Source organism: Sphingomonas rosea, from assembly GCF_039538065.1.
Lineage (GTDB): Bacteria > Pseudomonadota > Alphaproteobacteria > Sphingomonadales > Sphingomonadaceae > Sphingomicrobium > Sphingomicrobium rosea.
Genome location: NZ_BAABBR010000001.1, coordinates 1666506 through 1722988, shown reverse-complemented (window position 1 = coordinate 1722988; position 56483 = coordinate 1666506). Strand labels below are relative to the sequence as shown.

53 protein-coding genes and 1 tRNA gene (2 of these 54 cut by a window edge) are annotated in these 56483 nt (G+C 68.7%); 28 read left to right on the top strand and 26 right to left on the bottom strand.

All coding sequences use genetic code 11. From position 1 onward, the window contains the following. The 3 genes in view from mprF to ABD693_RS08630 are tightly spaced (each overlapping or abutting the next) and all read right to left on the bottom strand, a layout consistent with a single transcriptional unit that may run on beyond the window. Positions 1-587 carry the beginning of a bifunctional lysylphosphatidylglycerol flippase/synthetase MprF gene (gene mprF, locus ABD693_RS08640; protein WP_344696658.1) on the bottom strand. Its footprint begins 2029 nt before the window's first position, so 587 of the gene's 2616 nt are visible here — the first part of the coding sequence; it begins with the start codon at positions 585-587; its stop codon lies beyond the left edge, outside the window. Further along, positions 584-994 carry a DUF2147 domain-containing protein gene (locus tag ABD693_RS08635; RefSeq protein ID WP_344696657.1) on the bottom strand — a complete coding sequence of 137 codons (411 nt, stop codon included), beginning with the start codon at positions 992-994 and terminating at the stop codon, positions 584-586. The genes mprF and ABD693_RS08635 overlap by 4 nt, the downstream gene beginning before the upstream one ends. Next, the gene (locus ABD693_RS08630) at positions 991-1698 is read right to left on the bottom strand and encodes an AcvB/VirJ family lysyl-phosphatidylglycerol hydrolase (protein ID WP_344696656.1); all 708 of its coding nucleotides are present in this window, start codon (positions 1696-1698) and stop codon (positions 991-993) included. Before ABD693_RS08630 ends, ABD693_RS08635 begins: the two co-directional genes overlap by 4 nt. A gap of 143 nt (positions 1699-1841) precedes the next feature. Between ABD693_RS08630 and ABD693_RS08625 the strand changes: the two genes are divergently transcribed. The 3 genes from ABD693_RS08625 (at position 1842) to ABD693_RS08615 (ending at position 4407) form a co-directional block, all read left to right on the top strand. Beyond that, a complete protein-coding gene (locus ABD693_RS08625) occupies positions 1842-2270 on the top strand; it encodes a PDZ domain-containing protein (RefSeq protein WP_344696655.1) in 429 nt (142 codons plus the stop codon). A 71-nt stretch (positions 2271-2341) separates the two neighbouring features. Further along, a complete protein-coding gene (locus ABD693_RS08620; protein WP_344696654.1) occupies positions 2342-3025 on the top strand; it encodes a winged helix-turn-helix domain-containing protein in 684 nt (227 codons plus the stop codon). 53 nt (positions 3026-3078) lie between these two features. Further along, positions 3079-4407: a sensor histidine kinase gene (locus ABD693_RS08615; protein WP_344696653.1), complete on the top strand. Its 1329-nt coding sequence runs from the start codon at positions 3079-3081 to the stop codon at positions 4405-4407. Here the strand turns inward: ABD693_RS08615 and ABD693_RS08610 are convergent. The 6 genes from ABD693_RS08610 to ABD693_RS08585 all read right to left on the bottom strand — a co-directional run bounded on the left by ABD693_RS08610 (position 4380) and on the right by ABD693_RS08585 (position 12609). Further along, a complete protein-coding gene (locus ABD693_RS08610) occupies positions 4380-5366 on the bottom strand; it encodes an MBL fold metallo-hydrolase (RefSeq protein WP_344696652.1) in 987 nt (328 codons plus the stop codon). The genes ABD693_RS08615 and ABD693_RS08610 overlap by 28 nt on opposite strands. A gap of 11 nt (positions 5367-5377) precedes the next feature. Continuing rightward, positions 5378-6775 carry an efflux transporter outer membrane subunit gene (locus ABD693_RS08605; protein ID WP_344696651.1) on the bottom strand — a complete coding sequence of 466 codons (1398 nt, stop codon included), beginning with the start codon at positions 6773-6775 and terminating at the stop codon, positions 5378-5380. A 12-nt stretch (positions 6776-6787) separates the two neighbouring features. Beyond that, positions 6788-9961 carry an efflux RND transporter permease subunit gene (locus tag ABD693_RS08600; RefSeq protein ID WP_344696650.1) on the bottom strand — a complete coding sequence of 1058 codons (3174 nt, stop codon included), beginning with the start codon at positions 9959-9961 and terminating at the stop codon, positions 6788-6790. 57 nt (positions 9962-10018) lie between these two features. After that, positions 10019-11284: an efflux RND transporter periplasmic adaptor subunit gene (locus tag ABD693_RS08595; RefSeq protein WP_425567271.1), complete on the bottom strand. Its 1266-nt coding sequence runs from the start codon at positions 11282-11284 to the stop codon at positions 10019-10021. Next, entirely contained in the window at positions 11281-11706 is a 426-nt protein-coding gene (locus ABD693_RS08590; RefSeq protein ID WP_344696649.1) for a hypothetical protein, read from the bottom strand. Before ABD693_RS08590 ends, ABD693_RS08595 begins: the two co-directional genes overlap by 4 nt. Before the next feature lie 291 nt (positions 11707-11997). Then, positions 11998-12609 carry a TetR/AcrR family transcriptional regulator gene (locus tag ABD693_RS08585; protein ID WP_344696648.1) on the bottom strand — a complete coding sequence of 204 codons (612 nt, stop codon included), beginning with the start codon at positions 12607-12609 and terminating at the stop codon, positions 11998-12000. Between the two features lie 113 nt (positions 12610-12722). On the opposite strand from ABD693_RS08585, the gene ABD693_RS08580 reads away from it, so the two are divergent. Both ABD693_RS08580 and ABD693_RS08575 read left to right on the top strand, forming a co-directional pair. Continuing rightward, complete coding sequence (locus ABD693_RS08580; RefSeq protein WP_344696647.1) at positions 12723-13724, top strand: glycerophosphodiester phosphodiesterase family protein; 1002 nt, start codon at positions 12723-12725, stop codon at positions 13722-13724. A gap of 40 nt (positions 13725-13764) precedes the next feature. After that, a complete protein-coding gene (locus ABD693_RS08575) occupies positions 13765-14055 on the top strand; it encodes a hypothetical protein (protein ID WP_344696646.1) in 291 nt (96 codons plus the stop codon). 3 nt (positions 14056-14058) lie between these two features. Here the strand turns inward: ABD693_RS08575 and dnaA are convergent, their stop codons facing one another. The 3 genes from dnaA to mutM form a co-directional block, all read right to left on the bottom strand. Further along, positions 14059-15465: a chromosomal replication initiator protein DnaA gene (dnaA, locus tag ABD693_RS08570; protein ID WP_344696645.1), complete on the bottom strand. Its 1407-nt coding sequence runs from the start codon at positions 15463-15465 to the stop codon at positions 14059-14061. Between the two features lie 396 nt (positions 15466-15861). Beyond that, positions 15862-16125, bottom strand: a complete 264-nt coding sequence (rpsT, locus tag ABD693_RS08565; protein WP_344696644.1) for a 30S ribosomal protein S20 — start codon at positions 16123-16125, stop codon at positions 15862-15864. Positions 16126-16235: 110 nt separating this feature from the next. Then, the gene (gene mutM / locus ABD693_RS08560) at positions 16236-17042 is read right to left on the bottom strand and encodes a bifunctional DNA-formamidopyrimidine glycosylase/DNA-(apurinic or apyrimidinic site) lyase (protein ID WP_344696643.1); all 807 of its coding nucleotides are present in this window, start codon (positions 17040-17042) and stop codon (positions 16236-16238) included. 49 nt (positions 17043-17091) lie between these two features. Between mutM and ABD693_RS08555 the strand changes: the two genes are divergently transcribed. Then, a complete protein-coding gene (locus ABD693_RS08555) occupies positions 17092-17823 on the top strand; it encodes a class I SAM-dependent methyltransferase (RefSeq protein WP_344696642.1) in 732 nt (243 codons plus the stop codon). After that, positions 17820-19358 carry a 2-polyprenylphenol 6-hydroxylase gene (gene ubiB / locus ABD693_RS08550; RefSeq protein ID WP_344696641.1) on the top strand — a complete coding sequence of 513 codons (1539 nt, stop codon included), beginning with the start codon at positions 17820-17822 and terminating at the stop codon, positions 19356-19358. The genes ABD693_RS08555 and ubiB overlap by 4 nt, the downstream gene beginning before the upstream one ends. A 45-nt stretch (positions 19359-19403) precedes the next feature. Here ubiB and ABD693_RS08545 read toward each other — a convergent pair whose 3' ends face one another. Then, positions 19404-21767 carry a DUF305 domain-containing protein gene (locus ABD693_RS08545; protein ID WP_344696640.1) on the bottom strand — a complete coding sequence of 788 codons (2364 nt, stop codon included), beginning with the start codon at positions 21765-21767 and terminating at the stop codon, positions 19404-19406. A gap of 143 nt (positions 21768-21910) precedes the next feature. On the opposite strand from ABD693_RS08545, the gene ABD693_RS08540 reads away from it, so the two are divergent. Both ABD693_RS08540 and ABD693_RS08535 read left to right on the top strand, forming a co-directional pair. Beyond that, on the top strand, positions 21911-22456 hold the full coding sequence (locus tag ABD693_RS08540; protein ID WP_344696639.1) for a hypothetical protein: 546 nt from the start codon (positions 21911-21913) through the stop codon (positions 22454-22456). 108 nt (positions 22457-22564) lie between these two features. Then, the gene (locus ABD693_RS08535; protein WP_344696638.1) at positions 22565-22993 is read left to right on the top strand and encodes a hypothetical protein; all 429 of its coding nucleotides are present in this window, start codon (positions 22565-22567) and stop codon (positions 22991-22993) included. Here ABD693_RS08535 and yghU read toward each other — a convergent pair whose 3' ends face one another. Continuing rightward, entirely contained in the window at positions 22994-23830 is an 837-nt protein-coding gene (yghU, locus tag ABD693_RS08530) for a glutathione-dependent disulfide-bond oxidoreductase (RefSeq protein ID WP_344696637.1), read from the bottom strand. It lies immediately after the preceding gene. A 246-nt stretch (positions 23831-24076) separates the two neighbouring features. Between yghU and ABD693_RS08525 the strand changes: the two genes are divergently transcribed. From ABD693_RS08525 to ABD693_RS08500, 6 genes are all read left to right on the top strand, one after another. Next, entirely contained in the window at positions 24077-25339 is a 1263-nt protein-coding gene (locus ABD693_RS08525) for a bifunctional phosphopantothenoylcysteine decarboxylase/phosphopantothenate synthase (protein WP_344696636.1), read from the top strand. A 178-nt stretch (positions 25340-25517) separates the two neighbouring features. Beyond that, the gene (locus tag ABD693_RS08520) at positions 25518-30161 is read left to right on the top strand and encodes an Ig-like domain-containing protein (RefSeq protein WP_344696635.1); all 4644 of its coding nucleotides are present in this window, start codon (positions 25518-25520) and stop codon (positions 30159-30161) included. Positions 30162-30263: 102 nt separating this feature from the next. Beyond that, positions 30264-31961, top strand: coding sequence for a type I secretion system permease/ATPase (locus ABD693_RS08515; RefSeq protein WP_344696634.1), 1698 nt, complete (start codon positions 30264-30266; stop codon positions 31959-31961). Then, on the top strand, positions 31958-33322 hold the full coding sequence (locus ABD693_RS08510; RefSeq protein WP_344696633.1) for an HlyD family type I secretion periplasmic adaptor subunit: 1365 nt from the start codon (positions 31958-31960) through the stop codon (positions 33320-33322). Before ABD693_RS08515 ends, ABD693_RS08510 begins: the two co-directional genes overlap by 4 nt. 56 nt (positions 33323-33378) lie before the next feature. Beyond that, positions 33379-33849, top strand: a complete 471-nt coding sequence (gene dut / locus ABD693_RS08505) for a dUTP diphosphatase (RefSeq protein ID WP_344696632.1) — start codon at positions 33379-33381, stop codon at positions 33847-33849. A 7-nt stretch (positions 33850-33856) separates the two neighbouring features. Further along, positions 33857-34612 (top strand): HesA/MoeB/ThiF family protein, encoded by a 756-nt coding sequence (locus tag ABD693_RS08500; RefSeq protein WP_344696631.1) that lies wholly within the window; start codon positions 33857-33859, stop codon positions 34610-34612. On the opposite strand, the gene topA is transcribed toward ABD693_RS08500, so the two are convergent. From topA to plsY, 4 genes are all read right to left on the bottom strand, one after another. After that, positions 34596-37097, bottom strand: coding sequence for a type I DNA topoisomerase (gene topA / locus ABD693_RS08495; protein ID WP_344696630.1), 2502 nt, complete (start codon positions 37095-37097; stop codon positions 34596-34598). The two genes, ABD693_RS08500 and topA, sit on opposite strands and share 17 nt — an antisense overlap. A gap of 66 nt (positions 37098-37163) precedes the next feature. Beyond that, entirely contained in the window at positions 37164-37793 is a 630-nt protein-coding gene (locus ABD693_RS08490; protein WP_344696629.1) for a hypothetical protein, read from the bottom strand. Between the two features lie 4 nt (positions 37794-37797). Next, a complete protein-coding gene (gene dprA / locus ABD693_RS08485; RefSeq protein ID WP_425567293.1) occupies positions 37798-38913 on the bottom strand; it encodes a DNA-processing protein DprA in 1116 nt (371 codons plus the stop codon). Then, positions 38913-39503 carry a glycerol-3-phosphate 1-O-acyltransferase PlsY gene (gene plsY / locus ABD693_RS08480; RefSeq protein WP_344696627.1) on the bottom strand — a complete coding sequence of 197 codons (591 nt, stop codon included), beginning with the start codon at positions 39501-39503 and terminating at the stop codon, positions 38913-38915. Before plsY ends, dprA begins: the two co-directional genes overlap by 1 nt. Positions 39504-39602: 99 nt before the next feature. On the opposite strand from plsY, the gene ABD693_RS08475 reads away from it, so the two are divergent. The 3 genes from ABD693_RS08475 to hemA all read left to right on the top strand — a co-directional run bounded on the left by ABD693_RS08475 (position 39603) and on the right by hemA (position 42470). After that, positions 39603-40322 (top strand): LuxR C-terminal-related transcriptional regulator, encoded by a 720-nt coding sequence (locus tag ABD693_RS08475; RefSeq protein ID WP_344696626.1) that lies wholly within the window; start codon positions 39603-39605, stop codon positions 40320-40322. A gap of 78 nt (positions 40323-40400) precedes the next feature. Next, positions 40401-41180: a glutamate racemase gene (gene murI / locus ABD693_RS08470; protein ID WP_344696625.1), complete on the top strand. Its 780-nt coding sequence runs from the start codon at positions 40401-40403 to the stop codon at positions 41178-41180. A gap of 75 nt (positions 41181-41255) precedes the next feature. Continuing rightward, positions 41256-42470 (top strand): 5-aminolevulinate synthase, encoded by a 1215-nt coding sequence (gene hemA / locus ABD693_RS08465; RefSeq protein ID WP_344696624.1) that lies wholly within the window; start codon positions 41256-41258, stop codon positions 42468-42470. On the opposite strand, the gene ABD693_RS08460 is transcribed toward hemA, so the two are convergent. Further along, positions 42467-42907: a DUF3429 domain-containing protein gene (locus ABD693_RS08460; protein ID WP_344696623.1), complete on the bottom strand. Its 441-nt coding sequence runs from the start codon at positions 42905-42907 to the stop codon at positions 42467-42469. The genes hemA and ABD693_RS08460 overlap by 4 nt on opposite strands. Before the next feature lie 44 nt (positions 42908-42951). Between ABD693_RS08460 and rpiB the strand changes: the two genes are divergently transcribed. The 4 genes from rpiB to ABD693_RS08440 are packed head-to-tail and all read left to right on the top strand — an operon-like array spanning position 42952 to position 45917. Beyond that, positions 42952-43392 carry a ribose 5-phosphate isomerase B gene (rpiB, locus tag ABD693_RS08455; RefSeq protein WP_344696622.1) on the top strand — a complete coding sequence of 147 codons (441 nt, stop codon included), beginning with the start codon at positions 42952-42954 and terminating at the stop codon, positions 43390-43392. A gap of 4 nt (positions 43393-43396) precedes the next feature. Next, positions 43397-44701: a serine hydroxymethyltransferase gene (gene glyA / locus ABD693_RS08450; protein WP_344696621.1), complete on the top strand. Its 1305-nt coding sequence runs from the start codon at positions 43397-43399 to the stop codon at positions 44699-44701. After that, a complete protein-coding gene (nrdR, locus tag ABD693_RS08445; RefSeq protein ID WP_344696620.1) occupies positions 44701-45183 on the top strand; it encodes a transcriptional regulator NrdR in 483 nt (160 codons plus the stop codon). The genes glyA and nrdR overlap by 1 nt, the downstream gene beginning before the upstream one ends. Continuing rightward, positions 45180-45917, top strand: coding sequence for an RNA methyltransferase (locus tag ABD693_RS08440; protein WP_344696619.1), 738 nt, complete (start codon positions 45180-45182; stop codon positions 45915-45917). The genes nrdR and ABD693_RS08440 overlap by 4 nt, the downstream gene beginning before the upstream one ends. On the opposite strand, the gene ABD693_RS08435 is transcribed toward ABD693_RS08440, so the two are convergent. Then, positions 45881-46189 carry a chorismate mutase gene (locus ABD693_RS08435; protein ID WP_344696618.1) on the bottom strand — a complete coding sequence of 103 codons (309 nt, stop codon included), beginning with the start codon at positions 46187-46189 and terminating at the stop codon, positions 45881-45883. The genes ABD693_RS08440 and ABD693_RS08435 overlap by 37 nt on opposite strands. Before the next feature lie 169 nt (positions 46190-46358). On the opposite strand from ABD693_RS08435, the gene rpsD reads away from it, so the two are divergent. After that, positions 46359-46973 carry a 30S ribosomal protein S4 gene (gene rpsD, locus ABD693_RS08430; RefSeq protein ID WP_344696617.1) on the top strand — a complete coding sequence of 205 codons (615 nt, stop codon included), beginning with the start codon at positions 46359-46361 and terminating at the stop codon, positions 46971-46973. A 63-nt stretch (positions 46974-47036) separates the two neighbouring features. On the opposite strand, the gene ABD693_RS08425 is transcribed toward rpsD, so the two are convergent. Next, the gene (locus ABD693_RS08425) at positions 47037-48977 is read right to left on the bottom strand and encodes an alpha/beta hydrolase family protein (protein ID WP_344696616.1); all 1941 of its coding nucleotides are present in this window, start codon (positions 48975-48977) and stop codon (positions 47037-47039) included. Positions 48978-49077: 100 nt separating this feature from the next. On the opposite strand from ABD693_RS08425, the gene ABD693_RS08420 reads away from it, so the two are divergent. Continuing rightward, positions 49078-50052, top strand: coding sequence for an agmatine deiminase family protein (locus ABD693_RS08420; protein WP_344696615.1), 975 nt, complete (start codon positions 49078-49080; stop codon positions 50050-50052). 7 nt (positions 50053-50059) lie between these two features. Beyond that, positions 50060-50911 (top strand): N-carbamoylputrescine amidase, encoded by an 852-nt coding sequence (gene aguB, locus ABD693_RS08415; protein WP_344696614.1) that lies wholly within the window; start codon positions 50060-50062, stop codon positions 50909-50911. Positions 50912-51096: 185 nt separating this feature from the next. Here the strand turns inward: aguB and ABD693_RS08410 are convergent, their stop codons facing one another. Further along, entirely contained in the window at positions 51097-51510 is a 414-nt protein-coding gene (locus tag ABD693_RS08410; protein ID WP_344696613.1) for a hypothetical protein, read from the bottom strand. Between the two features lie 198 nt (positions 51511-51708). On the opposite strand from ABD693_RS08410, the gene ABD693_RS08405 reads away from it, so the two are divergent. Then, positions 51709-52950: a cation:proton antiporter gene (locus tag ABD693_RS08405; RefSeq protein ID WP_344696612.1), complete on the top strand. Its 1242-nt coding sequence runs from the start codon at positions 51709-51711 to the stop codon at positions 52948-52950. Positions 52951-52953: 3 nt separating this feature from the next. On the opposite strand, the gene ABD693_RS08400 is transcribed toward ABD693_RS08405, so the two are convergent. From ABD693_RS08400 to ABD693_RS08390, 3 genes are read right to left on the bottom strand one after another with little or no spacing between them, the layout of a single operon-like run. Next, on the bottom strand, positions 52954-53763 hold the full coding sequence (locus ABD693_RS08400; RefSeq protein WP_344696611.1) for a COG4705 family protein: 810 nt from the start codon (positions 53761-53763) through the stop codon (positions 52954-52956). A 22-nt stretch (positions 53764-53785) separates the two neighbouring features. Beyond that, positions 53786-54307, bottom strand: coding sequence for a GNAT family N-acetyltransferase (locus ABD693_RS08395; protein ID WP_344696610.1), 522 nt, complete (start codon positions 54305-54307; stop codon positions 53786-53788). After that, positions 54270-54941 carry a uracil-DNA glycosylase gene (locus tag ABD693_RS08390; protein ID WP_344696609.1) on the bottom strand — a complete coding sequence of 224 codons (672 nt, stop codon included), beginning with the start codon at positions 54939-54941 and terminating at the stop codon, positions 54270-54272. Before ABD693_RS08390 ends, ABD693_RS08395 begins: the two co-directional genes overlap by 38 nt. 23 nt (positions 54942-54964) lie before the next feature. Here ABD693_RS08390 and folK point away from each other — a divergent pair, with 23 nt between their 5' ends. Together folK and ABD693_RS08380 are read left to right on the top strand one after the other, a co-directional pair. Next, entirely contained in the window at positions 54965-55456 is a 492-nt protein-coding gene (gene folK, locus ABD693_RS08385) for a 2-amino-4-hydroxy-6-hydroxymethyldihydropteridine diphosphokinase (protein ID WP_344696608.1), read from the top strand. A gap of 14 nt (positions 55457-55470) precedes the next feature. Then, a tRNA-Lys gene (locus ABD693_RS08380) sits at positions 55471-55543 on the top strand. Between the two features lie 193 nt (positions 55544-55736). Here ABD693_RS08380 and ABD693_RS08375 read toward each other — a convergent pair. Further along, positions 55737-56483, bottom strand: partial view of an aspartyl protease family protein gene (locus tag ABD693_RS08375; protein WP_344696607.1) — the 3' portion only. 243 nt of this gene lie beyond the right edge of the window; only the last 747 of its 990 coding nucleotides appear in the window; its start codon lies beyond the right edge, outside the window; the stop codon is at positions 55737-55739.

Below are 56483 nucleotides of genomic sequence, written 5' to 3'. Positions count from 1 at the left end.
AGCACCGTCACCGCCTTGCCGCGCCGCCCGCCGAGCAGCAGCAGCGCAGCGCACCCGACGACCAGCAGCGCCCCCACGAGATGCTGCGTCGTGGTCGGCACCAAAAGGCCAGCGACGTCGAGCGAGCGGTGGCGCAGCAGCAGCGCCGTCCCCGCCAGCAGCACGACCCCGCCCCAGAAGGCGAGGCTCGCAAGCAGGATGACCTGCGCCACCTCCCCCGGCCTCAGACCGGCCCTGGTGTAGATCCGCATCCGCACCGATCCGCCGGTCAGCAGCGACAGGCCGAGATTGTGGCTCAGCGTATAACTGGTGAACGAGGCGAGCGCGGCGGTCGGCCACGGCAGAGGTCGTCCGATCGCGCGCAGCGCCAGCACGTCGTAAGCGGTGAGCGCGAGATAGCTGCACGCCGTCAGCGCCAGCGCCGCGACGAGTCGCGCGAGCCCGATCCGCTCCACCGCCGCGCGGACGTCGGCGAAGCGGATGGTAGCGATAAGCCGGTGGATCGCGGCGAAGGCGAGCACCGCGACCAGCGCCACGGCCGCGACCGTCAGCGCGCCGCGATGGCGATTCCACCAGCCTGGGATCATGCGGCGCGGTGCCAGATCTGCGACCGGCAGATGAGCCCGCCGAGGATGCAGCCCTTGATCTGCAACTGCCCCGGCCCGAGCAGGCTGAGGCTCGAGGCGAAATGCCGGGCATGATCGGGGACGAAGACCGTGCCGGCATAATGATTGGGGCCCGTCGCGCGATAGTCGCTGAGGAGCTGGGTCCCGACCAAGGAGGCCACACCGGCCGCCCGCGCGTCGCCCTTGGCTTCCTCGTTCGCCCACACGACCCACCCGCACAGCGCATCGCCGCAGGGCGACGTTCGTACCGCCACGCTGTGGTGCGGGTTGATCCAGGTGCCGAGCATCGGGCTGTTGCCGGCCTGCGCGGGCACCGCCGCCGCCCCCAGGATGCCGGCCAAGGCCAGCAGTCGCATTCTCATCATCATGCGGTCTTTCCGATGGCGGCGGCGATCGCCGCGAGGACGGTCCTCGCGAGGCGGTCGCTGTCGCGGTTGAGGTGATGCCCGCCGGGCAGGGTCAGCACGCGCACGTTGGGCGCATGCCACAGCGGGCACAGGCTGCCGGTCTCGAGCGCACCGTGGATGCAGGTGATTTGGACCCAGTCGAGTTTGCGCGCCAGCGGCAGGGCCTCGGCATCGGGCCTGGCGAAACTGAACAGTTCGGAGGGCGAGGCGCGAAACTCGATCGTGCTCGACGGGACGACCAGCACCACCGTCGCGATTCGCGCGCGCTCGGCCGGCGACAGCTGCGACAGCCCCGCGACCAGCATGTCCGAGCCGAACGACTGGCCGACGACGACGAGCTTTCGGCCCGGTGCCAGCGACTGCGTCCGCGCCAGCCCCGCGCGCAGCAAGCGCCCGATTTCGGCCGGCGTGCGCTTCACCCGGAAGAAGGTCAGCGAATTCACCCCGATGACGGGGACGCCCGCCTCGGCGAGCCGCGCCGCGACCGGCGGTCCCATGCCGACCCGGAAGCCCATGTCACCCGACAGCAGCAACACCGCAGTGCGCGGCCGCGGATTGTCGGCGGCGACGCGGGTGAACACCGGTCCGCCGAAATAGCCGAGATAGGCGAGGAAACCCGCAATGGCCGCCGCCACGACCAACAGCACGACGAGCGCCCGCTTCATGAACGCCCCCTCGGGCACCGAAACCGCATCCCAACCATGAGACGGCTTTGCCCCTCTTGGCCCGAACGCGCGGTGGAGCGACCATGAGCAAATTGTCATGATGCCAACAGGCTGCGGACAAGCGCGCTCGGCCATGAAGGGCCATGGCCCCGCCCCCGCGCTCCCTCCTCACCAGCCTGCGCGACTATGCCGCGCCGTTGCTGCTGGCGGCGTTGATCGTGGGCATGGCACTGGTCCTCGTCAGCACCCGCATGACCCGCGGGCGGCAACAGGCGGAAGCGTTGCTCCGGTTCGACCGGATGGTCGGCGCGACCGTCCAGCCGGTGACGAGCGAGGTCGCCCGCACCTCGCACCTGCCGCCGGGCGAAGCCGGACTGTTCGTCACCAGCGTCGCCAACCATCGGCGCAGCGCCGACCCGCCGCTCCGGGTCGGCGACGTCGTCGCACGGGTCGACGGCAAACCCGTGGCAACTCCGTCCGACCTCGTCCGGGTGATCCGGAGCCGCCATGCGCGCGTCGCGCTCGACGTCCACCGCGGCCGTGCGCGGCTGGCGCCGATGGTCAGCCGGTGACCCCCGCCCCATCCGCGCCCACCCTTGTGCGCGCGCCCCCCTTTGACCTAGCCATGCCGCCAGGAGAAACGATGTCGCGAAAGATCCTGCTGGTCGAAGACGACCGGAGCACGGCCGACTATGTGGTCAAGGGCCTGACCGAGGCGGGCTTTGTCGTCGACCATGCCGACAACGGCCGCGACGGCCTCTTCCACGCGACCGACGGGACCTATTCGGTCATCATCCTCGACCGCATGCTTCCCGGCCTCGACGGGCTGTCGGTGCTGAGCGCGATCCGTGCCTCGGGGATCGATACGCCGGTCATCTTCCTCTCGGCCATGGCCTCGCTCGACGAACGGGTGAAGGGGCTCGAGCAGGGCGCCGACGACTATCTCGTCAAACCGTTCGGCTTTGCCGAGCTGCTCGCGCGCATCGCCAACCTCCAGCGACGCGGGTCGGCCAAGGCGGTCGAGACCGTCCTCACCTGCGCCGACCTTGAACTCAACCTGCTCACCCGCAAGGTCAGACGCGGCAACCTCGCCATCACGCTCCAGCCGCGCGAGCTTCGCCTGCTCGAATTCCTCCTCCGCCACAGCGGCGAGGTCGTCACCCGGACCATGCTGCTCGAAGGCGTGTGGGACTATCATTTCGATCCCGGGACCAACGTCATCGACGTCCACGTCAGCCGCCTGCGCAAGAAGATCGAATTGCCCGGTCAGCCCCCGTTGCTGCACACCGTGCGCGGCGCGGGCTACCGGCTGGGGCTCGAACCCTGACCAGCCCGCGCCGCGGCGGCTCGATCACGGGCCAGCTGTTCGTCCTGACGCTCGTGCTCCAGATCGTCTCGGCGGCGATCCTCGTGGTCGGCATCTGGCAGCTCGTCGAGCAGCGCATCGACGCCGGCACCCGCACCCTCGTCGACGAGCTGCGCGACGACCTCCTCACCACCTACCGGGCGGAGGGCGCGAACGGCCTCAAGGCGGTGGTCGAGGCGCGCAGCACCATGCCCGACGACAAGGACCTCGCGCTGCTGCTGGTCGATGCCCAGGGCCGGCGCCTCGCGGGCAATATCGCCGCTTGGCCGCCGACCATCCGCGCCGACGGCAGCTTCCAGCACGCCGCGCTGTTCCGTGCCGACCGCGAGGCACCCGAGCAGATGCTCCTCGTCGGCACCCGCCTCGCCGACGGCGCGCGGCTATTGAACGGCTATGTCGTCGACGACGAGGCGCAGCTCACCGAGATCGTCGGCGAGGTGCTGACCGGCGCGATGCTGCTCGGCCTGCTGCTCGCCGCCGCCGGCGCCTTCATCATCACGCGCCTCGTGACCAGCCGGATCCGAAGCTTCGAGCAGACCTCGCGCGCGGTCGCCGGCGGCGCCTTGTCGCAGCGGGTTCCCGACCGGGGCAGCGGCGACGCCTTCGACCGACTGGGCGGAAGCATCAACTTCATGCTCGAGCGGATCGAGCATCTCGTCTCCGAACTCCGCCTCGTCACCGACGGCCTCGCCCACGACCTGCGCTCACCCCTCACCCGCCTGCGCGCCAATCTCGAACGGGTTTCTGCCCGGACCGACGATCCCGAAGCTCAGGCCGATCTCGCCAAGGCCGACGGCGAGACCCGCCTCCTGCTGCGGATCGTCACCACTGCGCTCGAGATCGCGCGGCTGGAAGCTGGCGCGGGCCGCGAGCGCTTCGCCCCCGTCGACCCCGCCGCTTTGCTTCTCGACCTCGAGGACCTCTACGGCCCCGTCGCCGAGGAGAAGGGCTTCACCCTCACCGTCGAGGGCTCGGCGCCCGCCATCGCCGCGGATCGCCAGCTGCTGTCGCAGGCGCTCGGCAATCTCATCGAGAATGCGCTCCGCTATGCCGAGCCGGGCGCCCTCTCGCTGTCGGTCGCCGAGACGCCGCACGGCACCGCCTTCGCCGTGAGCGACCGCGGCCCCGGCATCGCTCCCGATCAGCGCGACCTTGCGCTGGCCCGCTTCGGTCGCCTCGACCCCGCCCGCCATGGCCACGGCGCGGGCCTCGGGCTCGCGCTCGTCAATGCCATCGCGCACCTTCACGGCGGCGAACTCCTCCTCGAGGATGCCGAACCCGGTCTGCGCGCGACAATCCTCGTCGCCCGCAACCCTCAGCCGGCCGCCATCGACCAGCACTGACCGGGTTCGAGCGCGACGAAGGCCTCGGCGTCATGGCCGCTCGCCCGAACCGCCTCGGCGAGGCGCAGGCGCGGCTCGTCGCGCGCTTCGTCGGTGAGCTGGAACGTCCCCCAATGAACGCCGACCGCGCAGGCCGCCCCGCATGCTTCCATGATCCGCACCGCCTCGGCCGGATCGACATGCTGGTCCTTCATGAACCAGCGCGGCGCATAGGCCCCGATCGGAATGATCGCGAGGTCGGGCGCCCCGTGTCGCGCCTTCACCTCGCTGAAGATCCGCCCGTCGCCGAAGCCCGTGTCACCGACATTGTAGACGAGGCGCCTGGCCGTGCGCACCATGAACCCGCCCCACAAGGCCATCCGCCGGTCCCCCAGTCCCCGCGATGACCAGTGGTTGGCGGGCACGCAAGTGATCCGCACGTCCCCCGCCGCATGCTCGCCATGCCAGTCGAGCGTCACGATCCGCTCCGCGGCCACCGCGCGCCGCAGGACGACGTCGTTGCCGAGCGGGGTGACGACCAGCGGCGCATGCGTGGCCTCGATCCGACGGAGCGTCGCGAGGTCGAGGTGGTCGTAATGATTGTGCGTCACGAGCACGAGGTCGATCGGCGGCAGATCCTCGAACGCGATCCCCGGCGCGGTGACGCGCCTGGGCCCCGCGAAGCCGACCGGGCTGGCCCGCTCCGACCAGACCGGATCGACGAGGATATTCGTCCCCTCAACCTGGATCAGCACGCTCGCATGCCCGACCATCGTCACCGCGAGGCCCTCGATCCGCGGCTCGGGTTTCGTCGGCGTGACAGCCACCGACCTGGGCCATTTCGCCCGGCCACCGCCGAGCTGCCACTTCAGGATGTCGCGCAGTCCCCGGTCGGTCGAGCCCTGCCCCGGATTGAAGAAGCGCAGCCCGTCGAAATGGTCCGAGACCGGCCCGGCGTAATAGGGATTGCGCTTGCTCATCGATGCCAGCGTTAGGCCGCCGTCCAGCTTCCGCCAAGCGAGCGGAACAGGTCGATCTGCGCGTCGGCGATCCGCGCATCGGCCTCGGCCAGCGCCGCCCGCGAATCCGCCGCGGTGCGTTCGGCATCGAGTAGTTCGAGCGAGCCGATCGCCCCTTCGCGCTGCTGCGCGCGGGTGATCCGCGCCGCCTTCTCCGCTTCGGCCGCCGCCGACTGGAGCGCGGCCCGGCGTTCGAGCGCCCGGCGATAGGCCGAGAGCGCCGTCTCGGTCTCCTGCAACGCGCCGAGCACCGCTCCGTCGAACTGGGCGAGCGCGACCTGCGTATCCGCTTCGGCCCCGGCGACCCGCGCCCGCGCGGCGCTGCGGTTGGCGGTCCAGTTGATCAGCGGCCCCACGAGCCAGGTCAGCGGATTGGCACCGAACAGGTTGCCGAGCCCTGCCCCGCTCGATCCGACCGATCCGCCGAGCGTGATCCGCGGATAGAGGTCGGCGGTCGCGACCCCGATCCGAGCGGTGGCGGCGGCGAGCCTCCGCTCGGCCGCACGAACGTCGGGGCGCCTTGCCAGCAGCCCTGCCCCGTCACCGACGGGAATGGGGCGATCGAGCCGCAACGTGCTCGTCCGCGCCGCAGCAACGACCGGCAGGTCGCGCGGCGCCCGCCCTGTCAGAGTCGCGAGGCGCAGTAGCGCCGCCTCGCGCTCGGCCGCGATGCGCGGCAGCTCGGCCCGGCGCTGGTCGCGCAGCGCCGCGATCCGGGCGGTGTCGAGCCCATTGGCAAGCCCGACCTGATGACGCCGCTCGGTCAGGCTGAGCGACCGGTCGAGCAGCGCGACGATGCTTTCTCCAACCGCCAGCCGCTCGGCGGCCGAGGCCGCGTCGGCATAAGCCCGCGTGGTGTCGGCCACCACCGCGACGCGCACCGCATCGGTGTCGCCCTGCGCCGCCGCGACGTCGCCACGCGCCGCCTCGATCCCGCGCGACACGCGTCCGAATAGATCGACCTCGTAAGCGACGTCGAGCCCGACATCGACCTGCAGATCCTCGCGCTTCTGGCCGAGGTCGGGGCCGGGCAGCCGGCCATATTGCGCCGACCCGCCAAGGCCGATTTGCGGCTCGCGATTGCCGCGAGTCTCGCGCAGCAGTGCCCGCGCCTTGGCCAGCCGACCGACCGCCACCCGAACGTCGGTATTGGCGGCAAGCGCGTCACCGACCAGCCCGTCGAGCACGGGATCGCGATAGAGCTGCCACCAGTTGCCGACCGGCTCGGCCGGGGTCACCGCCGCCCCCTGCTGGTGAACGAAGGGCGCGGCGGCCGAGGCGGTGACGGGCTTGGGCCCATAATCCGGACCGCTGGCGCAGGCCGCGAGGGTCATCGCCGACAGCGAGGCGAGGAGCAGGTTCTTGGTCATCGATTGAGGTCCTCATTCGGCCGGGAGCAGGGCGGGCTCGGGTGCCGACCCGCGACGGCGGCGAAGCTTCTCCGCGAGGCTCCGGCAAACGACGTAGAAGGTCGGCGTGAAGATGAGTCCGAAGGCGGTCACCCCGACCATTCCGAAGAACACCGCCGTCCCCAGCGCCTGGCGAAGCTCCGCGCCCGCCCCGTCGGCGATCAGCAGCGGCACCGAGCCCAGGATGAAGGCGAAGCTCGTCATCAGGATCGGCCGCAGCCGGTCGCGGGCGGCGCGCACCGCCGCCTCGATCGGACTCATCCCCGCTTCCTCGTCCTGCTGCGCGAACTCGACGATCAGGATGGCGTTCTTGGCCGCAAGCGCGATCAGCACAACCAGCCCGACCTGCGTCAGGACATTGTTGTCCATGCCGCGTAGGTTCACGCCGACCATCGCCGCGAGCAGGCACATGGGCACGATCAGGATGATCGACAGCGGCAGGACCAAGCTCTCGAACTGCGCCGCCAGCACAAGGAAGACGAACAGGACGGCGAGCCCGAAGACGAGGGTCGCCGTGCTTCCGGCGGCCTTCTGCTGGTAGGCGATCCCGGTCCATTCGGTCCGGAAGCCCGCGGGCAGCACCCCGGCAGCGAGGCCCTCCATCTTGGTCAGCGCCTGCCCCGACGAGAATCCCGGCGCGGTGTCGCCGTCGATCTCGACCGCCGGGAAACCGTTGTAGCGCGACACGCGATACGGCCCCGTCCGGTCCTGGAAGGTCGTGACCGAGCCCACCGGGACCATGGCACCGCTGTTCGACCGGGCGCGGAGGTTGGCGATGTCCGCCTCGCTCGCACGATAGGGCGCGTCGGCCTGCGCGGTCACGCGGTAGGTCCGGCCGAGGAGGTTGAAGTCGTTGACGAAGGCCGAGCCCAGATAGACCTGCAGCGCCTCGAAAATCCGCTCGGGCGGCACGCCCAGCATGTCGGCCTTCACCCGGTCGATGTCGGCATAGACGCGCGGCGTCGTGACATCGAACAGGGTGTAGACTTGGGCAAGGCCCGGAGTCTGGTTGGCCTTGCCGATCAGCGCCCACGACAGGCCGTTCAGCTCCTGGAAGCTGTGGCCACCGGTATCCTGCACGATCATCCGGTAGCCGCCCGCCGAGCCGATGCCCTGGATGAGCGGCGGTGGCACGATCAGCAGCCGTGCCTCGTTGATGTCGGCGGTGCGCTTCTGCGCCTCGGCCATGATGTCCTTCAGGGACACCCCGAGTTTCTTGCGCTCCTCGAACGACTGGAGCGGAATATAGGCCGCGGCGGCGTTGGGGGCCTGCGTCTGCGAGGCGCCGTCGAAGCCCGCGAGCATGACCGCGCCCTTCACCCCCGGAATGGGCGTGATTCGGGCGGCAACCTTGCGCATCACCGCGTCGGTGCGCTCGAGCGACGAGCCCGCGGGCAACTGGATGACGGTCAGGAAATAGCCCTGGTCCTGCGCCGGGATGAAGCCCGTCGGGGTGATCACGAAGATCCCCACCGTCAGCGCGATCAGCACGCCATAGGCCGTCATCATCCGCTTGGGCGCCTGCACCAGCCGCCGGGTCAGCCTGGCGTAGGTCTCGCCGAACCGCTCGAACGCGCGGTTGAAGCGGTCGCCCGCGCCCTGCGCCAGCGCGGCAAGGCGGTTCTTCGGCGGCTCGTGACCGTGCGGCTTCAGGAGCAGCGCGGCCATCGCCGGCGACAGCGTCAGCGACAGCAGCAGCGAGATGAGCGTTGCCGCCGAAATCGTCACCGCAAACTGGTGGTAGAAGGCACCCGACAGCCCGTTGAGGAATAGCGTCGGCAGGAACACCGCACACAGCACCAGCACGATCGCGACCAGCGCCCCGGCCACCTCATCCATCGAGGTCCGCGCCGCCTCCAGCCCGGTCATCCCCTTGGCGAGATTGCGCTCGACATTCTCGACCACGACGATGGCGTCGTCGACCACGATCCCGATCGCCAGCACCAGTCCGAACAGCGACAGGTTGTTGAGCGAATAGCCGACCATCTGCAGCACCGCGAAGGTGCCGATCAGCGAAACCGGAATGGCGAGCACCGGAATCAGCGCCGCGCGCCAGCGCTGGAGGAAGACGAGGATCACCAGCACCACGAGGAATACCGCCTCGAGCAGCGTTTGGCCGACCGCGTCGATCGACTGCGCGATGAATTCGGTCGGATTGTAGATCACCCGATATTCGAGTCCCGGCGGAAAGCTCTTCGACGCCGATTCCATCTCCTGCTTGACCAGCTCGGCGGCGGCGAGCGCGTTCGAGCCCGGCCGCTGGAAGACGCCAAGCAGCACCGTCGGCTCACCCGACAGATAGGTGTTCGAGGCATAATCGGCGGCGCCGAGTTCGACCCGCCCGATGTCCGACACCCGCACCTGCCGCCCGTCGGCATCGCTGCGGATGACGACATTGGCGAACTGCGACGGGTCGGCGAGGCGGCCCTGCGTCTCGACGTTGAGCTGATAGGCCGCGCCCGTGTTGTAGGGCGGCTGGCCGAGCGTGCCCGCGGCCACCTGAACGTTCTGCGCGCGCAGCGCCGCGACGATCTCGCCGGCCGTCAGGTTGAGCGCGGCCGCCCGCGTCGGGTCGATCCACACCCGCATGGCATAGTCGCGCGCGCCGAACAGCTGGACGTCGCCCACCCCGTCGAGCCGCGCCAGCCGGTCGCGGACCTGCGTCAGCGCATAGTTGGACATGTAGCCGCGATCGAGTTTGTTGCCCGGCGAGACGAGGTTCACCACCATCAGGAAATCGGGCGAGGTCTTGCGCGTGACCACGCCCAATCGCTGCACTTCCTGCGGCAGGCGCGGCGCGGCAATCGCGACCCGGTTCTGGACCAGCACCTGCGCGGCGTTGAGGTCGGTGCCCTGCTTGAATGTGACCGTGATCGTCAGCCGCCCGTCGCCGGTCGATTGCGAGGACATGTAGATCATGTCGTCGACGCCGTTGATCTCCTGCTCGATCGGCGCGGCGACGGTTTCGGACACGGTCTCGGCCGAGGCGCCCGGATAGCTTGCGCTCACCGTCACGGTCGGCGGCACGATGTCGGGATATTGCGACACCGGCAGCGCGAAATAGGCGATCCCGCCCATCACCGTGATGAGGATGGCGAGCACGGCGGCGAAGATCGGCCGCGTGATGAAGAAACGGGACAGGCGCATGGGTGCGGCTCCTCGCCGGGGCGTGGGTTCAGTTGGATCGAATGAAGGCGGCTGGGCTCAAGGCGCCGAGAAGGTCGCCTCGCCCGCCGGCTGGGTCGGTTGCGCGCTTGCCGCGGCCGGCGAGGGCGCCGGACGGATCACGCCCGGCTTCACGTTCACCTTGGCCCCCGGCATCGCGAGCTGCGCGCCGGCAATGACCACGCGGTCGCTTGGGGACAGGCCCGAGCGGATGACCCGCAAGCCGTCGAGCAGCGGCCCCACCACCACCGGCCGCGGCGACAGGCTGCCGTCCTTGCCGACCACGGTCACGACCTTGCGCGCCTGGTCGGTCTGGACCGCCGCATCGGGCACCATCAACGCATTCGTCGTGCCGCCGGCGGCAAGCCGCAGGTTGCCGAACATGCCCGGCGTCAGGAACTGCGTCGGGTTCGACACCACGGCGCGAAGCCGGATCGTGCCCGAGCGATTGTCGATCCCGTTGTCGGTGAAGTCGAGCCGCCCGCGCCACTTGTAGTCGGTCTCGTCCTGCAGCCGGATCGCGACCGTCGTCGGGGCTGCTCCGGCTTCGCGTGCGCGCCGCGCCTTGAGGTAAAGCGCTTCGGAGGCGTCGAAGGTGAAATAGACCGGATCGAGCGCGTTGATCGTCGTCAGCAGGGTCGCCTCGCCGCCGACGGCACCGCCCGCGACGAGATTGCCGGCATCGATCCGCCGGTCCGAGATCCGCCCCGTGATCGGCGCGCGGACCTGCGTGAAGCTGACATCGAGCGCGCGCGAACGGACCCGCGCCTGCGCCGCCGCCAGCGCCGCCTCGCCCGCCTGGACCCGGGCACGAAGCCGGTCGACGTCGCTCCGCGACACCGCGTCGACCTCGAGCAGGCGGGTCGCGCGGCCGAGGTCGGCGCGGGCCAGCGACAGGTCGCTCTGCGCGCTCGCCACCGCCGCCTGCGCTTCGGCCAGCGCTGCGGTGAAGGGCCGCGGATCGATGGTGAACAGGAGCTGCCCCTGCCGCACCACCGCGCCGTCCTGGAAATGGACGCCGGTGATCGCACCCGAGACGCGCGGCCGGACTTCGACCGAGCGGCTCGCCTCGAAACGGCCCGAATAATCGTCCCACTCGGTGATCTGGCGCACGATCGGGCTCGCCGCCGTCACCGTCGCCGGCGGCGGCGCGGCATTGGCGCTGTCGCTCCCGCCGCGGCCGAGCAGGATCCCGCCCGCCACCGCGACCGGAAGCACGCCCAGCATCACCTTTTGCGCGGGCGTCAGCTTGCGCTTGCGCACTTCGACCGGCTGCTCGCCTTCGATCCTGGTCACGACGTTCACCGGCCCCGCCTCCGCTCGCCCGCCGTCTTGCGACTCTTCGCGATGCTGGTCTGGATGAGGTCGAGCTGGTCGAGGGTGAAGCCCGCCGCGAGGAAGTCGTCGATCTCGCTCCTCGGAATGCTCCAGCCGCGGCGCCACGCCCAGACCGCCACCCGGCGCAGCGTCTCGCTGCGGCTGTTGGCGAGCTTGTTGGGCTGGGTCAGGCCGAACAGCATTTCCATCGCCCGCGCCAAGCGGCCGGGTTCACGAAGGCTGGCGAGGCTGTCGCGCTCGGCCAGGGCGACGATCGACCAGTCGAAGGCCGACAGGCGGACCGGCTTGGGCTCGGGCTCGGGGCGCGGCGCGGCCGGCACCAGCGTCAGCTGCGGAACGCTCGGGGTCGGGCGCTCGGCGGCCGGAAAGGCAAGGGGCATCGAAGCCATGGAAAATCCTCCTGTTCACCGGACGTGACCGGTCGTTCCCGGAAAGCACGGGGCTCCGGACGAATTGATGAAATGCGGACGCAAGGGCTCGGCCCGGCAAGCGCGCGACGCCTGCCAACCCGGACGAGCCATGATGAATTGAGCGGCTGCATGCTTGCGCGATCGAGCCGTGTCGGAGCGGCACCCTCGCGGGTGCCCTAAACCTTTCCTGCCACCTGTTCTATACTGGACGGTATAGAAACGCGTTCAGCCCCGGTCAAGAGTTTCATACCGGGCGGTAGAAAAGTTTTTTCAGCGTCCCGGCCAGAAGGCCATGCTGGTCCGGACGACTTCCTCGAGCTGCTCGGGCGAGGCACCGTTGTTGGCCTGGACCGACAGGCCCTGGAGGATCGCAAGGAGATAGTTGGTGATTCCCTCGACGTCCGTGTCCGCCGGAAGGTCACCATCGGCCTTGGCCGTCTCCATCCGCGCGATCAGGGCCGCCTGCGACGAGGCACGGCGGGCGTGCAGATCCTTCTGGACCGACGTCGCCTCGGACCCGCAGGTCATCGAGCTGATCACGCGCAGGCACCCGCGCGGCTGCGCCCCGCCGGTAAGGCTCTCGAGCGCCCCGCGCAGCAGCCGCTCGGCGACCCCGCGCGAGGTCGGTTCGGCCAGCGCCTCGCCGATATAGGCCAGCTTCTCGCGCTCGTAGAGATCGAGCGCCTTGCGGAAGAGTTCTTCCTTGTTGCCGAACGCCGCATACAGGCTCGGCCGGGTGATCCCCATCGCCTCGGTGAGGTCGGTCAGCGACGAGGCTTCGTAGCCCTTGGTCCAGAACACGGCCAGCGCCGCCGCGAGCGCCTGCTCGGTGCAGAATTCGCGTGGCCTGCCCTTGCAGATCTGTCGCTCGGGAGCATTCATATCGAGCGGTATATAATTCGCGCGACCGCGAAGTCCATGACCTTGCGGCGAAAGTCCGGCGCAACTCGGCGCCGCTTGTCTCGCCCGCGCGTCCGGCGCACCCTGCCACGACCATGGCTCCGCCCCCGATCTCGATCTTCGGCCACCGCGGCGCCTGCGCCTTCTTTCCCGAGCACAGCCTCCCCTCTTACGCCCGCGCGGCGGCCGACGGCGCCGACTATCTCGAGCCCGACCTCGTCATCAGTCGCGACGGCGTCCTCATCGCTCGTCACGAACCCAATCTCGCCGCCACCACCGACGTCGCGCGCTTCCCTGATTTTGCCGACCGCTTCACCACCAAGGTGATCGACGGCCACAAGCAGCGCGGCTGGTTCGCCGAGGATTTCACCCTCGCCGAGCTGAAGCGCCTCCGCACCGTCGAGCGCCGGCCTGCCACCCGTCCCTTGAGCGCCGCGCACGACGGCGAAGCCCCGCTCGTCACTTGGGACGAACTGCTCGATTTCACCGCCGCCGAGTCGGCGCGGCAGGGCCGCCCCATCGGTCTCGTTCCCGAGCTCAAGCATTCGAGCTATTTCCGCTCGATCGGCCTCCCGCTCGAAGAGCCCTTCCTCGCCAGTCTCGACCATCGGGCGCTCGCCGGCGCCCCGCTGATCGTCCAGTCGTTCGAGATCGCGAATCTGAAGGCGATCCGCGCCGCCATCGGCCGCCCTTCGACCATCCGCCTGATGCAACTGGTCGATCCCGCACGGCCGCCGCAGGACCGAGCCCATCTCACCGCCGGCGCCATGCTTTCCCCCGCCGGTCTCGCCGCCATCGCGGGCTATGCCGACATCCTCGGACCCGACAAGGCGAGCGTCATCCCGTGTGATCTCGACGGCCGCCTCGGCCACCCGACCGCGCTCGTCGCCGACGCCGCGGCCACGGGCCTGCCGGTCATGCCCTACACCTTCCGCCCCGAGAACCGCTTCCTCCCGGCGGATCTGCGCAGCGACGCCGGGCCCGACGCACGTCACGAAGCCGGCTCGATCGCCGAAATCCGGGCCTATGTCATGGCCGGAATCGCCGGCCTCTTCGCCGACGACCCGGCCCTCGCCCGCCGCGCGATCGGCTCCTGACCGGCTTGCCGGCCGGGCGGCCAACGCCCATCTCTTTCCCATGGCCTGGGACCTCCGCGGCGCCTTCCTGAAGAAAGGGGAGCGCGAATCGGCACGGCTCGCCGACTTCGAATTCCGCCTTCGCGTCCGCACCCTGCGCCTGTTCGCGCGGGAGCTCGGGCTGGACGAAGATGAGACGGTGGCGCTGGTCGCGCGCGGCGATGACGATGCCGCGTTGGCGGCGCTCGGGTCAGGGGTCGATCTTCGGGAACGTTTCGCGCACTGCCGCGACCGCGCGCGCCGCGAACTCATCGCCGAGCGCGGCAATCCCGCGCCCCATCGCCTCTTGTAGTTGTCAGCCCTCGAGCTGGCGGGTCAGCAGGCGGATCGCGGCGTCGATGTCGGGATCGCTCGCGCGCAGCTTCTCGATCTGGCGGACCGCGTGGATCACCGTCGTATGGTCGCGCCCGCCGAAGCGGCGACCGATGTCGGGCAGCGACTTGGGCGTCAGCTGCTTCGACAGGTACATGGCGACCTGGCGCGGACGGGCGACTTCGCGCGCCCGGCGCGCCGACACCATCTCGGCCTTGCGGATGCAATAATGCTCGGCGACCCGGGTCTGGATCTCGTCGATGCTGATCCGGCGCTGGTTGGCGCGCAGCACGTTCGCCAGCACTTCCTCGACGAAGGCGAGGTCGATCGCCCGGCCCGTCATCAGCGCGTAGGCCGCGATGCGGTTGAGCGCGCCCTCGAGCTCACGGATCGAATTGGTCAGGCGGCGGGCGAGGAAGTCGACCACGTTCTCGGGCATCGAGACGCCCGGAAGCTGCGCCAGCTTCGCCAGCAGGATGTTGTAGCGAAGCTCCAATTCGGCCGCGTTGATGTCGGCAACGAGGCCCCACGAAAGGCGCGAGAGGATTCGCGGCGCGATCCCGTCGAGGTCCTGCGGCGCGCGGTCCGAGGTGATCACCAGCCGCTTCCCGGCGCTGATGATCTCGTTCATCGTGTGGAAGAATTCTTCCTGCGTCGATTCCTTTCCGGCGATGAACTGGACGTCGTCGATCAGCAGCAGGTCGGCCGAGCGCAGGCGCTGCTTGAAGCCGATCGTGTCGTTCTCGCGGATCGCGCGGACGAACTCGACCATGAATTTCTCGGCGCTCATCATCACGACCTGCGCGTTCGGCTGGAGCGCGAGGAAGCGCTGGCCGATGGCATGCAGCAGGTGGGTCTTGCCGCGCCCGGTGCCGCCATGGAGGAACAGCGGATTGAAGGTGACGGTCGAGGCTTCGGCGAGCGTCTTGGCGGCCGTCGCGGCAACCTCGTTCGCCTTGCCGATGACGAAGCTTTCGAAGCTGTAGCGCGGATCGAAGGCCGGGCGCGGATGCGCGGCGACCGGCGCCGGCTCGGCGGCGACGGGCGCTTCCTCGAGGATCAGCAGCGGCGCGGGCTTGGGGCCGCCCTCACAGGCGACGATGCGCACTTCGCGCACCACCGGCAGCATGGTCCGCCAGGCGAGCTGCAGGCGCTCGCCGAAATGGCTGCGGACCCAGTCGGCCATGAACTGGCTCGGCATCTGCAGCTCGAGGCTGCCGCTGTCCGGATCGAAGGCGCCGAGCTCGGCCGGCTTCAGCCAGCCGTCGAAGGTCCGCGCGCCGCAGTCCCGGCGAAGCCCGGTCCGGATCGCGCTCCAGGCGGCCGCGAGCGGCGACGTGTCGGACGGCATCGCCATCCCCGCGTCGTCAGTGCCCTGCCCCCGCGACATATCCGAACCTAAAACTTGCACTCGCCCGAGCCTCCAAAATCATCGCGCCGACAGTCCGCTGCAAGCAGACACAGGGGTTCGTTCGTGCCAACGCGAGTCGACACGGCCCTTTGCTGCTAAGCGTGGATCCCCCCAGTGGAATCACTGCCGGAGGGGGTTTTTGGCGCAATGAGCGGCCCGCTGCCAAGCAGCTTTTTTCACATCACTGAAATAAAGGCGCTTGACAGGGCATTCCCCTGTAGGAGCGCAATTAACGGCTGTATTCTGCCGTTTATGCCGTTTCTGTTAACTGCCATTGCCCGCGAATCGCGGTAACCAAACGGTTTTTTGACCGTAACGAAAAAGGCCGCCGGATTCGCATCCGACGGCCTTCCCGAAACTGGACAGTTTGTAGTGTCAGCCGAGCGACGACACGCGCTTCGTCAGGCGCGAGAACTTGCGCGACGCGGTGTTCTTGTGGAGCACGCCGCGAGCAACGCCGCGCGCCAGCTCCGGCTGGGCCGCCTTGAGGGCTTCCGACGCCGCGCCCTTGTCGCCAGCGAGCAGCGCCGATTCGACCGCCTTGATGAAGGTCCGGATGCGGCTGACACGCGCCCCGTTGATCTCGGTGCGACGAGCGTTGCGACGGATGCGCTTCTTGGCTTGCGGCGTGTTCGCCATGGCTGACTACGATTCCCTAGGCTGTCTAAAATGAAAAGCGGCGCGAAAGCCTGATGGCTCGCACCGGATAGCGGTCCCCTATACGAGGAGGCTCATCCGGTCAACCGGCCTCAGCGCTGGCAGGCGGGGCAATACCAGGTCGAACGGCCGCCCTGCGCGAATCGCTTCACGGTCCCGCCGCAGGGGCACGGCGCCCCTTCCCGATCGTAGACCGCGAAGCTCTTGCTGAAGTAGCCGAGCTCACCGTCGGGCTGGGCATAGTCGCGCAGGGTCGAGCCGCCGGCCTCGATCGCCTCGGCCAGGACCGCGTGGATCGCCGGGACCAGCCGCTCGAGCCGCTCGCGGCTGACCTTGCCGCCCGCCCTTTTGGGATTGATGCCCGCACGGAACAGCGCCTCGCAGACATAGATGTTGCCCAGTCCCGCGACGATCCGCTGGTCGAGCAGCAGCAGCTTGATCGCCGCGCTCCGCCCCTTGAGCTTCGCCTGGAGCTCGGCGGCGGTGAGGTCGAACGGCTCGGGCCCCAGCGCCGCGAACGCCGGCCACGCGCCAAGCGCGGCGGTCGGCACCAGGTCGACACTTCCGAACCGCCGCGGATCGTTGAGCACCAGCGCGTGCCCGTCGTCGGTCGCGAGCAGCAGGTGGTCGTGCGGCTCGGACTCGCTCGGATCGATCCGCCACCGCCCGCTCATGCCGAGGTGGAAGATCATCGTGTCCGCCCGATCGGTATGGACGAGCCCGTATTTCGCGCGCCGCCCGAGGCCGGTGACCACCGCGCCCGTCAGCCGTTGCCCGAGATCGTGCGGAAAGGCCCGCCGCAGGTCCGCCCGCCGCGCCTCGACGCGGGTCAGCCGGCGGCCGAGAAGCACCTTCTCCAGCCCGCGCACGGTGGTTTCGACTTCGGGAAGCTCGGGCATGCTGTGGGCCATATGGCGCGGGCGGGCGCGTCCGGCTAGAGCGCCTCCCATGTCCGACACCGTGAACTTCGGCGACCAGCTCGTCAGCCCCGAGGAAAAGACCCGCAAGGTGGGCGAGGTCTTCTCCTCGGTCGCCCGCCGCTACGACATCATGAACGACCTGATGAGCGCCGGCATGCACCGGCTCTGGAAGGATCGCTTCGTCGCCCGCGTGAAGCCGCAGCCGCACGAGCAGATCCTCGACATGGCCGGCGGCACCGGCGACATCGCCTTCCGGATGGCGAAGCGCGGCGCGCGCGTCACCGTCAGCGACATCAACGCCGACATGCTCGGCGTCGGCGAGGAGCGCGCCGCCAAAAAGGACATCGAGGGCCTCACCTGGTCGGTCCAGAACGCCGAGACCCTTTCCTTCGCCGACCGTGCCTTCGACGCCTACACCATCGCCTTCGGCATCCGGAACGTCACCGACATCCCCAAGGCGCTGCGCGAAGCCCACCGGGTCCTCAAGTTCGGCGGCCGCTTCTTCGTGCTCGAATTCTCGACCAGCGACTGGCCCGGCTTCGGCGAAGCCTATGACCTGTGGGCCGACAAGGCGATTCCCAAGATCGGCAAGGCGGTCACCAACGACGAGGCGAGCTACCGCTACCTCGTCGAAAGCATCCGCCGCTTCCCCAAACCGTATGACTTCGAGCGGATGATCGGCGATGCGGGCTTCGTCCGCACCCGCACCGAGACGCTGATGGGCGGCCTCGTCTGCATCTGGTCGGGGTGGAAGGCTTGACCTCAAGCGTCACCCACGTTCTCCGCCTGCTGCGCTGGGGCCGGACCCTCGCGCGCTACGGCGCCCTGCAGGGGGTCGAGAAGGACCCGCTGACCCCGCCCTTCGCCCGCCGCCTCGTCCGGCTCGCGCGGCTTGGCCTGCGCCAGCCCGCCGAACCCGATTACGCCACCGCGCTCCAGCAATTGGGGCCGGCCGCGATCAAGCTCGGCCAGGCGCTCGCCACCCGCCCCGACCTCGTCGGTGAGAAAGCCGCGCACAATCTCTTCGCGTTGCAGGATTCGCTTCCCCCCGCCCCCTTCCCGCTGATCCGGAAAGCGGTCGAGCAGGCGCTCGAGGCCCCGCTCGAGACGCTCTTCAGCAGCTTCGAGGAAACCCCCGTCGGCGCCGCCTCGATCGCGCAGGTCCACCGCGCGGTCACCACCGAGGGGCGCCAGGTCGCGGTCAAGGTCCTTCGCCCCGGCATCGAGGACATGTTCGCCGAAGCGCTCGAAACCTATGAATGGGCCGCCGCCCATCTCGAGGCTCATGCCGGCGACGAGGCCAGGCGCCTCCGCCCCAAGACCGTCATCGCCCACTTCCGCCAGTGGACCCGGCGCGAACTCGACCTCCAGCGCGAGGCCGCCTCGGCCTCCGAGCTCAAGGAGAACATGGTCGCCGAGGACGGCTTCTACGTCCCCGAGATCGACTGGCACCGCACCGCGCGGCGGGTCCTGACGCTCGAGTGGCTCGACGGAATCAAGCTGTCCAAGCGCGACGACCTGATCGCCGCCGGCCACAATCCGCGTGACCTCGCCGGGATCCTCGTCCGCGCCTTCCTCCGCCAGGCGGTGATCGACGGCTTCTTCCACGCCGACCTCCACCAGGGCAATCTGTTCGCGCTGCCCGACGGCCGCCTCGCCGCGATCGACTTCGGGATCATGGGCCGGATCGACCGCCGCGCCCGCCTGTGGCTCGCCGAGATCCTCTACGGCCTCATCACCGGCAATTACGCCCGCGTCGCCGAAATCCACTTCGAGGCCCAGTACGTCCCGGCCCACCACAATTCGGACGAGTTCGCGACCGCGCTGCGCGCCGTGGGCGAACCGATCCGCGGCCTCCCGGTCAAGGACATCAGCGTCGGCCGGATGCTCGAGGGCCTGTTCTCGATCACCCGCGACTTCGACATGCCGGTCCAGCCGCATCTCCTGCTCCTCCAGAAGACGATGGTCATGGAAGAAGGCGTCGCGACCTTCCTCGATCCCGACATCAACATGTGGGAACAGGCCGAGCCCTTCCTCAAGGAGTGGATCCGCTCCGAGCTCGGCCCCGAGGCCTATGCCGCCGACCGCATCGTCCAGGTGACGCGGGCGCTCCGCAAGCTCCCCGACCTGATCGACCGCATCGACCATTATTTCCCCGCCCCCGGCGGCGCGCCCCCCGCGCTCCCCGAGGTGCAGGTCGACGTGAAGCAGCTCCCGCGCCTGCGCTTCCGCGACACCCTGATCGCCCTCGGCGCGGCGATCGCGGGCGCTGCTGCGGTGCTTCTGCTGCGCTAGGAATGAACCCTCCCCGCGGCACCCGCCGCGGAGAGGGCTCTGTCCTTAGCGCATCGCCAGCAGCGTTTCCTTCAATGCCGCGACGCGCTTGGCCGCGATCGGATCGGCCGGCATCGCCATCGCATTGGCCATCTGCCGCAGCTGCCCGGCGTTGGGCCGAGCCAGGGCTTGCCGCAGCGAGGCGATCTGCGCCGCGGGCAGGCTCTGGCTGCGCTCGAGCTGGTCGACATAGGCCATCGCCACCACCGGGCTCGCGGGCCAGCTCACCGGCGCCTGGTCCTGCGGATTGAACCGCCCGTTGGGATAGATGGCGAGCTTGGCCGCCGCGATCTCGTTGGCCGACAGCTGCGCGCTCGGTTTCAGCGCCAGGATGTCGAGGCCGCGCGCGATCTCGGTGCCGTAGATCAGGCCCTTGTAGTAATAAGCCGACCAGAAGCCGCCGAGCACCAGCTCGTCCTTGCTGATCGGGCCACGGTCGAAATAGGCGATCTCGGTCGGGCGGCTCGAATCGGTGAAGTCGCTGATCGAGATGCCGCCCTGGTACCAGGCCTGGACGAACAGGTCGCGGCCCGGAACCGGGATGATCGAGCCGTTGTGCGCGACGCAATTCTCGGTCGCGGTCTGGGCGGCGGGCAGCTTGTAGTGGTTGCGGAAGCGCAGCTTGCCGTTGTCGATGTCATAGATGGCGTCCGCGCCCCAGTTCTTGGGGTCGGAGACGAGGCAGCGCGGGCGTCCGCCGCCGCCCCATTCGTCGGTGAAGATGACCTTGGTGCCGTCGTTGTTGAAGGTCGCCGAATGCCAGTAGGCGAACGTCGGGTCGAGCACCTGGTCGATCCGCTTCGGCCGCGCCGGGTCGCGGATGTCGAGAAGGATGCCGTTGCCCGAGCAGGCGCCCGCCGCGATTCCCCGGCTCGGGAAGGCGGTGATGTCGTGGCACTGGTCGGTGCGGTTGGTTTCCTGAGTCCCGTCGCCATGGTCGCCGCCCGACCACAGGCCCGAGATGCTGCCCGTGGCGGGATCGCCGAACACGCGCGGCCGGTCGACGATCCGCGCCGCCGCCGGATTGGCGACCGGGATCTCGACCACGTCGATCGAGAACAGCGCCGACTGGGTCGAACCCGGATCGCTCACGCAGCCCGCCAGTTCCTTGTCGGAGCGGACCTGCGCGGTGCCCGAGACGTAGACGATCACCTTGTTGGCGTCGTTCGAGATGACGCTGTGCGTGTGGCTCCCGCGGCAGGTCTGGACCGCGCCCACCTGGCGCGGCGCGGCGAGGTTCGAGATGTCGAAGATGCGGATCCCGCGGAAGCGCTCGGCCGAGACATAGTCCTGGACGCCCTGCCGGCCGCAGTCGATCCGTCCGCGATTCTGCTCGACGCTCATGATGAGGAGGTTGCCGACGAGGCTGAGGTCGCCCTGCCCGCCCGGGCAGATGACCGAGCTGATCAGCGTCGGCGCCCCGCCGGTCGCGCTCGTCCGGTAGAGATTGAAGCCGTGATAATTGCCGACCGCCATCACGTCGCCCTGGAAGGCCATGTCGGTCTGCGAGAAACTCAGCAGCGGCGAGCGGCCGGTGTTCGTCGCCGGGCCCTTGTCGCCCGCCTTGGCCGGCGCCTTGATCGGCAGTTCGTAGGGGTTCTTGGGATCGAAGAAGCCGGTCGGCTTGGGCAGGCTCGCGACCAGCGCCAGCCCGTTGATCGCCTGGCCGGCATTGCTGGTGCCCGCGGTGAGCGCGGTGCGCGCGTCCTCGGCAATCGTGCCGAGGAGCGTCGTCATCCGCTTCACCTCTTCCTTCTGCTCCTTGAGCAGGTCGTTGATGAATTCGTTGAGCCCCGGATCGGCCGCGCTGCCGCCGCGCTGGAGCAGTTCCTCGGTCATCCGGATCGCGCCCTGGTGGTGGGTGATCATCCGGGTCAGGAACAGCCGCTCGAACGCGACACCCTTGGCGGCGGCGAGCTCGCTCATCTGCGCCGGGGTCGCCATGCCCATGCTCGCCATCATCGAGGCGTCATGCATCATGTGCATGGCATGCTCGCCCTCGGCCGGCTGCCCGCGATCGGCCAGCCACTTCTTCATGTAGGCGATCTCGTCGGCCTGGGTCGCGTCGATGCGCTTGGCCACCGTGACGATCTCGGGCCGGTTGGTCCGGCTCGGCACCAGCGCGGTCATGGCGGTCGCCTGCGCGTGGTGCGGGATCATGTTCTGGAGGTAGGTCACGTCATAGGACGAGAAGCTCGTGTCCGCGATCCGGCTCGCCGCCGCCGCGTCGATCGTGGTCGAGGGCTTGCCCGGTGCGCCCGGCTGGACGATCGGCGCCCGCTGCGCGCTGGCGATCGCCGCCGTGCAGCCCGCCGCCAGAAGCAGCATCCGCGCGCCCTTGAGCGCGCTTGTCATCCCGTTGGTCGTCATCGTGTGAACCGCCCCTCCATGAGCACTTGATCACCGCAGGCTAGCAGCACGGCGGCAAGGTTCAACCGGCCTTGTTTGCGACTCGCGCCCCATGCTACCGCGCGCCTCGAAGTCACTCTCACCTGACAGGGAATTCACGGACCATGAGCGATCGCGTCACCATCGAACTCAAGGAACTGCATTGCGAAGCGCAGTCGGAAGAGGGTGGCTGCGAGCCCTATCTCTTCACCAGCTTCTATGCGGTGGGCAGCGACGGCAACGTCTCGGTGACCAGCCCCAAGCACGCCGACGTCCGTGAAGCCTTCGCCAACGACATCGAGGCCGGGACCACCCTCCCCGTGCCGCAGGAAATCGGCCGGTGCGAGCTTCCCTCGGGCGGCAAGCTCGGCATCGTCGCGCTCGTCATCGACGAGGACGCGGGCCGCGTGATCGCGGTCGACAAGGCGCACGACGCCTTCCACCAAGGCATCGAGAGCCAGCTCAAGGACAAGGGCGAAGTCGACTGCGCCTCGCTCCTCAGCGACATCAAGGGCGCAATCCACGGCACCTTCGACTATTCGGACCTCCACCGCGACCAAGACGACATCCTCGGCGTCGCGGTCCACGAGATCGCCGACCACGGCAGCTTCGAGGTCCGCCTCGGCACCAGCGACGACGACCGCTTCATCCTCCGCGGCGAAGCGCGCTAACGTCAAGGCAACCGTTCGTCCTGAGCGGAGCGCGAAGCGCGCAGTCGAAGGGCGTCCTTCGACGAAGCTCAGGACGAACGGTGCGCCTTCCCGGAGGAGAACCACCACATGATTGCCCTGTGCCTCGGCATCATCGCTCTTCTCGTCTTCGTCCCTGACATCCCGCTCAGCCGCACGCTCCACGTCTGGCTGGTCGCTTTACCGGCCGAGCGGCTCGAGACGCTCGATCGCAAGCGCCTCTTCTTCCTGATCGCGCTGGCAATGTTTTTCGCCGCCGGTGCTGAAATGATGGTCTTGATCGGCTCGGCCGAGATTGCCGCGACCCTCGCCTGGCAGATCGCGCTTTATGCCGATGCGGTGACGGCCACCATCGTCGCCGCCGTGCTTGTGAGGACGAGGCCCGCAATCACCTATGTCGCCGCTCGAACCATGGGGCTTGTCCGCCGCGCGTCGCGTCGCCGCCGCACTTGCAAGCCGACCGGCCGAGCCGCCGCCAACGACGACGACCCGGCGCCGGCCCGCACCCTCGCCGCCTGATCAGAGCCCGAGCGCGTCGAGGTCGGCGGCCGAGTGGCGCTCGGCCAGCTGCTCGTTCTCCGGCCCGTAGGTGCGATTGACGCTCCACCCGCGCCGGACGGCGCGCCGTTCCCACAGCTGGTCGGCCCAGCGCCGGACGTGGGCATATTCCTCGACGTTGAGGAACACGTCCGCGCCCTCGTAGATCTTCCCGCGGACCACCGACCCGTACCAGGGGAAGATCGCCATGTCGGCGATGCTGTAGTCGGGGCCAGCGACGAATTCCTGCGTCGCCAACCGCTGGTCGAGCACGTCCAGCTGCCGCTTCACCTCCATTGTGAAACGGTCGATCGCATATTCGAACTTCTCGGGCGCATAAGCGAAGAAATGGCCGAAGCCTCCGCCGAGGATCGGGGCCGAACCCATCTGCCAGAACAGCCAGCTCAGCATTTCGGGACGGCTGCTGCCGAGGAACGCGCCAAACTTCTCGGCGAGGTGGAGGAGGATCGCCCCGCTTTCGAACAGCCGGACCGGCTCGGGCCCACTCCGGTCGACCAGCGCGGGGATCTTGCTGTTCGGATTGACCCCGACGAAGCCCGATCCGAACTGCTGGCCTTCCATGATGTCGATCCGCCAGGCGTCATAGTCGGCGCCGGCATGTCCGGCGGCGAGCAGCTCCTCGAACAGGATGGTAACCTTCTGCCCGTTGGGCGTGCCGAGGCTGTAGAGCTGGAAGGGATGCGCGCCGACGGGGAGTTCCTGGTCGTGGGTCGCCCCCGACACCGGGCGATTGATCGCCGCGAACCGGCCCAGCGCGGGCTTGGGGGTCCAGACCTTGGGCGGAACGTAATCGGACATGCATCGAGCTCCCTGTCGTTTCGGGCGCGAGATGGGAGCCGCGCCGCTGCCCTCAAGGGGGCACGCCGATGTTCCCGCCTAGCAAAGTAGGATTTCGTCTGGCATCGCAGCGCGGTGACGACTGCGCTGTCTTGCCCGGGGACCCCTTTCGATCTGCGCCATCGCGCGGCGCACGGGCGGCGGCAGGCGAAAACGACTCGCGGACCCTGTGACATTCGAGACCTTGTTCAGGTTCGCGACGCGTAAATGGCCCGCATCCTCCTCATCGTCGGCGGCGGGATCGCGGCGTTCAAGGCCGCCGAGCTGATTCGCCTCGCCCGCCGCAACGGCCATTCGGTGACCCCGGTGCTGACCGCTGGCGGAAGCCATTTCGTCACGCCGATGACGCTCGCCGCCTTGGCCGAGAGCCCCGTCTACACCTCGCTCTGGGATCTGAAGGACGAGACCGAGATGGGGCATATCCAGTTGTCCCGCGCGGCCGACATCGTCCTCGTCTGCCCGGCAACCGCCGACCTCCTCGCGAAAATGGCCGCGGGGATCGCCGACGACCTCGCCACCACCCTCCTCCTCGCTACCGACAAGCCGGTCGTCGCCGCCCCCGCGATGAACGTCCGCATGTGGCTCCACGAAGCGACACAGGCCAATGTCGCGACCCTGCGCCGCCGCGGCGTCACCGTGCTCGAGCCCGACGAGGGCGCCATGGCCTGCGGCGAATATGGCCCCGGCCGCCTGCCCGAGCCGGCGGCGATCCTCGCAGCCCTTTCCCGTCACCCCGGACTTGATCCGGGGTCCACCTTTCTTTCCGCAGCGCTCGCTTCTCAAGAAGTTGGATCCAAGGTCGAGCCCGGGATGACGCAGAGCGCGGTCGACCTCTCGGGCAAGCACATCCTCGTCACCGCCGGCCCGACCCACGAGCCGATCGACCCCGTCCGCGTCATCGCCAACCGCTCCTCGGGCCGCCAGGGCTTCGCCATCGCCGCCGCCGCCGCCGCCGCCGGGGCGCGGGTCACGCTCGTCGCCGGTCCGGTCGCCCTCCCCACCCCCGCCGGGGTCGCGCGGATCGACGTCGAGACCGCCGACGAGATGCTCGCCGCTGTCGAGGGCGCTCTTCCCGCCGATGCCGCGGTCCTCGTCGCCGCCGTCGCCGACTGGAAGGTCGAGGCCTCGCCCACCAAGCTCAAGAAGTCGGCCGGCCCGCCGCAGCTTCGCTTCGCCCCCAATCCCGACATCCTCGCGACCCTCGGCGGCCATCCCGACCGCCCGCGGCTCCTCGTCGGCTTCGCCGCCGAGACCGGCGACCTCCTCGAGCAGGCGGCCGCCAAGCGGACCGCCAAGCGCGCCGACTGGATCCTCGCCAACGACGTCTCGGGCGACGTCATGGGCGGCACCTCGAACCACCTCCACCTCGTCTCCGAGGACGGCACCGAGGACCTCGGCGCCGGTACCAAGGAGATGCTCGCCCGCACCCTCGTCGAGCGGATCGCGAACTCGCTCGCCCAAGTCCCGTAACGGCACACCGAATCGCTTGCCGATCCCCGATTTTCTGACCAGTGTCAGCAACTTGTCATCAAGCTCCGCCACTGGCCGGAGCGCAAGGTTCACGGGGTTCAATCACGCATCGCCGGCCACTCCCGCCCCCTCTCGAAGGAGGCCAGTCGCCGTCGCCGCATAGTGGGGAAAAACAAGCATGAGCGACGTCTATTTCAAGTTGTCGGGTGGGGATTTTTCGCAGGACTGGAGCGACACCGCCCAGATCAGCGTCAACGACGACTGGAGCGGCGTCGCCAGCATCATCGGCTATCGCGGTGACGGGCTGACAAGCGCGACCGGCACCAACCCGCAGACGATCACCGGCACCAGCACCGTCGTCAACGTCATCGCCAACCAGAGCAATCCCAACACCCTCACCAGCGGCGGCGTCGCCGAATTCCAGATCGCCAATCCGGTGGTCGCGCTGCAGGGCTCGGGCACCGCGGCCGCGCCCTATCTCGCCTTCTACCTCGATTCGACCGGCCGCCAGAACGTCAGCTTCAGCTTCACCCCCCGCGACATCGACGGCAGCGGCGACAATGCCGTCCAGCAGGTCGCCGTCCAGTACCGGATCGGCAACACCGGCCCATGGATCAACCTGCCCGCGGGCTACATCGCCGACGCCTCGACCGGCCCGAGCCTCACCCAGCAGCTGCCGACGGTGTCGGTCACCCTGCCGGCCGACGCGAACAACCAGCCGCAGCTCCAGATCCGCGTGATGACCACCAATGCCGTCGGCAACGACGAGTGGATCGGCATCGACGACATCAAGGTGACCAGCAGCGCCATCACCCTTGCGCAGCCGGGGATCCTCAACGTCTCCGACGCCAGCCTCGTCGAGGACAATAGCGGCAGCCACGACATGCTGTTCACCGTCAGCCGCAGCGGCGGCAGCGACGGTGCGGTGGCGGTGGCCTGGACCGTCAAGCTCGACGGCACCGCCAATGCCGCCGATCTCGGCAGCCTGCTCTCGGGCACGGTCAGCTTCGCCGACGGCCAGACCAGCGCCGCCATCCGCGTCCCCGTGCTGGGCGATGTGACCCCCGAGCCGGGCGAGACCTTCTCGGTCGTCCTTTCCGCCCCCACCGGCGGCGCGACCATCGGCGACGGGCTCGGCATCGGCACCATCGTCAACGACGACCTGCCGCCGCTCGCCAACGTCTTCATCAACGAGATCAACTACGATCCTGCCGGCGCCGACACGGGCGAATTCATCGAGCTCGCGGGCGTCGCCGGGACCGATCTCACCGGCTGGAAGGTCGTCCTCTACAACGGCAATGGCGGCGCCGCCTACAACACCGTGACGCTGAGCGGCGCGCTCGCCGACCAGGCGAACGGCTTCGGCTTCAAGAGCCTGACATATTTGCCCGACGGCATCCAGAACGGCGCTCCCGACGGTATCGCGCTGGTCGACCCCTATGGCCGCGTCGTCCAGTTCCTCAGCTATGAGGGCACGATGACCGCGACAAGCGGTCCGGCCGCCGGCCTCACCGCGACCGACATCGGCGTCTTCCAGGCGCAGGCCCCGCTCGGCACCAGCCTCCAGCTCCAGGGCACCGGCTCGAGCTACGGCGACTTCAGCTGGGGCTTCAACATCGCCGGCACCAGCGGCGGCGCCAATGTCGGCCAGACCTTCCTCTCGGGCACCGACCAGGGCCAGATCCGCATCGCCGACGCCGCCACCGTCGAGGGCACCGGCGGCACCAGCAGCCTCACCTTCACCGTGACCCGAGCGGGCGGATTTGCCAGCGAGGCGAGCGCTACCTGGTCGATCGCCTTCGACGGCGGCGCCACCGCCGACGACCTTGCGGCCGGCGCCATCACCAGCGGCACCGTCACCTTCGCGGCGGGCGAATATACCAAGACCATCACCGTCCCGGTCGCCACCGACAGCGTCGGCGAGGACAATGAGGCCTTCACGGTCAACCTTTCGGGCGTCACCGGGAACGCGACCATCGTCGACGGCGCGGCGCGCGGCATCATCTTGAACGACGATCCCATCCCCCGGACGATCATGGCGATCCAGGGCGAGGGTCACGTCTCGTCCTATGTCGGCCAGCCGGTCATCACCACCGGCATCGTCACCGCGCTCGACACCAGCGGCGGCTTCTGGATCCAGGACGCCACCGGCGACGGCAACGCCCGCACCTCGGACGCCATCTACGTCCGCGGCACCGCCCCGGTCGCGGTCGGCGACGCGGTCCAGGTCACCGGCACCGTCCAGGAATATAAGCCAAGCGACACCGGCCTGTCGGTCACCCAGATCGCGGGTTCGGCGCTGACCATCCAGTCGAGCGGCAACGCGCTGCCCGACGCGGTCAAGATCGGCGTCGGCGGCCTCCTGCCCCCGACCGAGCACATCGACAGCGACGGCCTCACCGTCTTCAACCCGAACGTCGACGGCATCGACTTCTGGGAAAGCCTCGAGGGCATGCGGGTCACGATCGACAGCCCGATCGCGGTCGGCAACAGCAACGCCTTCGGCGAGACCGAGATCGTCGCCTCGGGCGGCGCCGGCGCGACCGGGATCAACGAGCGCGGCGGGATCACCATCAGCGCGGGTGACTACAACCCCGAGAAGATCCAGCTCGACGACAAGCTCTCCGCCCAGCCGTTCCTGACGCAGGGCGACGTCCTCGGCTCGGTCACCGGCATCATCAACTACAGCTTCGACCGCTACGAGGTGCTCGCCACCGAAACCGCGACCGTGACGAAGGACGTCACGCTCGGCGACAACGACACCGTCCTCAAGGGCGATGCCAATTTCGTGAGCGTCGCGACCTACAATCTCGAGAACATGGACCCGTCGGACCAGAAGTACGACGTCCTCGCGCACGACATCGTCTACAGCCTCGGCGCGCCCGACATCCTCGCGGTGCAGGAAGTCCAGGATGCCGATGGCGCGGGCAAGGGCACCGACCTGTCGGGCGCCAGCAACGCGCAGGGGCTGATCGACGCCATCTTCGCGGCGACCGGCATCGTCTACACCTATGTCGAGATCGCGCCGACCACCGCCAACTCGACCGGCGGCGAGCCCAACGGCAACATCCGCAACGGCTATCTCTACCAGGCCGACCGCGTGACCCTGGTCGACGGCAGCCTCGGCCTGATCGGCGACAGCGCCTTTTCCGGCAGCCGTCAGCCGCTCGTCGCCACCTGGTCGTTCAACGGCCAGGAATTCACCACCATCAACGTCCACCTTACCTCGCGTGGCGGGTCGGATCCCCTGTGGGGCGACAAGCAGCCGCCGGCGGACGCGGGCGACGCCGCACGCACCGCGCAGGCGGCGGCGGTCGGGGCCTATGTCTTCGACATCCTCAGCCAGGACAGCGCCAAGCAGTTCATGATTCTTGGCGACTGGAACGGTTTCCAGTTCGAGAAGGCGCAGACCCAGCTCACCGACACCGGCGTCTTCACCAACCTCTCGACCCTGCTGCCGAGCCAGGAACGCTATTCCTACGTGTTCGACGGCAACGCCCAGCTGATCGACAACATGCTGGTCACCGGCGGTCTCTTCGACGGCGCCAAATATGACGCGGTGCACATCAATGCCGAATTCGGCGGCGAGCGCCCGACCGACCACGACCCGCAGGTCGCGCTGCTGCGCGTCGCCATCACCCCGCACGACGTGGTGCTCGGCGGCAGCGGCTCGGTCGACGAAAATTTGCCGGCCGGTGCGATCGTCGGCAGCCTGTCGGCGACCGATACGCCGGGCGACGTGCTGACCTACAGCCTCGTCTCGGGCGGCGACGGCAAGTTCGCGATCGACGCCAAGGGCGTGGTCACCACCACCGCGCCGCTCGATCACGAGGGTCAGGCGAGCTACGAGCTGCTGGTCAAGGTGACCGACAGCGCGGGTCTCACCTCGCAGAACAAGGTCACCGTGCTGGTCGGCGACGTCAACGAGGCGCCGGTCGCAAAGGCCGACGCCATCGCTGTCGACGAAGATGCGACCAGCGGCAACCTGTGGTCGCTGCTCCTCGGCAACGACAGCGATCCGGACGCGGGTGAGATGCTCTCGATCAGCGCGGTCGGCACCGCGGGCACGCACGGCAGCCTCATCTTCGACGCCGCCAGCCAGACCCTGCGCTACGTCGCCGACGGCGATGCCTTCGACGCGCTCGCCACCGGGGCTACCGCGGTCGACAGCTTCACCTACACCGTCACCGACAAGGGCGGGCTGACCAGCACCGCGACCGTCAACGTCACCGTCACCGGGATCGCCGACGGCGTCACCCGCAGCGGCGGGAACGGCAATGACGCGCTGGCCGGGACCGCGGGCGAGGACACGCTCTACGGCAACAACGGCAATGACAGCCTCGATGGCGGGAGCGGCCACGACCGGCTCGACGGCGGCAATGGCAACGACCTGCTGACGGGCGGGACCGGCCACGACATCCTGCTCGGCGGCTCGGGCAATGACGTGCTCGACGGCGGTGCGGGCAACGACTTCCTGAGCGGCGGCATGGGCGACGACTGGCTCACCGGCGGGGCGGGCAAGGACGTGTTCGAATTCTCGTCCAAGTCGGGCAACGACGTCATCTTCGACTTCGACAAGGCGAACGACCGCCTGCTGTTCGAGGGCGGCACGGGGATCCGTTCGGTCCAGACCACCGACTGGGACCAGGACGGCGTCGCCGATCTCCGGATCGTCCTGACCGGCGGCGGGTCGGTGACGCTGCTCGGCGTCTCGAGCCTCGCCGGCGTGGCGATGGACACCTCGGCGGGCAAGCTTGGCCTGGTCGACGGAGGGTTTGCGGGCCACGCGACCCTCGCCGCCGACGGCTGGCTCGTCAGCTAGGCGCCAAGACGCTGGACGCGGGCAAGCGCCGCTCCTAAGGATTCGTCTTTGGAGCGGCGCTAACCCGTTGGGATCATGATCCTGTCACTTAATTCAGCGGGCATGAAGCAGGCCCTGTCGCGGGTTCGCCCGCACCTCGTCGCGGCGGCCGTGTTCAGCGCGGGCGTCAACCTGCTCTACATCGTGCCCACCATCTACATGCTGCAGGTCTACGACCGCGTGGTCCCGACCCGCGGCGTCCAGACCCTGTTCCTGCTGACGATGGTGCTGCTGTTCGCGCTCGGCACCTTGAGCCTGCTCGACCGGATCCGCTCGAAGCTCCTCGCCCGCGCCGCGGCGCAGCTCGATCTGTCGCTCGCTGCCCGGGTGATGGACGCCAGCATCGCGCGGCCCGATCTCAGCCAGGCGGGCACCGCACTGCGCGACCTCGAATCGGCCAAGGGCATGCTCGCCGGTCCGGCGATGCTCGCCCTTTTCGACGCGCCGTGGGTCCCGATCTACATCCTCGTCTGCTTCCTGCTCCACCCGTACATCGGCCTGCTGGCGATCGTCGGCGGAGCCGCACTCCCGGCCATTGCCTGGATGAACGAGCGTACCGTCCGTCCGCACTCGGTCCGCGCCGAGGAACAGGCCCGCGCCAGCTATTCGCTCCAGGACAGCCTGCTCGGCGGAGCCGAAAGCATCCGTGCGCTCGGCATGCGCCGTGCCCTCGTGCTGCGCCAGCTCCGCGCCCGCGAAGCGATGCTGACCGAACAAAGCTCGGTGAATTTCGCCGGCGGCGCCTTCTTCACCGGGGGCAAGTTCGTCCGCCTCGCGCTTCAGTCGCTGGCGCTCGGCCTCGGGGCCCTGCTCGCGGTCGAGGGGCTGATCTCGCCCGGCGCGATCTTCGCCAGCTCCTTCCTCATCGCCCGCGCGCTGCAGCCGATCGAGCAGTTGATCGGCGCCATCCGGCCGCTCGGCGCCGCGCGTCGTGCCATGACCCGGCTCGACGACCTCCTCGGCTCCGAGCAGGACGCGCCGCGCCTGACCGAACTCCCGCCGCTCAAGGGCGCGCTCACGGCCGAGGCGATCAGCGTCCGCCATCCCGACCGTGACGGCGCGGTCCTGATGAACGTCAGCTTCGCGGTCGAGCCGGGGCAGGCGATCGCGATCATCGGCCCGTCGGGCGCGGGCAAGTCGACGCTGCTGCGGGTCCTCGCCGGCGCGCTGCCGGCCGACCGCGGCGACGTCCGCTTCGATGGCTCGAGCCGGGCCGACTGGGACCCCGAGCGGCTTGCGCTCGAGATCGGCTATGTGCCGCAGGACAGCCGGCTCTTCCCCGGCACCGTCGCCGAGAATATCGCGCGCTTCGCGGGCGACCGGCTGGTCGACCCGGGCGAGATCGACGCGATGGTCATCGCCGCCGCCGAAGCGGTCGGGGCGCTCGACCTCATCCAGCGACTGCCTGGCGGCTTCAACCATCGCCTCGGGCCGGGCGGCCGCGGCCTGTCCGCCGGCCAGGCGCAGCGCGTCGCGCTCGCCCGCGCCTTCTTCGGCGACCCGCGCATCCTGCTGCTCGACGAACCCAACAGCAATCTCGACGGCGAAGGCGACGCGGCGCTGACCAAGGCGATTGCCGAGGCCAAGGAACGCGGCCGGACCGTGCTCATCGTCAGTCACAAGCTCGGCGTGCTGCCCGTGATCGACAAGATCCTGCTCATGCGTGACGGCCAGGCCGAGATGTTCGGCCCGCGCGACGAAGTGCTCCAGCGGATCATGCCGCCCCGCCCCGCCCCCGTTGCCGTGGAAGCCAAGGCATGACCGACCTCGTCCTCGCCGCCGACCATCTCCCCGCCACCACCGCGCAGCCCGCGGCCGAGCTGACCGATCCTCGCAAGGATATCCGCATCGGGGCCATCATCGCGGGGCTGTTCTTCGTGATCTTCCTCGGCTGGGCCGCGATCGCGCGGCTCGATGCGGCCGCGCACGCCACGGGCACGCTGACCGTATCTGGCCAGCGCCAGACGATCCAGCATCGCGACGGCGGGGTCGTGGGTACGATCAACGTCAAGGAAGGCCAGCGCGTCAATCGCGGCGACCTCCTCTTCACCCTCGTCGCGCCCGAGGTGCAGGCGCAGGAGCGTGCGCTCACCAGCCAGGCGATCCGCCTGATGGCGACCCGCTCGCGGCTGATCGCCGAGCAGACCGGAACCCCGATCGCGGTGCCGGCCGAATACAGCATGTTCGACGATGCCGACCGCGCCGAGGCGATGCAGGTGCTGGCCCTGCAGCGGCGCGAGATGGCCGCGCGGGCCGCGACCCTGTCGGCGCAGCGCGGTGCGCTCGGCGCCCGGGCCCAGCAATCGGGGGCGCAGGGCCAGGGTGCATCGAGCCAGGCCAGTTCGACCGCCGAGCAGATCCGCCTCGTCGACGAGCAGATCGCCGCCCTGAAGCCCGTCGCCGACAAGGGCTTCGTCTCGCAGACCCGGATGCGCGAACTCGAGCGTTTGAAGGCCTCGCTCCAGGGCGAGCAGGGTCAGTTCGCCGCCTCGCGCTCGGTCGCGTCGGGGTCGGTGCGTGAGAACCAGTTGATGGCCGCCGAGGCCACGCAGACCTTCCGCGAGAAGGTCGCCGCGGACCTTCGCGACACCGAGCAGCAGATCGGCGACGTGATGCCCAAGCTCGCCGCCGCGCGCGAGCAACTCCGCCAGACGGTGATCCGCGCGCCGGTCTCGGGCGCGGTGGTCGGGCTTGCCGTCTTCACCCCGGGCGGCGTCGTCGCGCCGGGGCAGAAGCTGATGGACATCGTGCCCGAGAACACCCCGCTCGTTGTCCAGGCGATGGTCTCGCCCGACAATGCCGACGACCTCGTCACCGGCATGGACGCCGAAGTCCGCTTCCCCGGCATCCACGACCGGTCGCTCCCGCCGCTGAACGGCAAGATCACCCGCGTCTCGGCCGACAGCTTTGTCGACGAGAAGACGGGGCAGCGCTACTTCACCAGCGAAGTGGTGGTCCCCCGCGACCAGCTCGCCTTGCTCAAGAACCCCAATGGCAAGCCCTACCGGCTGACCGCCGGCATGAACGTCGAGGTGCTGGTCCAGCTGCGCAAGCGCACCGCCCTCGACTATTTCCTCGAGCCGCTGACGAGCCAGTTCTGGGGCGCGATGCGCGAGGACTGACGGTTGCGGCGGCGGCGGCGCTTCCCTAGCGAGGCGCAAGCCTTGGGAGGGATGATTTGTCGCAGCCGTTGTTCGAATTGAAGGTCCTCGACCCGCGCATCCACGACTGGGGACTGCCCGCCTACCAGACCGAGATGTCGGCCGGGATCGACCTCTTCGCCTGCATCGACGAGCCGATCGAACTGCAGCCGCAGGCGCCGGCGATCCTCATTCCCTCGGGTATCGCGATCCTGATGAACGACCCCCATGTCGTCGCCTTTCTGCTCGCCCGCTCGGGCCTCGGTCACAAGAAGGGCGTCATCCTCGGCCAGTCGGTCGGCACGATCGACGCCGATTACGCCAACCAGATCTTCATCTCCGCCTGGCTGCGAACCCCGCCGGGCAGCGAGCCGGTGACGGTGAGCCCGGGCGACCGGATCGCACAGCTCGTCTTCCTGCCGATCATCCGGCCAGAATTCCGGGTCGTCGAGGAATTCTCGGCCAGCACCGGGCGCGGCCTCGGCGGATTCGGAAGCACGGGGCTGTGAGCCGCCGGTGACCCTCTCCGACGAGGAACTGACCCGCTACGCCCGCCAGATCGTCCTGCCGCAGCTGGGCGGGACCGGTCAGCAGCGGCTGAAGGCGGCGCGCGTGGCGGTGATCGGCGCGGGCGGGATCGGCGCGGCGGTGATCCCGGCGCTGGCCGGCGCGGGGGTGGGCAAGATCACCATCGTCGACCCCGATCTCGCCGACCTGTCGAATCTCCACCGTCAGCCGATCTACCGCTCGCGCGACGCGGGCGAGCCCAAGGCGGCGCTCGCGGGCCAGTTCGTGCGGCGCCTGAACCCGTTCGTGGAGGTGAATCCGATCGAGCGGCGGATCGACCCCGGCAACGCGCCGACGCTGCTCGCGGGCCACGACCTCGTGATCGACGGAACCGACAATTTCGCGACCCGGCTGGCGGTGAGCGATGCCTGCGTCGGCCTTGGCCTTCCGCTGCTCAGCGCCGCCGCCGCACAGTGGCAGGGGCAGGTCGGGCTGTTCCGGGGTCGGCCCTGCTACCGCTGCTTCGTCGGCGATGCGTTCGACGCCGACGATTGCGACAATTGCGCCGAGCTTGGAGTCACGGGCGCTTTGACGGGGCTGGCCGGCAACCTCGCCGCGCTGATCGCGATCCGGTTCCTCGCACAGGCGGGCGAGGATCCGGTCGGCGTCCTACACCTGATCGACGGCCTCGACGGCACCCAGCGCCCGATCCGCATTCCTGCGGATCCGGGCTGCCGGGCGTGCGGCGCTACGCCTTCTTCTTAGCCGCGGCCTTCTTCGGCGCCGCTTTCTTGGCGGGCGCTTTCTTGGCGGCGGTCTTGCGCTTGCCTTTGGCCGGGCCCTTGGCGGCCTTGGCGTCGATCAGCGCGATCGCCTCCTCGAGCGTCAGCGCCTTGGGATCGGTCGCCTTGGGCAAGGTCGCGTGGGTGGTGCCGTCAGTCACGTAGGGGCCGAAGCGGCCTTCCATGACCTTCAGTTCCTTGGCGGTCTCGGGATGGGCACCCAGCACCGCCACGGGCTCGCGCGACGCGCCCCGGCCCTTGCCGCCACCAGCCGCCGCATCGGCAAGCTTGGCGACCGCGGCGTTCATGCCGGTCTCGAACACCTCGGCGGTGCCCGCGAGGCGCGCATATTTGCCCTGGTGGACGAGATAGGGCCCATAGCGCCCGATCGAGGCCGAGATCATCTCGCCCGTCTCCGGATGCGGCCCGATCTCGCGCGGCAGGCTGAGCAGCTTCTTGGCCCAGTCGAGATCGACGCTGACGTCCTTGGGGATCGAGGCGCGCTTTTCGCCCTGCTCGACATAGGGGCCGAAGCGGCCGCTCTTGAGCAGGATGCCTTCGCCGAGATCCGCCGGTTCGCCGTTCGAAGCAGCGGCATCGCCGCCCTGCCCGAACTTCCGCGTGAACTTGCAGTCGGGGTAGTTCGAGCAGGCGACGAATGCGCCGAACTTGCCGCCGCGGAGCGCCAGACGGCCGGTGCCGCACAGCGGGCAGGTGCGCGGATCGGAGCCGTCGCCCTTGTCGGGGAACAGCCAGGGCGAAAGGAACTCGTCGAGCGCGGCCGTCACTTCGGACGGCTTCTGCTCCATCACCTCGCCCGCCTTGGGCTTGAAATCGCGCCAGAAGGCTTCGAGCAATTTCAGATAATCAAGCCGCCCGCCCGACACGTCGTCGAGCTCGTCCTCGAGCTCGGCGGTGTAATCGTAGCTGACATATTTCTCGAAGAAGCGCTCGAGGAAGGCGGTGACGAGGCGGCCGCTCTCCTCGGGAATGAAGCGCTGCTTCTCGAGCCGGACATATTCGCGGTCCTTCAAGGTCTGCAGCGTCGCCGCATAGGTCGATGGGCGCCCGATACCGAGTTCCTCGAGACGCTTGACGAGGCTCGCCTCGGAATAGCGCGGCGGCGGCTGGGTGAAGCTCTGCACCGCATCGACGCCGAGCTTGTCGGGCCGGTCACCCTTGGCGAGGTGCGGCATCTTGGCGCCGTCCTCGTCGTCACTCTTTTCGTCACGGCCTTCCTCGTAAAGCGCGAGGAAGCCGGGGAAGAGCGTGACCTGGCCGGTGGCGCGCAGCCGGGCACGATCGCTCGCCAGTTCAACGGTGGTCCGCTCGAGCCGTGCCGAGGCCATCTGGCTGGCGAGCGCGCGGTTGAGCACCAGCTCGTACAGGCGCGCATGGTCCCCGCTGCCGGCTTTCTCGCGAGCAAAATCGGTCGGGCGGATCGCCTCGTGCGCTTCCTGCGCGTTCTTGGCCTTGCTGGTGTAGTGGCGCGGCTTGTCGGGAAGGTGCGCGGCGCCGAAGCGGTCGGCGACGGCCTTGCGGGCCGCGCTGATCGCCTCGCCCGCCATCTGGACGCCGTCAGTCCGCATGTAGGTGATCAGCCCGTCCTCATAGAGCTGCTGCGCGATCCTCATCGTGTGGCTGGCGGCAAAACCAAGCTTGCGAGCGGCTTCCTGCTGCAGGGTCGAGGTGGTGAAGGGCGGCGGGGGATTGCGGCTGAAGGGCTTGGTCTCGACCGAGGCGACTGCGAAATGGCCGGCTTCGACCGCCTTCTTCGCGTCGGTCGCCGAGCCCTTGTCACCCAGCGTCAGCTTGTCGACCTTCTTGCCGTCAAGCTCGACGAGGCGCGCGGTGAACTCCTGGCCGGTGGCAGCAAAGCGCGCGGTCACGGTCCAATATTCCTGCGCGGTGAAGCGCTCGATCTCGGCCTCGCGGTCGACGATCAACCGCAGCGCGACCGACTGCACGCGGCCCGCGCTCTTCGCGCCCGGAAGCTTGCGCCACAGGATCGGCGAGAGGGTGAAGCCGACCAGATAATCGAGCGCGCGGCGCGCCCGGTAGGCGTCGATGAGGTCGTTATCGAGTTCGCGCGGGGCCGCCATGGCGTCAAGGACGGCCGACTTGGTGATTGCGTTGAAGGTGACACGCTGGACGTCCTTTGGCAGCGCCTTCCGCTTCTTCAGCAGCTCCTGGACGTGCCAGCTGATCGCCTCGCCCTCGCGATCGGGGTCGGTCGCGAGGATCAGCGTATCCGACGCCTTGGCGGCGTCGGCGATCGCCTTCACCTGCTTGGCCTTGTCGCCATAGACCTCCCAGTCCATCGCAAAATCGTGGTCCGGATCGACCGAGCCGTCCTTGGGCGGCAGGTCGCGCACGTGTCCGTAGCTCGCCAGCACCTTGTGGCCGGGCCCCAGATACTTCTCGATGGTTTTCGCCTTGGCCGGCGATTCGACGACGACCAGCTTCACTTATTCATGTCCTCACGCATGCGTACGAGGGTGGGGAGCCGGATGGGGTCCCGTCAACCCGCCAGTTCAGGCGAAGACTTCCTCAAGCGCATTAAGTCCGCCGGTCAGACCGCGATAGGCCGCCACCGACGCCAGCCATCCGCTGGCCAGCGCAGTGAACACCACAAAATAGATCGCGAATGCCGCGAAAATAGGAGGGCTTTTTTCTCCGAAGATGATGCTGCCGGCGACGATGGGAGCGATGAACAGGGTACCAATGAAGAGCGCAATGCCGATCAGCGGCATAGTGCTTCCCTTGGTTCTCGCAAAACTCTCGCCGAGCGAGCCGATCGCACCCTTGCTTTCCGCGACGAAAATCGGAGTGGCGAGGAACCACCGGGCGTAGAGCCAGAGGCCCGGCACGAGCAGTGCGATGGTCGCGAGAACGAGGCCGAAGGTCGAGACGATCGATTGTCCGATATATGGCACGATCCGCGCGCCGTTGACGGAGTAGCCCCACCCTTTCATCGCCTGCGCCGTCACCGCGAGTTGGGCGAAGGTCGTGACGACGCCAGCGTACAGACCGGCGCGCCCGGTCGGGTCGACTTCGTCCAGCCAGGCGTTCAGCCCCCCAAGTATCAAGCCGGTGAGAAGCGCCAGGCGCCAGTGGTGGCGAAACTCCTGCCCGATCAGGTCCGACAGTTCGGACCAGCGCAAGACATCACCGTTCACCGTTCAATTGCCCCCCAAGGCAAAGACTGACTTTTCCTCCCGCGTGCCGGTCGAGCCGGCCGGCGAGATCGAGTTCGAGGAGGACGAGCTGCACGGCACCGGGCTCAAGACCCGAGAGGCGGACGATCTCGTCGACCGGTGCCGGCGACGGCCCGAGCAATTCTTCGACGCGGCGGCGCTCCGCCTCGTCGGGCTCGGGCGGGGCTGCCTCCTGGGGCACATGGTCGAACAGGTCGCGGCCCGAGCGGACGCCGCCGAGGCCGGGGCGCAGCGCTTCGAGCACTTCGCTCGCATTCTGGATGAGGGTTGCACCGTCGCGGATCAGTCCGTTGCAGCCCTGCGCGCGGGGATCGAGCGGGCTGCCCGGCACCGCCATCACCTCGCGCCCCAGTTCGGCCGCCAAGCGGGCGGTGATGAGCGAGCCCGACCGCGGGGCGGCCTCCACCACGATGGTGCCGGGGCAAAGGCCCGCGATGATCCGGTTGCGATAAGGGAAGTGGCGCGCCCTCGGCTCGGTGCCCGGCGGCATTTCGGCGACAACGAGACCGCGCTCGCCCACCGCGCGCTGGAGCGCTTCGTTCTCGGGCGGGTAGAAGATGTCGAGGCCGCCGGCGATGACGCCGATCGTGCCGGTTTCGAGCGCGCCCTCATGCGCGGCGGTGTCGATCCCGCGGGCAAGGCCCGAAACGACGACGTGGCCGCGCTGGCCGAGCTCGTGCGCGAGGCTTCGGGCGAAGCGACAGGCCGCGGCGCTGGCGTTGCGTGCGCCGACCATCGCCACCGCCGGCCGCTCGAGGAGCGCGAGGTCGCCGATCACCGTCAGCAGCGGCGGCGCGTCGTCGGCTTCGGCCAGCAGCCGCGGATAAAGACCTTGGCCGATGCTGAGGTAGCGGCCGCCGAGCTTCTCGACCGTGGCGATCTCGCGCTCGGCCTGCGCTTCCGTGGCGAGCGCCGGCATCCGCCCCCCGCCCCGCCGCGCAAGGTCGGGCACGGCGTCGAGTGCCGCCTCGGCCGAACCGAAGCGGGCGACGAGCTGGCGATAGGTGATGGGTCCGATGCTCGGCGTGCGGAGAAGGCGGACCCGCGCGACGAGATCGGGCGGGATCAAGCGCGGCTGCGCCCGACGCGGGGCTCGGTCCCGGCGCGCAGCCGGGCGAGGTTTTCCTTGTGCTTCCACACCACCAGCAATGCGAAGCCGGCGAGGAGCAGGGTCAGCTCGCCTCGACCGAGCAAGGTCGCGGCGATGGGCGCGCTGATCGCGGCCAGCATGCCGCCGACCGAGCTGATCCGGATGATGACGAAGGCCGCGAGCCAGACGGCGGCGGCGATGGCGGCGAGCGGCCAGGCAAGGCCGAGCAGGATGCCGAGGAAGGTCGCGACCCCCTTGCCGCCCTTGAACCGAAGCCAGACGGGATAGAGATGCCCGACGAGCGCGCCGGCCGCGGCATAGCGCCCGCTTCCCGGCCAGATGCGCTCGGCCAGCAGGACCGCCGCGGTACCCTTGAGGAGGTCGAGCAGCAGGGTCGCGGCGGCCAGCCCCTTGGACCCGGTCCGGAGCACGTTGGTCGCGCCGATATTGCCCGAGCCGATGTCACGGATGTCGCCCTTGCCCGACATGCGGGTGAGGATCAGTCCGAACGGGATCGAGCCGAGGAGATAGCCGAGAAGCAGCGCGTACAGGGGAACGGAGGTCATCGGGGGCGAAGGCTAGTCACCATTCCGCCCCCGCGCAACGACCCGACTTACGGTGCGACCCTACTTCACGCGTTCAGGCGCGCTCCCTAAGCCACGATCATGGCAACCACCCCCGCCCCCCTCTCCGACGAGCAGCAGCAGCGGATCGCCTCACTGACGGCCAAGGAGCGTGAGTGCTTGCGCGGCTGGCTCGACCACCGCACCGCCAAGGAATTGGCGATCGAGCATGGCATTTCGCATCACGCGGTCGAGAAGCGATTGAAGTCGGCCCGCGACCGCCTGGGGGTCGCGACCAGCATCGAGGCGGCGCGGCTCCTGGAGGCATTCGAACGCTACGGTCGTCCCGCCTCCGGTCCGCCGGAGCTGTCCTCATTTCCCTCGTCGGGTCAGCAGGAAGCGTCCGCCGGTGTTGCGGGGTCCGCCCCGAAGCGCCGCCGGATTGCCTTCATCCTGATGGGAGTTTGCCTGATGACCCTTTGCCTTTTCGCCTTGCTGCTCTCGGCGGGCGTGTCGCTCGACGCCGGCGCGGCCGCCACCCAGTCGGTCACCACGATCGACAAGCGCACCGCCCCGCCGGGCGCGCTTGACGCTGCCTTCGACGCCGCTTTCCGCAACCTCGACAAGGACGGCAGCGGCTTTCTCGAGGGCAAGGAATTGAGCGAGGGCAAGCTTCGTGTCGCTCGCACCATGCCCGGCAAGAACGGCACCAGCCCGACCCAGGCGATCAACCTGTCCGACTGGAACCGCAACGGCGACAACCGGCTGTCGCCCGAGGAATTCCGGGTCGGCATGAACGGGCTTGCAGGCCAGCTCCGCTGACGAAGTCGCCCGGCGCACCGCTCGATGTTGGTGCGCCGGGCGATTGAATAAGCGGCCGAGCCCTCGCATGTGGGACAGATGATCGCCGCCGACGCGCCCCTGCTGTTCTTCGATTCCGGCGTGGGCGGGCTGTCCGTGCTCGGCCCGACCCGGGCGCTCCTGCCGACGGTGCCGATCGTCTACGTCGCCGACAGCGCGGCCTTTCCCTACGGCACTCGCTCCGAAGCCGAGATCGCGGCCCGAGTGCCGGCGCTGCTCGGTCGGCTGACCGAGCGGTTCCGGCCGCGGCTGGCGGTGATCGCGTGCAACACCGCCTCGACCATCGCCCTCCCCTTCGTCCGCGCCGCGCTCGACATTCCGGTGGTCGGCACCGTGCCCGCGATCAAGCCCGCCGCCGCCATGTCGAAAAGCCGGGTGATCGGCGTGCTCGGCACCGAAGCCACCGTTCGCCAGCCCTATGTCGACGATCTGGCCCGCTTCGCCGCCGACTGCACGGTGCTCCGCCATGGCTCGGCCGACCTCGTCGCGCTGGCCGAGGCCAAGCTCGCCGGTGAGTCGGTCGATCCAGCCGCGGTGGCCGCCGCCGTCGCGCCGCTCTCCGGCAAGGGAATGGACGTGGTGGTGCTCGCCTGCACGCACTTCCCGCTTCTCGCCGAGGAATTGGCCGCCGCCCTCCCCGGGGTGGCGCAGGTCGACGGCGGTCCTGGCATCGCCCGGCGAATCGCCCACCTCACGGAGGGGCAGTCATGGCCGGTGCAGCCGCCGCCCGGCATCGCGGTCTTCACGGGGGGTGGACCGAATGTCCCATTGGCGCGGGCGCTGGCCGCCTATAATCTGGAAGATATTCGACACGTCTGAATTGCGAGTCGTTCTCATTGGCGTTGCGAATCGCAATTGGTTAAAGGCGCGAGCGAGCAAGAGGCTGACGAAGCGTTGGACTATTCATCCATTTTTCAATCGGCGATCGACCGGCTGCACGATGAAGGACGGTATCGCGTCTTCATCGACATCCTGCGCAACAAGGGTTCGTACCCCAATGCGCGCTGTTTCGCGGGCCATAACGGTCCCAAGCCGATCACCGTTTGGTGCTCGAACGACTATCTCGGCATGGGCCAGCACCCCGACGTGATCGCGGCGATGGAGGAAGCGCTCCACGACGTCGGCGCAGGCTCGGGCGGCACCCGCAACATCGGCGGCAATACCCATTATCACGTCGACCTCGAGGCCGAGCTCGCCGACCTCCACGGCAAGGAAGCGGCGCTGCTCTTCACCAGCGGTTACGTCTCGAACGAGGCCGCGCTGTCGACCCTCGGCAAGCTCCTGCCCGGCTGCGTCATCTTCTCGGACGAGCTCAACCACGCCTCGATGATCGCGGGGATCAAGAGCTCGGGCTGCGAGAAGCAGATCTTCCGTCACAACGATCTCGAGCACCTCGAGGAGTTGTTGGCGGCGGTCGATCCGGCGACGCCCAAGCTCATCGCGTTCGAGAGCGTCTATTCGATGGACGGCGACGTCGCTCCGATCGGCGCGATCTGCGACCTCGCCGAGCGCTACGGCGCGCTGACCTACCTCGACGAAGTCCATGCGGTCGGCATGTACGGGACACGCGGCGGCGGCATTTCGGAACGCGATGCGGTCGCCGACCGGGTGACCATCATCGAGGGCACGCTCGGCAAGGCTTTCGGCGTGATGGGCGGCTACATCGCGGCCGACAAGAACATCGTCGACTGCATCCGCTCCTATGCGCCGGGCTTCATCTTCACGACCAGCCTGTCGCCCGTCCTCGTCGCCGGCGCGCTCGCCAGCGTGCGGCACCTCAAGGCCTCGGCCGAAGAGCGCGACGGCCAGCAGGCCGCCGCCGCGATGCTCAAGCGCAAGTTCGCCGACGCGGGCCTGCCGGTGATGGAGAGCGTGACGCACATCGTGCCGTTGCTCGTCGGCTGCCCGATGAAGGCCAAGACGATCAGCGACATCCTGCTCGCCGAATACGGGCTATACGTCCAGCCGATCAACTATCCGACGGTTCCGCGCGGCACCGAGCGGCTGCGCTTCACGCCGGGCCCGTGGCACAACGAGGCGATGCAGGACGAACTGACCGGCGCGCTGCTTGAGATCTTCGACCGTCTGGAGCTGCGCCAGGCCGCCTAACGGCTCAGCGCGAACGCGCTCAGCCCGCAGCAGAGCGCGAGACCCGTGCTGAGCGGGATCCGCAGGCCCATCCACCAGCCCGGCGCCAGCGCCCGCCGCACCAGCGCGGCGTCAACGACTAGTGCTGCCAACAGCAGGAGAGTGAGCGCAAGAAGCGCTTCCAACGGGAGCAGCAAGCTTACCGCCGCCCAAGCGGCGAGCGAGGGCACGACCGCTATCGCAAGAAGGCCGAAACTTGGCTGCTCCTCGCGGCAGGCAAACGCCCACCAGGCGCCACCGAGAAAGCTTAGGATCAGCGCCGCGTAGATCTCAAGCAGTCGGCCCGCGTGCCACCCAAGGTTCCGCGTCAGCAGCCATGGCACGACGGTCAGCCCGACAGGCGGGATCAGTCCGGCGAGACCGAGCAGCAGGGCGGGCAACGGAACCTTGTTTGTCATCTTCTCACGGTGGCATTTCGTGGCCGCCCCCGCTAGATGGCCGCATGACCATTGCCCTCGCCGCCGACCATGCCGGATTCGCGCTCAAGGACGCCCTTCGCGACTGGCTTCGCGAGGCCGGGCACGAGGTGCTCGACCTTGGCACGAACGGCGCCGACAGCGTCGATTACCCGCGCTTCGGCGCCCTCCTTGCCGAGGCGATCGCCGACGGCCGCGCCGACCGCGGCATTGCGGTCTGCGGCTCGGGGATCGGCATCTCGATCGCGGTCAACCGCAATCCTGCCTGCCGCTGCGCGCTCGTCAACGAGCCGCTGTCGGCCACCCTGGCCCGCGAGCACAACGACGCCAACGTCATCGCTTTCGGCGCCCGGCTGACCGGCATCGACCTCGCCAAGGCCTGCGTCACCGCCTTCCTCGACACCCCCTTCGCCGGCGGGCGCCACCAGCGCCGCGTCGACCAGCTCACCGCGCCCACAGGAGCCTGACCCCATGGCCACCGCCGCCAATCTGAACGACGTCCAGCCCGCCGGCTTCTTCTCGACCTCGCTCGCCGACGCCGATCCCGCGGTCGCCGCCGGTGTCGCGCACGAGCTTCACCGCGAGCAGACGCAGATCGAGCTGATCGCGTCGGAAAATATCGTCTCGAAGGCGGTGCTCGAGGCGCAGGGCTCGGTGTTCACCAACAAATATGCCGAGGGCTATCCCGGCCGCCGCTATTACCAGGGCTGCGAGCCGTCGGACGAGGTCGAGACCCTCGCCATCGAGCGGGCCAAGCAATTGTTCGGCTGCGGCTTCGCCAACGTCCAGCCGCACTCGGGCGCGCAGGCCAATGGCGCGGTGTTCCTCGCCCTCCTCCAGCCCGGCGACACGATCCTCGGCATGAGCCTCGCCGCAGGCGGCCATCTCACCCACGGCGCCCCGCCGGCGCAGTCGGGCAAGTGGTTCAACGCCATCCAATATGGCGTTCGCGAGGACGATCATCTGGTCGACTTCGACGAGGTCGAACGCCTCGCGCTCGAGCATAAGCCCAAGCTGATCATCGCCGGCGGTTCGGCCTATCCGCGGATCCTCGACTTCGCCCGCTTTCGCGCCATCGCCGACAAGGTCGGCGCCTATCTGATGGTCGACATGGCGCATTTTGCCGGCCTCGTCGCGGCGGGCGAGCATCCCTCCCCCTTCGGCCACGCCCATGTCGTCACCACCACCACCCACAAGACCCTGCGCGGTCCGCGAGGCGGCATGGTGATGACCAATGACGAGGCGATCGCGAAGAAGATCAACTCGGCGGTCTTCCCCGGCCTCCAGGGCGGCCCGCTGATGCACGTGATCGCGGCCAAGGCGGTGGCCTTCGGCGAAGCGCTCAAGCCCGAGTTCAAGACCTATGCCAAGGCTGTGGTCGCCAACGCGCGGACACTCGCCAACCGCCTAAAGGAGCGCGGCGCCGACCTCGTCGCGGGCGGGACCGACACCCACCTCGCGCTGGTCGACCTGCGCCCGCTCGGGATTACCGGCAAGGATGCCGATGAGAGCCTCGAGCGCGCCGGAATCACCTGCAACAAGAACGGCATTCCCTTCGACCCGCTGCCCCCGATGAAGACCAGCGGCATCCGCGTCGGCTCGCCCGCCGGCACCACCCGCGGTTTCGGCGAGGCCGAGTTCCGCGAAATCGGCGACATGGTTGCCGACGTGCTCGAAGGGCTGCGGACCAATGGCGTCGAGAACAACGGCAAGGTCGAAGCCCAGGTCAACGAGCGCGTCCGCGCGCTCTGTGCGCGTTTCCCGATCTATCCCTGATGCGCTGCCCTTTCTGCGGAGACCAGGATAGCCAGGTGAAGGACAGCCGCTCGTCGGAAGACGGGGCGGCGATCCGTCGCCGGCGCCAGTGCGAAGGCTGCGGCGCGCGCTTCACCACCTTCGAGCGCGTCCAGTTGCGCGACCTCGTGGTGATCAAGAAGGACGGCAGCCGCGAGGCGTTCGACCGGGCCAAGCTCGCCCGCGCGATCGGCTTCGCCAGTGCCAAGCGTGACATCCCGTCCGAGAAGATCGAGCGGCTGGTGTCGAGCATCCAGCGCCAGCTCGAGACCAGTGGCGACGAGGTGCGCGCCGAGCAGATCGGCGAACGCGTGATGGAGGGGCTGAAGACTCTCGACCACGTCGCCTACATCCGCTTTGCTTCCATCTATCGCGACTTTTCCGAAGCCAGCGACTTCGCCGAGATCGCGGGCGAGGTCGGCGAAGAGGGCGAGCCCGCCCCCGAGCCGGGCAAGCTGCTGTGACCGCGCCGCCGCCCGTCATCGTGCTGGTCAATCCCCAGCTCGGCCAGAACATCGGCAAGGCGGCCCGAGCGATGCTCAATTTCGGGCTGACCGAGATGCGCCTCGTCGCGCCGCGCGACGGCTGGCCGAATCCCGATGCCGGGCCGGCGGCGAGCGGGGCGGACGTGGTGCTCGAGAAGGCGCAGGTGTTCGCCACCGTCGCCGAGGCAATCGCCGACTGTAGCCAGGTCTTCGCCTCGACCGTCCGCAAGCGCGACGCCGTCACCCCGGTGGTCGGGCCCGAAGGAATGGCCGCTGCCATCCATGCCCAGCCCGGGCGAAGTGCGATCCTGTTCGGGCCCGAACGGTCGGGCCTCACCAGCGAGGATGTTGTCCTCGCCAGCCACATCGTGACCGTGCCGATCAATCCCGATTTCGGCAGCCTGAACCTTGCGCAGGCGGTGATCCTGCTCGCTTATGAATGGTCACGCACCACGGCGCTCGCACAGCCGACCAGGTTCGAGGTCGAGCCGCGCGCGCCGCAGGCCGACGTCGAGGGGCTGATCGGCCAGCTCGACGAATATCTCTCGGCCGCCGATTATTTCCGTCCGCCCGAACGGGCGCAGGCGACGCGCCAGACCATCCGCACGATCTTCAACAAGACCGGCTGGTCGGCACGCGAAACCAAGGCGGTGCGCGGAATGATCCGCGCGATCGCTCACCCGCGGGTGCGGTCGAACACCTCGAACTCGTAGGCGATCGAGGCCTCGATCAATTGTTCGTAGAGGCTGGCGATCAGCTTGCGGTCGAGCCCGGCCTCGTCGGCGGCGGCATCGACCTTGGCGAGCACGTCGGCTTTCCGCGCCTCGTCGCGCACCGCGCCGCGGCCCGGCTTGATCCGCGCGGCTGCTTCCATGTAGCCGAAGCGTAGCGCGAGAAAGTCGACGATGGCCTGGTCGACCGCGTCCACGCCGGCGCGGACCTCGGTCATGGTGGTGCAGTCTTCGGGGTCGAGGGGATCGCTCATGGCGACTGCCTTGGCCCATCGACCTTGACCTTCGCAAGCCCCTGCCCTAGTGGCGCGCCTTCGCAATTGGCTCCGCACGTCCGGTGAAGCGGTAGCCCTGCCCCATTCTCGAATGGTCGTAGCGCGGTTCCGGACAGCACGAAAACGAAACGCAATTGAAGGAAACACCATGTCGAAGCGCAGCAGCGCCAAGTACAAGCTCGACCGCCGCATGGGCGAGAACGTCTTCGGTCGCCCGAAGAGCCCGGTCAACAAGCGCGAATATGGTCCCGGCCAGCACGGCCAGCGCCGCAAGGGCAAGATGTCGGACTTCGGCATCCAGCTGCGCGCCAAGCAGAAGCTCAAGGGCTATTACGGCGACGTCACCGAGAAGCAGTTCAAGCAGACCTTCCAGCAGGCGAGCCGCATGAAGGGCGACGCCAGCCAGAATCTGATCGGCCTGCTCGAGCGCCGCCTCGACATGATCGTCTACCGCGCCAAGTTCGCGCCGACGATCTGGGCTGCCCGCCAGCTCGTCAGCCACGGCCACATCCGCGTCAACGGCGGCAAGTGCAACGTCGCCTCGCGCCGCATCAATGTCGGTGACGTGATCGAGCTCGGCCCCAAGGCGCAGGAAATGGCGCTGGTCCTCGAGGCGCAGAGTCTCGCCGAGCGCGACATCCCCGACTACGTGTCGGTCGACGGCAACACGAAGGTGACCTACACCCGCGTGCCGACCCTCGATGAGGTGCCCTATCCGGTCCGGATGGAGCCGAACCTCGTGGTCGAATTCTACTCGCGCTAAGCCCCGCGCTTATCGCGACATGAAAAGGGCGGTCCCTCGCGGGGCCGCCCTTTTCTTATGCCCTCAGTGCCCGATGGTCTTGTCGAGCATCTGGCCGATCGCGGTCAGCATCTGCGTGCGGGCATCGCTGTCGGCCAGCTGGTGGTCGAGCCCCTTGAAGGTGATCAGCTCGGCCTGGTTGCCGGTGCGGTGAAGCGCCGCCTGCATGGCGCGACTCTGCTCGTAGGCGACATTGCCGTCGAGCGTGCCATGGACCAGCAGCACCGGCGCCTTGATGTCGCCCGCGCGATTGACCGGCGAGCCCTCGGCCAGCTGGTCGCCCTTGCCGATCTCCTTGAGGCTGAGGTCCTCGTTGGTGAAGCCGGCCATCTGTCCGCGCAGCTTCTTGAAGCTGGTGACCGGCGCGATCGCGACCACCGCCTTGTAGCGCTGGTCCATGGCGGCCGACTGGAGCGCGGCATAACCGCCGTAGGACCAGCCCATCATCGCCATGCGATTGGGATCGGCGATGCCCTGCTTGACCAGCCAGTCCGAGGTGTCGCGGATGTCCGACATCACCAGCTTCCACGACTTGATCGCATTGTCGCCGAGGAAGTCCTTCCCGTAGCCGTCCGAGCCGCGATAATTGGGCTGCACCACGACATAGCCGCGCGCCGCGAGGAACTGGGTCAGCCAGTCGAAGCCCCAGCTGTCGCGTGAGGTCGGGCCGCCGTGCGGCAGGATGACGACCGGCCGCGGGCCCGTCCCGGCCGACGCCGAACGCGTGATGTAGGCGGGGATCGACTTGCCGTCCGACATCGGCACGTCGATCTGCCGCATCGGCGCGAGCAGCGAACGGTCGATGAACTTGTTGCTCTCCAGCACGACGTCCATCTTCTTGGTCGTCTGGTCGAGCAGGTAATAGACGCCCGGATCGACGTCGGCGGTGGCGTGGATCAGCAGGCGATTGTGCGCCTTGTCGTTGCCCGCGATGTTGATGAGCGGAAGATCGGGCAACGCCCGCGACAGCGACGAGGCCAGCGCCCTGGCGGCCGGGTCGGTGTAGACCAGATGCTCGCGGTCCTCGGTGTAGCTATAGCCCGCGACATCGTTTTCGGCGCCGAAGCGAAGGACACCGTCGATGTCGACCTTGTCGTTCTTGGCGACGAGGGTCGAGACGTTGCTGCCATCGAGCTTGAACGAATAGAGCGCCTGCCGGCCGTTGAGCGGCTTCAGATAATAGAGCGAGTCGGTGCGGCGATCGACCGTCAGCGGCTGGAAGCTCTCGCCAAAGTCGGGAAGCGACTGCCAGCTGGTCGAGCCGGCCTTGAGGTAGGCCCAGTTCTGCTTGCCGGTGAGCTTGCCGAACTGGTTGATCTCGCTGACGCCGCGGAAGCGGATCTGGCCGCGGCCGTCGGTCGAATAATATTGGCTTCCCACCGCCGGCGAGACCACCTTGGTGAACTTGAACGAGCCCAGCTGGAGCTCGTCGACCCCGCTCCCGCTTTCGCCGTCGTTGCTGAGGTTGGGATAGTTGCGCTGGATGAGGATCGCGCCGGTGCGGTGCGGAAGCCAGTCGATGACATTGCCGTCGAACTGGATGAACTCGCGCGAGACCGAGCTGTCCGACACGCCGAGCCGCTTGACCGCGCCGGTCCGGCTGTCGACCGCGACGAGGCGGCTGCTCGAGATGATCTGCCCGGCATAGGGCACGTCACCGTCGAAATAGCAGATGAGCCAGGTATCGTCGGCAAAGCCGCACCAGCGCAATTGCTCGGGCTTGCCGCTCGACTGGAGGAGCACGTTGTCGCTCTTGGTCGCGACATCCATGACGTGGAGGTAGCTGATCGAGCCGGGCCCCGCGGCGAGATAGGCGATGCGATCGCCGTTCGGCGAAAGGTCGGGCGCCCAGCCGCTGCTGCGGGTGGCGAAAAGCTTGGCGGCCTGGTCGATGCTGAGCGGCGCTGCGGACGCGGCGGTGGTCGCGAGCAGGCTGGCTGCCGCGGCGAAAAGGATACGCTTCACTTCTGGTGTCTCCCCCTGAGATACCCGACAAACATGCACGGCTGGGCGCAGCCCGCAAGGCTAACTTGGCGCAATGGCTCAAGACTGTTACCGGCGCGCCATGCCCCACTCCCCGCTCCCCGAATGGTCGCCGCACGCGGCCATGTGGCTCGGCTTTCCGAGCGATCCCGAACTCTGGCTCGAGGACCTGGCGCCCGCGCAGGCCGAGGTCGCCGCGCTCGCCGAGGCGCTCCACGCCGGCGGTAAGGGCGAGGAGATCCTTCTCGTCGCCGCCGACGAGACCGCTGCGGCCGAGGCCCGCCGCCTCGCCCCCTTTGCGAGCGTGCTGGTGGAGCCGTTCGGCGACATCTGGCTGCGCGACACGGGGCCGATCGTGCTCGGCTCGGGCACCGACCGGCGGGCGCAGGGCTTCGGCTTCAACGGCTGGGGCGGCAAATACGACCTCGAGGGCGACGACAGCATCGGCGAGCGGCTCGCTGGCTCGGCGGCCCTCCCCTACGCCAAGGCCGACTGGATCCTCGAAGGCGGCGCGATCGACGGCGACGGGTCGGGCACCTTCCTGACAACCGAGCAGTGCCTGCTCAACCCCAACCGCAATTCCGGGCTGAGCCGCGCGGACATCGAGGAGCGGCTCGCCCGCGACCTCGGCGCGTCGAAGATCATATGGCTCGGCGAGGGGCTCGCCAACGACCATACCGACGGCCACGTCGACAATCTCGCGCGGTTCGTGGCGCCCGGCCGCGTGGCGCTTCCGACGCCGGCCAGGGACGACCCCAATGCGGCGGTGTTCGCCGATGCCGCCAGGCGCCTCAAGGCCGCCGGGCTCGACATCGTCAGCATTCCCTCGGCCGGGCGGGTCGAGGTCGACGGCGACGTCATCCCGGCGAGCTACATGAACTTCCTCGTCGGCAATGCGGCGGTGGTGGTCCCGCTCTACGGGGCCGAGAACGACGCAGCGGCGGTGACCGTCTTCCAGGCGCTGTTCCCGCAGCATCTGGTAACCGGGCTTCGGGCCGACCATATCCTGACCGGCGGCGGAAGCTTCCACTGCATCTCCCAACAGATCCCGGCCTGAGACACTTATGAGCACAATCAAGGTCGCCGCGCTCCAGCTCGAGCTTGGCGGAGACATCGACAGCAACATCGCTGCCGTCACCGGACTGGTGCGCGAGGCAGCGGGCAAGGGTGCCCAGGTGGTTCTCCCGCCCGAGCTGTTCGAGGGCCCGTACTTCTGCCGGACCGAGGACGACGGCCTGTTCGCCACCGCCAAGCCGACCGAGCAGCACCCGAGCGTGGTCGCGATGCGCCGCCTCGCCGACGAGCTCAAGATCTGGATCCCGACCAGCTTCTTCGAGCGTGACGGGCCGCACCATTACAACAGCCTCGCGATGATCGACCCCGACGGCAAGATCATGGGTACCTATCGCAAGAGCCACATCCCCGACGGCCCGGGCTATGAGGAGAAGTTCTACTTCCGCCCCGGCAACACCGGCTTCAAGGTGTGGGATGGCCCCGCCCACGAGAAGCTCGGCGTCGGCATCTGCTGGGACCAATGGTATCCCGAGACCGCCCGCGCGATGATGCTGATGGGCGCCGAGATCCTGTTCTACCCGACCGCGATCGGGACCGAGCCGCACGACCCCGACCTCGACACCAGCCGGCTGTGGCGGCGGGCAATGATCGGCCATGCGGTCTCGAACGTCGTGCCGGTGGTCGCCGCGAACCGGATCGGTACCGAGGGCGACCAGCGCTTCTACGGCCACAGCTTCATCTGCGACGAGCGCGGCGACCTGCTCGCCGAGTTCGGCGCGACCGAGACCGGGGTGCTGACCGCCGAGCTCGACCTCGACCAGGCCCGCCGCCACCGCGCCGCCTTCGGCTTCTTCCGCGACCGCCGGCCGGAGCTCTACGGACGCCTGGTCCAGGACATCTAAACCTGAACAAGGTCTCGAATGTCACAGGGTGCGCGAGTCGTTCTTCGACCCCGGTTCGCGCTTGCGGCGGATCGCACGCCGATCGAGTCAAACCATCGAAAGAACCCCAACGGCGAACCGCTGGGGTGAGTTAAGCAAATGAAATCCTACGTTACAAGGCTCTCGCCCGGTGACGCCGGTTGCGCTCACCGAAACGTGACGCTGGTGACCGCGTTGAAGGTGCTCTTGAGGTAGCCCATATATTTGCGACGCTCTTCCTCGATGCCCGCGATGCTTGGCCCCGACATGCAGCTCGCCTGCGATGTGAAGGTGTAGGCAGATGAAGCGAGCTGGCGCTGGAAACGCGCGCTGATCTCTGCCGGGCGCTGGGCGCTCCAGAAGGTGCCCGAAATAAACCAGCGCGGTTCGCTTGTCCTCACCCTGCAAAAATAGGCTTGCGAGCCGGGGGTCGGCGGCTCGGTCCCGCGTGACTTGCGCTGGGATGGTGTACTGCCCGGCGGGCAATAATAGGGAACGATCGTTCCGAGCACGTCGCGCTGCCGGCAATTGCGGAGGCCATCGGTCGGCGTCGTTTGCGCGAGCAGCAGCAAGAGCAGCATGGGCTTCCCTCTCGAGCGAATGTGTCGGCTTAGAATTTACCCCGGCCAGTGCCGGAGGCAAGCTGCCGAAATCGCACGCCTCCGGCTGCCCGGCGCAACCGAATGGCCGCCCCCGCGGTTCATGGCGCGAACTCACCAGGCCGGTCGGAGTGGGGCAGCGTATTTCCTGTCGATTGGCGGCCCCTGACCGGACTGCAGATGTACGAGATTTCCCCCTATCACCTCGTGCTGGTCGCCTTTGGCGCGATCATCATCATCGCCTACTGGCTTCCGCGCTTCGTCTCGGGGCGCGAGCCGGCGGCCTCGGCATTGCTGATCGGATTGGGGTTTCTCGCCTTCGGCTGGATCCCGGGCATGCCCGAGACCATCGACCCCATCGCGCTGCCCAAGCCGTGGGAAGTGATCAGCGAGATCTGCATCGTGGTCGGACTGTTCGGGGTTGGTCTCCGGATCGACAAGCTATCGTCGCGCGGCCTGTGGAAGCCGACGGTCCGGCTGCTGATCGTCGCCATGCCGCTTTGCATCGCCGCGGTCGCCTTTCTCGGCTGGGCGTTCGCGGGCATGACGCTGGCGGGCGCGCTGCTGCTGGCGGCGGTGCTCGCGCCGACCGACCCGGTGCTCGCGGGCGACGTCCAGGTTGGCGCCCCGCTCGAGGGGGGCGAGCATCCGGTGCGTTTCTCGCTCACCACCGAGGCGGGGCTTAACGACGGGCTCGCCTTTCCGTTTGTCTATCTCGCGCTGGGAATCGCGGCCGCAGGCTCGCTCACCGGCGCGGTGCTGACCGAATGGCTGTGGCTCGACGTCGCCTACCGGATCGCGGTGGGACTGGCCTCGGGCGTGGCGCTTGGCTGGCTGCTCGGCAAGCTGCTCTTCTCCTGGCCGCGCAAGAACCCGCTGGCGGACACCGAATCGGGCGTGATCGCGCTCGCCGGGGTGCTCGCGGTCTATGGCCTGACCGAGCTGGTCGAAGGCTATGGCTTCATCGCGGCCTTCGTGTCGGGGCTGACGCTGCGGCGGCAGGAATCGAACCACGAGTTCCATACACAGCTCCACGGCTTCAGCGAGGCGATCGAGCATGCGCTGACCGCCGTGCTGCTGGTCGCGCTCGGCGCTGCGCTGCCCGCCTTGTTGCCCGCGCTGACCTGGAAGGGCGCGGCGATCGGGGCGGCGCTGTTGTTCCTGATCCGGCCGCTGGTCGGCTGGCTGTCGCTGATCGGCACCTTCGAGAAGCATCGCGAACGAGCGGTGGTCGCCTTCTACGGGGTGCGCGGGATCGGTTCGATCTATTACCTCGGCTATGCCGGCTCGCACGCCGAGCTCACCAACGAGGCCGAATTGTGGGCGATCGTCGCCTTCACCATCCTGCTTTCGACCGTGGTGCACGGCTTCACCGCGGGCCTCGCAGTCGATCGGGCGACCGGCCAGCAGGAGCCGGCCTGAGCGTCAGCGGGCGGTGGCCCGCCCCTCGGGATGGCTGCCCGCGCGCTGGGGCACCAGGAGGATCAGGAGGACGATGGCACCGGCGAGGACCGCGGTGGCGAGCGGGCGGCTGAATTCGAGCCCGCCCTTGGCGACCGGCTTGTCGAGGAAGTCGCCGACGGTCGCACCGAGCGGGCGGGTGAGGATGAAAGCCGCCCAGAACAGCAGCACGCGCGAGATGCTGGTGGCGAAATAGAGCGCTGCGAGCAGCGCGAGCGCGCCGCCGAACAGGAGCGCGGCGCCCGAATAGCCGAGCGAGCCGTCGGCCACCCAGTCGCCGAGCGCGGTGCCGAGGGTCTGCGAGAACGTGATGGTGATCCAGTAGAAGGTCTCGGCCCGGGCGCTGGCGATGCGGTTGACGTCGACCGTGCCGAGCGTCCGGTACCAGGCGACGAGCGAGGCGAGGACGAGCGCGAAGAGAAGCAGCGAGCCGCCGGGATAGCCGAGGCCGATCGAGCGGGTCGCGAAGTCGGCGAGCGTCGTGCCGGCGGTGGTCGAGGCGATGATCGTCGCCCAGTAGAGCCAGGGATGGAAGCGGCGGGCACGGACCTGGAGCCAGACCAGGGCCAGGAGCAGGACGCCGAAGATGGCGGTGCCGACGAGATAGCCGTTGAGGCCGCTGCTGCCGGCGCCGGGCGTGGTTTCGCCGAGCCAGCTCATGCTGACCGCGTCGCCGCCGGTCTCGCCGAGCGTGGTGGCGAGGATCTTGATGATCCAGAAGCCCAAGGTGACGACCGGGACCTTGCTGTGGGCGTCTTGCTGGGCGTCGGTCATGGGCAAGGCCTTTCGGGCGGCGTCAGAAATCGAGCCGCCAGTAGATGCTGTCGTACCATTGATCGCCGATCAGCCAAGTCTTCTCGGCGCGGCCGGTTTCGACGAAGCCGTGGCGCTGGAGGAGCTTGATCGAGGGCGTGTTGCGGGGGTCGGTGTCGGCGGTGAGGTGGCTCGTCCCCAGCCGGCGGCGGTGGGCGAGGAAGGCGGCGAGCGCCTCGCTCGCATAGCCGCGGCCCCAGTGCGCGGGGTCGAGGAGATAGCCGATGTCGGGGAGCTTCCACGCGCCCAGCTTGCCGATCACCGCGCCATCGAGCGTGATGATGAAGTCGTCGCCCTCGGCCGGCGGATCGAGCATCGAGCGGACCCAGTCGGCGGTCTGCCTGACGCTCTCGTGCGGGAGCGTCGACCAGTAACGCATGGCTTGGGGATCGCGCATGATGCGGTGCATCGCGCCGACATCGTCGATCCGGGCGCGGCGGAGGAGCAGCCGCTCGGTGGCGATGCTCTCAACCAGGGCGGTGCTCCATCGCCATCGCGAAGACATCCTCGAACATCGGGGCGGTGAGGCGGCCGGTGTTCTGGTTGTAGCGGCTCGAATGATAGGTGCCGAGGAGGATCCGGCCGTCGGGCGCGGTGACCATGCTGCCGTGGCCGAACTTGGCGTGCATCGGGCGAAGGCCGAGCGCACGGGCGGCGGCAGTGTGGGCGATGGCGCCCAGCGCGACGAGCACGCGGACCTTGGGGAGCTGCGCCAGCGCGGCCTCGAAATAGGTGCGGCAGGTGGCGATCTCGGCGGGCAGAGGCTTGTTCTGCGGGGGCAGGCACTTGACCGCGTTCAGGATCAGCGCGCCCGCCAGGCGGACGTCGTCGGACGGGTCGGCGCGGTAGGTGCCGGTCGAGAGGCCGAATTTGGCGAGGGTCGCGTAGAGGAGGTCGCCGGCGAAATCGCCGGTGAAGGGCCGGCCAGTGCGGTTGGCGCCCTGCTTGCCGGGCGCCATGCCGACGACCGCGAGCCAGGCGTCGGGATCGCCGAACGCGGGGACGGGCGAATTCCACCAGCCGGGATGCTCGGCGCGGCACTCCTCGCGGAAGCGGACGAGGCGCGGGCAGAGCGGGCAATCGCGCGGGGCTTCGGCGCCGGGCACGGGGGAGACGATGGGCGGGCTGGCAAACAGCATGGGCGAGCGATAGGCGAGCGGGCGTGACAAGCCAAACGCACCTTTACGCGATCGCCATCGGGTCGAACCGGCCGCACGGACGCCACGGCCGGCCGGCGGGCGTGGTCGCGGCGGCGATTGCGGCGCTCGACCATGACTTCACCCTGTTCGACGCGGCGCCGCTGCTGCTCAATCCGGCGAGCGGCGGCGCGGGCCGCGACTTCGCCAATTCGGTCGCGGTGGTCGAGAGCCCCCTCCCCCCGCCCGCGATGCTCGCCGCGCTGAAGCAGCTCGAGCGCGATTTCGGGCGGCGCGGCGGGCGGCGCTGGGGGAGCCGGGTGCTCGATCTCGACATTCTCGGCTGGGATGGCGGCCGGTGGCGGAGCCGGACGCTCGTCATCCCGCATCCGCGGCTGGCCGAACGCCCATTCATGGCGCTCCCACTGGCGGCAATCGCGCCTTCCTGGCCGATCGGGGGCGGACTTACGGCCAGGCATGTCGCAAGCCGCCTTGGCAAGCGGCGCCCAAGGCCCTAGGTGCGCCCTCGCGTGGGCCGTTAGCTCAGTCGGTAGAGCAGCTGACTTTTAATCAGCGGGTCGCTGGTTCGAGCCCAGCACGGCTCACGCCTTAGTGTTTTCGAACCAGCTGAGTCCCTTGTCGGCGGCATCGCCAAGCGATGCCTCGTGGTTCGAGCCCAGCACGGCTCACGCCTTAGCCGTTTTCGAACCAACTGAGTCCCTTGTCGGCGGCATCGCCGAGCGATGCCTCGTGGTTCGAGCCCAGCACGGCTCACGCGTTTCCACAAACCGAGATGCGTCACCCCTGCGGTCGTGGGGCCGTGAGCACATACTGGTCCACCCGGTAGCGCTGGCTTTCGGGCTTGGAGAAACGCAGCTTCTTGGCGTTCATGTCGATGGTGACGCTGTCGAAGGCGCGCAGCGCGTTCATGCCGAGGAGCAGCGCGGGGCTGTCGTCGAACCCGAGCGCCCGGAAGGTGTGCGCGTCGGCAAAGGCGATTCCGAGGTTCTGGAAGCCGACGTTGCCGACGTCGAGCTCGCGGACCGTCATGTAGCTTGCGGGAAGGATCGTGCCGGTGACCGAGCGCAGGTCGAGCGGCGCGAGGCCCGAGAGCATGCGGCGTTTCGCCAGCGCGGCGCGCAGCGCCATGTTGCCGATCGAGACTTCGGATCCGGTATCGAGGATCACCGTCAGCCGCTGTCCGTCGAGGAGCGCGTGGGTGACGATCAGCCGGCCCTCGCGCTTGCGGGCCTCGACGACGATGGTGTCGGGGTCGAGCCGCTTGGCCGCGCGCTCGTTGGGAAGGATGGTCAGCAGCTTTTTCTTGAAGTCGAAGCGGACGAGCGCCGAGCGAAGGACGTCGGTGCCGAGGATGCCGTCGGCGCCGACATGCTGCGCTTCGAGGAGCGGCGCGTCGATGTCGGGCATGGCGCGGTTGGCGACTCGCAGTCCCCGGACCGAGGCGGTGGCGACCTCGTCGAAGCCCGTGACGCTGTGGAGCTTGGTGCGGCGACCGGCGGGAAGCAGCAGCCGCTCGGCGAGTTG

Coding starts and splice junctions, on each gene's coding strand:
- ABD693_RS08475 (WP_344696626.1), top strand. CDS start 39,603: ATGGCAACCACCCCCGCCCCCCTCTCCGACGAGCAGCAGCAGCGGATC.
- ABD693_RS08410 (WP_344696613.1), bottom strand. CDS start 51,510: ATGCTGCTCTTGCTGCTGCTCGCGCAAACGACGCCGACCGATGGCCTC.
- ABD693_RS08520 (WP_344696635.1), top strand. CDS start 25,518: ATGAGCGACGTCTATTTCAAGTTGTCGGGTGGGGATTTTTCGCAGGAC.
- ABD693_RS08540 (WP_344696639.1), top strand. CDS start 21,911: ATGAGCGATCGCGTCACCATCGAACTCAAGGAACTGCATTGCGAAGCG.
- ABD693_RS08405 (WP_344696612.1), top strand. CDS start 51,709: ATGTACGAGATTTCCCCCTATCACCTCGTGCTGGTCGCCTTTGGCGCG.
- aguB (WP_344696614.1), top strand. CDS start 50,060: ATGAGCACAATCAAGGTCGCCGCGCTCCAGCTCGAGCTTGGCGGAGAC.
- ABD693_RS08515 (WP_344696634.1), top strand. CDS start 30,264: ATGAAGCAGGCCCTGTCGCGGGTTCGCCCGCACCTCGTCGCGGCGGCC.
- ABD693_RS08435 (WP_344696618.1), bottom strand. CDS start 46,189: ATGAGCGATCCCCTCGACCCCGAAGACTGCACCACCATGACCGAGGTC.
- rpsD (WP_344696617.1), top strand. CDS start 46,359: ATGTCGAAGCGCAGCAGCGCCAAGTACAAGCTCGACCGCCGCATGGGC.
- yghU (WP_344696637.1), bottom strand. CDS start 23,830: ATGTCCGATTACGTTCCGCCCAAGGTCTGGACCCCCAAGCCCGCGCTG.
- ABD693_RS08420 (WP_344696615.1), top strand. CDS start 49,078: ATGCCCCACTCCCCGCTCCCCGAATGGTCGCCGCACGCGGCCATGTGG.
- ABD693_RS08395 (WP_344696610.1), bottom strand. CDS start 54,307: ATGTCTTCGCGATGGCGATGGAGCACCGCCCTGGTTGAGAGCATCGCC.
- nrdR (WP_344696620.1), top strand. CDS start 44,701: ATGCGCTGCCCTTTCTGCGGAGACCAGGATAGCCAGGTGAAGGACAGC.
- ABD693_RS08460 (WP_344696623.1), bottom strand. CDS start 42,907: ATGACAAACAAGGTTCCGTTGCCCGCCCTGCTGCTCGGTCTCGCCGGA.
- ABD693_RS08400 (WP_344696611.1), bottom strand. CDS start 53,763: ATGACCGACGCCCAGCAAGACGCCCACAGCAAGGTCCCGGTCGTCACC.
- ABD693_RS08535 (WP_344696638.1), top strand. CDS start 22,565: ATGATTGCCCTGTGCCTCGGCATCATCGCTCTTCTCGTCTTCGTCCCT.
- ABD693_RS08585 (WP_344696648.1), bottom strand. CDS start 12,609: ATGAATGCTCCCGAGCGACAGATCTGCAAGGGCAGGCCACGCGAATTC.
- ABD693_RS08525 (WP_344696636.1), top strand. CDS start 24,077: ATGGCCCGCATCCTCCTCATCGTCGGCGGCGGGATCGCGGCGTTCAAG.
- plsY (WP_344696627.1), bottom strand. CDS start 39,503: ATGACCTCCGTTCCCCTGTACGCGCTGCTTCTCGGCTATCTCCTCGGC.
- ABD693_RS08390 (WP_344696609.1), bottom strand. CDS start 54,941: ATGCTGTTTGCCAGCCCGCCCATCGTCTCCCCCGTGCCCGGCGCCGAA.
- glyA (WP_344696621.1), top strand. CDS start 43,397: ATGGCCACCGCCGCCAATCTGAACGACGTCCAGCCCGCCGGCTTCTTC.
- ABD693_RS08610 (WP_344696652.1), bottom strand. CDS start 5,366: ATGAGCAAGCGCAATCCCTATTACGCCGGGCCGGTCTCGGACCATTTC.
- ABD693_RS08600 (WP_344696650.1), bottom strand. CDS start 9,961: ATGCGCCTGTCCCGTTTCTTCATCACGCGGCCGATCTTCGCCGCCGTG.
- rpsT (WP_344696644.1), bottom strand. CDS start 16,125: ATGGCGAACACGCCGCAAGCCAAGAAGCGCATCCGTCGCAACGCTCGT.
- ABD693_RS08625 (WP_344696655.1), top strand. CDS start 1,842: ATGGCCCCGCCCCCGCGCTCCCTCCTCACCAGCCTGCGCGACTATGCC.
- ABD693_RS08555 (WP_344696642.1), top strand. CDS start 17,092: ATGTCCGACACCGTGAACTTCGGCGACCAGCTCGTCAGCCCCGAGGAA.
- rpiB (WP_344696622.1), top strand. CDS start 42,952: ATGACCATTGCCCTCGCCGCCGACCATGCCGGATTCGCGCTCAAGGAC.
- ABD693_RS08590 (WP_344696649.1), bottom strand. CDS start 11,706: ATGGCTTCGATGCCCCTTGCCTTTCCGGCCGCCGAGCGCCCGACCCCG.
- ABD693_RS08575 (WP_344696646.1), top strand. CDS start 13,765: ATGGCCTGGGACCTCCGCGGCGCCTTCCTGAAGAAAGGGGAGCGCGAA.
- ABD693_RS08635 (WP_344696657.1), bottom strand. CDS start 994: ATGATGATGAGAATGCGACTGCTGGCCTTGGCCGGCATCCTGGGGGCG.
- ABD693_RS08580 (WP_344696647.1), top strand. CDS start 12,723: ATGGCTCCGCCCCCGATCTCGATCTTCGGCCACCGCGGCGCCTGCGCC.
- dnaA (WP_344696645.1), bottom strand. CDS start 15,465: ATGTCGCGGGGGCAGGGCACTGACGACGCGGGGATGGCGATGCCGTCC.
- ABD693_RS08510 (WP_344696633.1), top strand. CDS start 31,958: ATGACCGACCTCGTCCTCGCCGCCGACCATCTCCCCGCCACCACCGCG.
- ABD693_RS08620 (WP_344696654.1), top strand. CDS start 2,342: ATGTCGCGAAAGATCCTGCTGGTCGAAGACGACCGGAGCACGGCCGAC.
- murI (WP_344696625.1), top strand. CDS start 40,401: ATGATCGCCGCCGACGCGCCCCTGCTGTTCTTCGATTCCGGCGTGGGC.
- mutM (WP_344696643.1), bottom strand. CDS start 17,042: ATGCCCGAGCTTCCCGAAGTCGAAACCACCGTGCGCGGGCTGGAGAAG.
- ABD693_RS08605 (WP_344696651.1), bottom strand. CDS start 6,775: ATGACCAAGAACCTGCTCCTCGCCTCGCTGTCGGCGATGACCCTCGCG.
- ABD693_RS08630 (WP_344696656.1), bottom strand. CDS start 1,698: ATGAAGCGGGCGCTCGTCGTGCTGTTGGTCGTGGCGGCGGCCATTGCG.
- ABD693_RS08545 (WP_344696640.1), bottom strand. CDS start 21,767: ATGACGACCAACGGGATGACAAGCGCGCTCAAGGGCGCGCGGATGCTG.